Source organism: Paraburkholderia sp. HP33-1 (assembly GCF_021390595.1).
GTDB lineage: Bacteria > Pseudomonadota > Gammaproteobacteria > Burkholderiales > Burkholderiaceae > Paraburkholderia.
Genome location: NZ_JAJEJR010000001.1, coordinates 3247681 through 3304495, shown reverse-complemented (window position 1 = coordinate 3304495; position 56815 = coordinate 3247681). Strand labels below are relative to the sequence as shown.

54 protein-coding genes and 1 riboswitch (1 of these 55 cut by a window edge) are annotated in these 56815 nt (G+C 65.3%); of the genes, 32 read left to right on the top strand and 22 right to left on the bottom strand.

What is annotated here, in order from left to right; genetic code table 11:
- Positions 1–54: 54 nt before the first annotated feature.
- The 11 genes from flgC (at position 55) to flgL (ending at position 11830) form a co-directional block, all read left to right on the top strand.
- Positions 55–480: a flagellar basal body rod protein FlgC gene (gene flgC / locus L0U81_RS15260; protein ID WP_008923533.1), complete on the top strand. Its 426-nt coding sequence runs from the start codon at positions 55–57 to the stop codon at positions 478–480.
- 10 nt (positions 481–490) lie between these two features.
- Positions 491–1213 (top strand): flagellar hook assembly protein FlgD, encoded by a 723-nt coding sequence (locus tag L0U81_RS15255; protein WP_233803924.1) that lies wholly within the window; start codon positions 491–493, stop codon positions 1211–1213.
- Between the two features lie 43 nt (positions 1214–1256).
- The gene (locus L0U81_RS15250) at positions 1257–2768 is read left to right on the top strand and encodes a flagellar hook protein FlgE (protein ID WP_233803922.1); all 1512 of its coding nucleotides are present in this window, start codon (positions 1257–1259) and stop codon (positions 2766–2768) included.
- Positions 2769–2785: 17 nt separating this feature from the next.
- Positions 2786–3544: a flagellar basal-body rod protein FlgF gene (flgF, locus tag L0U81_RS15245; RefSeq protein ID WP_233803921.1), complete on the top strand. Its 759-nt coding sequence runs from the start codon at positions 2786–2788 to the stop codon at positions 3542–3544.
- Between the two features lie 60 nt (positions 3545–3604).
- The gene (gene flgG, locus L0U81_RS15240; RefSeq protein ID WP_233803919.1) at positions 3605–4393 is read left to right on the top strand and encodes a flagellar basal-body rod protein FlgG; all 789 of its coding nucleotides are present in this window, start codon (positions 3605–3607) and stop codon (positions 4391–4393) included.
- 29 nt (positions 4394–4422) lie between these two features.
- Positions 4423–5121 carry a flagellar basal body L-ring protein FlgH gene (gene flgH, locus L0U81_RS15235; protein ID WP_233804360.1) on the top strand — a complete coding sequence of 233 codons (699 nt, stop codon included), beginning with the start codon at positions 4423–4425 and terminating at the stop codon, positions 5119–5121.
- A gap of 2 nt (positions 5122–5123) precedes the next feature.
- Positions 5124–6293, top strand: coding sequence for a flagellar basal body P-ring protein FlgI (locus L0U81_RS15230; RefSeq protein ID WP_326489824.1), 1170 nt, complete (start codon positions 5124–5126; stop codon positions 6291–6293).
- Positions 6294–6305: 12 nt separating this feature from the next.
- Positions 6306–7304, top strand: coding sequence for a flagellar assembly peptidoglycan hydrolase FlgJ (gene flgJ / locus L0U81_RS15225; RefSeq protein ID WP_233803917.1), 999 nt, complete (start codon positions 6306–6308; stop codon positions 7302–7304).
- Positions 7305–7598: 294 nt separating this feature from the next.
- Positions 7599–8372, top strand: a complete 774-nt coding sequence (locus L0U81_RS15220) for a flagellar brake protein (protein WP_233803915.1) — start codon at positions 7599–7601, stop codon at positions 8370–8372.
- 225 nt (positions 8373–8597) lie between these two features.
- Entirely contained in the window at positions 8598–10592 is a 1995-nt protein-coding gene (gene flgK, locus L0U81_RS15215; RefSeq protein ID WP_233803912.1) for a flagellar hook-associated protein FlgK, read from the top strand.
- Between the two features lie 11 nt (positions 10593–10603).
- Positions 10604–11830, top strand: a complete 1227-nt coding sequence (gene flgL, locus L0U81_RS15210; RefSeq protein ID WP_233803910.1) for a flagellar hook-associated protein FlgL — start codon at positions 10604–10606, stop codon at positions 11828–11830.
- 78 nt (positions 11831–11908) lie between these two features.
- On the opposite strand, the gene fliR is transcribed toward flgL, so the two are convergent.
- The 13 genes from fliR to fliF all read right to left on the bottom strand — a co-directional run bounded on the left by fliR (position 11909) and on the right by fliF (position 24233).
- Positions 11909–12691 (bottom strand): flagellar biosynthetic protein FliR, encoded by a 783-nt coding sequence (fliR, locus tag L0U81_RS15205; RefSeq protein WP_233803908.1) that lies wholly within the window; start codon positions 12689–12691, stop codon positions 11909–11911.
- A gap of 45 nt (positions 12692–12736) precedes the next feature.
- Positions 12737–13006, bottom strand: a complete 270-nt coding sequence (gene fliQ / locus L0U81_RS15200; RefSeq protein ID WP_233803906.1) for a flagellar biosynthesis protein FliQ — start codon at positions 13004–13006, stop codon at positions 12737–12739.
- A gap of 37 nt (positions 13007–13043) precedes the next feature.
- On the bottom strand, positions 13044–13832 hold the full coding sequence (gene fliP, locus L0U81_RS15195; protein WP_233803904.1) for a flagellar type III secretion system pore protein FliP: 789 nt from the start codon (positions 13830–13832) through the stop codon (positions 13044–13046).
- Positions 13832–14356: a flagellar biosynthetic protein FliO gene (gene fliO, locus L0U81_RS15190; RefSeq protein ID WP_233803902.1), complete on the bottom strand. Its 525-nt coding sequence runs from the start codon at positions 14354–14356 to the stop codon at positions 13832–13834. The genes fliP and fliO overlap by 1 nt, the downstream gene beginning before the upstream one ends.
- Entirely contained in the window at positions 14353–14817 is a 465-nt protein-coding gene (gene fliN, locus L0U81_RS15185; protein ID WP_233803900.1) for a flagellar motor switch protein FliN, read from the bottom strand. Before fliN ends, fliO begins: the two co-directional genes overlap by 4 nt.
- The gene (gene fliM, locus L0U81_RS15180; protein ID WP_233803898.1) at positions 14810–15808 is read right to left on the bottom strand and encodes a flagellar motor switch protein FliM; all 999 of its coding nucleotides are present in this window, start codon (positions 15806–15808) and stop codon (positions 14810–14812) included. The genes fliN and fliM overlap by 8 nt, the downstream gene beginning before the upstream one ends.
- Positions 15809–15866: 58 nt before the next feature.
- Positions 15867–16367: a flagellar basal body-associated protein FliL gene (fliL, locus tag L0U81_RS15175; protein ID WP_233803896.1), complete on the bottom strand. Its 501-nt coding sequence runs from the start codon at positions 16365–16367 to the stop codon at positions 15867–15869.
- A gap of 708 nt (positions 16368–17075) precedes the next feature.
- Positions 17076–18620 carry a flagellar hook-length control protein FliK gene (locus L0U81_RS15170; protein WP_233803894.1) on the bottom strand — a complete coding sequence of 515 codons (1545 nt, stop codon included), beginning with the start codon at positions 18618–18620 and terminating at the stop codon, positions 17076–17078.
- Between the two features lie 54 nt (positions 18621–18674).
- Positions 18675–19124, bottom strand: a complete 450-nt coding sequence (gene fliJ / locus L0U81_RS15165) for a flagellar export protein FliJ (protein WP_233803892.1) — start codon at positions 19122–19124, stop codon at positions 18675–18677.
- A 17-nt stretch (positions 19125–19141) separates the two neighbouring features.
- Positions 19142–20785: a flagellar protein export ATPase FliI gene (gene fliI / locus L0U81_RS15160; protein ID WP_233803890.1), complete on the bottom strand. Its 1644-nt coding sequence runs from the start codon at positions 20783–20785 to the stop codon at positions 19142–19144.
- Complete coding sequence (gene fliH / locus L0U81_RS15155; protein WP_233803888.1) at positions 20779–21462, bottom strand: flagellar assembly protein FliH; 684 nt, start codon at positions 21460–21462, stop codon at positions 20779–20781. Before fliH ends, fliI begins: the two co-directional genes overlap by 7 nt.
- The gene (gene fliG / locus L0U81_RS15150) at positions 21455–22450 is read right to left on the bottom strand and encodes a flagellar motor switch protein FliG (RefSeq protein WP_233803886.1); all 996 of its coding nucleotides are present in this window, start codon (positions 22448–22450) and stop codon (positions 21455–21457) included. Before fliG ends, fliH begins: the two co-directional genes overlap by 8 nt.
- Positions 22440–24233: a flagellar basal-body MS-ring/collar protein FliF gene (fliF, locus tag L0U81_RS15145; RefSeq protein WP_233803884.1), complete on the bottom strand. Its 1794-nt coding sequence runs from the start codon at positions 24231–24233 to the stop codon at positions 22440–22442. The genes fliG and fliF overlap by 11 nt, the downstream gene beginning before the upstream one ends.
- Positions 24234–24468: 235 nt before the next feature.
- Between fliF and fliE the strand changes: the two genes are divergently transcribed.
- The 5 genes from fliE (at position 24469) to L0U81_RS15120 (ending at position 27609) form a co-directional block, all read left to right on the top strand.
- The gene (gene fliE, locus L0U81_RS15140) at positions 24469–24804 is read left to right on the top strand and encodes a flagellar hook-basal body complex protein FliE (protein WP_233803882.1); all 336 of its coding nucleotides are present in this window, start codon (positions 24469–24471) and stop codon (positions 24802–24804) included.
- Between the two features lie 203 nt (positions 24805–25007).
- Positions 25008–25442, top strand: a complete 435-nt coding sequence (gene fliS / locus L0U81_RS15135) for a flagellar export chaperone FliS (RefSeq protein WP_233803880.1) — start codon at positions 25008–25010, stop codon at positions 25440–25442.
- Positions 25439–25765, top strand: coding sequence for a flagellar protein FliT (locus L0U81_RS15130; protein WP_233803878.1), 327 nt, complete (start codon positions 25439–25441; stop codon positions 25763–25765). Before fliS ends, L0U81_RS15130 begins: the two co-directional genes overlap by 4 nt.
- Before the next feature lie 102 nt (positions 25766–25867).
- Positions 25868–27262, top strand: a complete 1395-nt coding sequence (gene fliK, locus L0U81_RS15125; protein WP_233803876.1) for a flagellar hook-length control protein FliK — start codon at positions 25868–25870, stop codon at positions 27260–27262.
- On the top strand, positions 27262–27609 hold the full coding sequence (locus L0U81_RS15120; protein ID WP_233803874.1) for an EscU/YscU/HrcU family type III secretion system export apparatus switch protein: 348 nt from the start codon (positions 27262–27264) through the stop codon (positions 27607–27609). The genes fliK and L0U81_RS15120 overlap by 1 nt, the downstream gene beginning before the upstream one ends.
- A gap of 607 nt (positions 27610–28216) precedes the next feature.
- Here the strand turns inward: L0U81_RS15120 and L0U81_RS15115 are convergent.
- Positions 28217–29635, bottom strand: a complete 1419-nt coding sequence (locus tag L0U81_RS15115) for a coniferyl aldehyde dehydrogenase (RefSeq protein ID WP_233803873.1) — start codon at positions 29633–29635, stop codon at positions 28217–28219.
- Between the two features lie 109 nt (positions 29636–29744).
- Complete coding sequence (locus L0U81_RS15110) at positions 29745–31433, bottom strand: isovaleryl-CoA dehydrogenase (protein WP_233803871.1); 1689 nt, start codon at positions 31431–31433, stop codon at positions 29745–29747.
- A 330-nt stretch (positions 31434–31763) separates the two neighbouring features.
- Here L0U81_RS15110 and L0U81_RS15105 point away from each other — a divergent pair, with 330 nt between their 5' ends.
- The gene (locus tag L0U81_RS15105) at positions 31764–33374 is read left to right on the top strand and encodes a GMC family oxidoreductase (protein WP_233804356.1); all 1611 of its coding nucleotides are present in this window, start codon (positions 31764–31766) and stop codon (positions 33372–33374) included.
- A gap of 98 nt (positions 33375–33472) precedes the next feature.
- Here L0U81_RS15105 and L0U81_RS15100 read toward each other — a convergent pair whose 3' ends face one another.
- Positions 33473–34441: a LysR family transcriptional regulator gene (locus L0U81_RS15100; RefSeq protein WP_233803869.1), complete on the bottom strand. Its 969-nt coding sequence runs from the start codon at positions 34439–34441 to the stop codon at positions 33473–33475.
- A gap of 143 nt (positions 34442–34584) precedes the next feature.
- Positions 34585–34719: riboswitch (S-adenosyl-L-homocysteine riboswitch) on the top strand.
- A 33-nt stretch (positions 34720–34752) separates the two neighbouring features.
- On the opposite strand from L0U81_RS15100, the gene ahcY reads away from it, so the two are divergent.
- The 10 genes from ahcY to L0U81_RS15050 all read left to right on the top strand — a co-directional run bounded on the left by ahcY (position 34753) and on the right by L0U81_RS15050 (position 46504).
- Positions 34753–36171, top strand: a complete 1419-nt coding sequence (gene ahcY / locus L0U81_RS15095) for an adenosylhomocysteinase (RefSeq protein ID WP_233803867.1) — start codon at positions 34753–34755, stop codon at positions 36169–36171.
- Positions 36172–36327: 156 nt separating this feature from the next.
- Positions 36328–36681 (top strand): phage holin family protein, encoded by a 354-nt coding sequence (locus L0U81_RS15090; protein WP_233803865.1) that lies wholly within the window; start codon positions 36328–36330, stop codon positions 36679–36681.
- An 11-nt stretch (positions 36682–36692) separates the two neighbouring features.
- A complete protein-coding gene (gene metF / locus L0U81_RS15085; RefSeq protein WP_233803863.1) occupies positions 36693–37523 on the top strand; it encodes a methylenetetrahydrofolate reductase [NAD(P)H] in 831 nt (276 codons plus the stop codon).
- Positions 37524–37689: 166 nt separating this feature from the next.
- Positions 37690–39348, top strand: a complete 1659-nt coding sequence (locus L0U81_RS15080) for an ABC transporter substrate-binding protein (protein WP_233803861.1) — start codon at positions 37690–37692, stop codon at positions 39346–39348.
- A 205-nt stretch (positions 39349–39553) separates the two neighbouring features.
- A complete protein-coding gene (locus L0U81_RS15075) occupies positions 39554–41185 on the top strand; it encodes an ABC transporter substrate-binding protein (RefSeq protein ID WP_233803859.1) in 1632 nt (543 codons plus the stop codon).
- A gap of 141 nt (positions 41186–41326) precedes the next feature.
- Positions 41327–42337 (top strand): ABC transporter permease subunit, encoded by a 1011-nt coding sequence (locus L0U81_RS15070; RefSeq protein WP_233803857.1) that lies wholly within the window; start codon positions 41327–41329, stop codon positions 42335–42337.
- Positions 42338–42344: 7 nt separating this feature from the next.
- Positions 42345–43262, top strand: a complete 918-nt coding sequence (locus L0U81_RS15065; protein ID WP_233803855.1) for an ABC transporter permease subunit — start codon at positions 42345–42347, stop codon at positions 43260–43262.
- Between the two features lie 2 nt (positions 43263–43264).
- Positions 43265–44269, top strand: a complete 1005-nt coding sequence (locus L0U81_RS15060) for an ABC transporter ATP-binding protein (protein ID WP_233803853.1) — start codon at positions 43265–43267, stop codon at positions 44267–44269.
- Positions 44266–45285: a peptide ABC transporter ATP-binding protein gene (locus L0U81_RS15055; protein ID WP_233803851.1), complete on the top strand. Its 1020-nt coding sequence runs from the start codon at positions 44266–44268 to the stop codon at positions 45283–45285. Before L0U81_RS15060 ends, L0U81_RS15055 begins: the two co-directional genes overlap by 4 nt.
- Positions 45278–46504, top strand: coding sequence for a TraB/GumN family protein (locus tag L0U81_RS15050; RefSeq protein ID WP_233803849.1), 1227 nt, complete (start codon positions 45278–45280; stop codon positions 46502–46504). Before L0U81_RS15055 ends, L0U81_RS15050 begins: the two co-directional genes overlap by 8 nt.
- A 24-nt stretch (positions 46505–46528) precedes the next feature.
- On the opposite strand, the gene L0U81_RS15045 is transcribed toward L0U81_RS15050, so the two are convergent.
- From L0U81_RS15045 to pxpB, 5 genes are all read right to left on the bottom strand, one after another.
- The gene (locus L0U81_RS15045) at positions 46529–47485 is read right to left on the bottom strand and encodes a DUF979 domain-containing protein (RefSeq protein ID WP_233803847.1); all 957 of its coding nucleotides are present in this window, start codon (positions 47483–47485) and stop codon (positions 46529–46531) included.
- Complete coding sequence (locus L0U81_RS15040; RefSeq protein ID WP_233803845.1) at positions 47482–48246, bottom strand: DUF969 domain-containing protein; 765 nt, start codon at positions 48244–48246, stop codon at positions 47482–47484. The genes L0U81_RS15045 and L0U81_RS15040 overlap by 4 nt, the downstream gene beginning before the upstream one ends.
- 279 nt (positions 48247–48525) lie before the next feature.
- The gene (pxpA, locus tag L0U81_RS15035) at positions 48526–49278 is read right to left on the bottom strand and encodes a 5-oxoprolinase subunit PxpA (protein ID WP_233803843.1); all 753 of its coding nucleotides are present in this window, start codon (positions 49276–49278) and stop codon (positions 48526–48528) included.
- 20 nt (positions 49279–49298) lie between these two features.
- Positions 49299–50351, bottom strand: coding sequence for a biotin-dependent carboxyltransferase family protein (locus L0U81_RS15030; protein ID WP_233803841.1), 1053 nt, complete (start codon positions 50349–50351; stop codon positions 49299–49301).
- Positions 50348–51001 carry a 5-oxoprolinase subunit PxpB gene (gene pxpB, locus L0U81_RS15025; protein ID WP_233803839.1) on the bottom strand — a complete coding sequence of 218 codons (654 nt, stop codon included), beginning with the start codon at positions 50999–51001 and terminating at the stop codon, positions 50348–50350. Before pxpB ends, L0U81_RS15030 begins: the two co-directional genes overlap by 4 nt.
- A 175-nt stretch (positions 51002–51176) precedes the next feature.
- Between pxpB and L0U81_RS15020 the strand changes: the two genes are divergently transcribed.
- Positions 51177–51689 (top strand): winged helix DNA-binding protein, encoded by a 513-nt coding sequence (locus tag L0U81_RS15020; protein ID WP_233803837.1) that lies wholly within the window; start codon positions 51177–51179, stop codon positions 51687–51689.
- Positions 51690–51739: 50 nt separating this feature from the next.
- On the opposite strand, the gene L0U81_RS15015 is transcribed toward L0U81_RS15020, so the two are convergent.
- A complete protein-coding gene (locus tag L0U81_RS15015; RefSeq protein WP_233804354.1) occupies positions 51740–52282 on the bottom strand; it encodes a 5-formyltetrahydrofolate cyclo-ligase in 543 nt (180 codons plus the stop codon).
- A 77-nt stretch (positions 52283–52359) separates the two neighbouring features.
- Here L0U81_RS15015 and L0U81_RS15010 point away from each other — a divergent pair, with 77 nt between their 5' ends.
- The 4 genes from L0U81_RS15010 to L0U81_RS14995 form a co-directional block, all read left to right on the top strand.
- On the top strand, positions 52360–54327 hold the full coding sequence (locus tag L0U81_RS15010) for a lytic transglycosylase domain-containing protein (protein WP_233803835.1): 1968 nt from the start codon (positions 52360–52362) through the stop codon (positions 54325–54327).
- A gap of 81 nt (positions 54328–54408) precedes the next feature.
- The gene (locus L0U81_RS15005) at positions 54409–55362 is read left to right on the top strand and encodes a complex I NDUFA9 subunit family protein (RefSeq protein ID WP_233803833.1); all 954 of its coding nucleotides are present in this window, start codon (positions 54409–54411) and stop codon (positions 55360–55362) included.
- Between the two features lie 29 nt (positions 55363–55391).
- Entirely contained in the window at positions 55392–56045 is a 654-nt protein-coding gene (locus L0U81_RS15000; protein WP_233803831.1) for a glutathione S-transferase family protein, read from the top strand.
- Positions 56042–56815, top strand: partial view of a multifunctional CCA addition/repair protein gene (locus tag L0U81_RS14995; RefSeq protein WP_233803829.1) — the 5' portion only. 459 nt of this gene lie beyond the right edge of the window; 774 of the gene's 1233 nt are visible here — the first part of the coding sequence; it begins with the start codon at positions 56042–56044; its stop codon lies off the right edge, out of view. The genes L0U81_RS15000 and L0U81_RS14995 overlap by 4 nt, the downstream gene beginning before the upstream one ends.

Below are 56815 nucleotides of genomic sequence, written 5' to 3'. Positions count from 1 at the left end.
CGCTACGGGAATTAACGTGAAGCCGGTGCGAATCGGCAGGAGAGGTCAGGAAACATGCCATCCCTGATGAATATTTTCGGTGTCGCGGGCTCCGCGATGTCGGCGCAGTCGGAGCGGCTCAACGTGACGGCGTCGAACCTCGCCAACGCGGACAGCACGACGGGCCCCGACGGCCAGCCGTATAAGGCCAAGCAGGTCGTGTTCGCGGTGAACCCGCTCGGCGGCGCCCGCTCGGGATCCGGCCAGCAGGTCGGCGGCGTGCAGGTGACCGGCGTGGTCGACGATCCGTCGCCGATGAAAACCGCGTACGAACCCGGCAATCCGGCCGCCAACGCGGACGGCTACGTGACGCTGCCCAACGTCGACCCGGTGCAGGAGATGGTCAACATGATCTCGGCGTCGCGTTCGTACCAGGCCAACGTCGAAACGCTGAACACCGCCAAAACCCTGATGCTGAAAACGCTCACGATCGGAACCTGAGGAGAGAGCCTTGACCACCAACACCACCATCGGCAGCAGCGGCACGACCGTTTCGCAAACGTTGCTCGACACGATGAACGGCACGAGCAGCAGCTCGAGCTCGACCAGCTCGACGAGCAGCACGTCGGGCACGTCGGCCTCGGACCTGCAGAACACCTTCCTGCAACTTCTCGTCGCGCAGTTGAAGAACCAGGACCCGACCAGCCCGATGGACAGCTCGCAGATGACCTCGCAGCTTGCCCAGATCAGCACGGTGCAGGGCATCAGCACTCTCAATACGTCCTTGAGCTCACTGTCTACTCAGCTGTCGGCCAGCGAGCAGTCGCAGGCCGCGCTGCTGATCGGCTCGAGCGTGCTCGCGTCGGGCAACTCGGTCACGGTATCGAGCGGCAAGGCGAGCGAGTTCGGCGTCACGCTCGCGAACTCCGTCAGCGACCTGCAGGTCGTCGTGAAGAACTCGGCTGGCACGATCGTCAACACGATCGATCTCGGCAAGCAGTCGGCCGGCACGATTCCGATCAGCTGGACGCCGACCGACTCGTCGGGCGCCACGCTCGCGGACGGCACCTACACGATCACCGCGACCGGCACGATCAACGGCCAGCAGGCGACGGCCACCACGCTCACCAGCGGGACAGTCGAAAGCGTCGTCCAGCAGAGCAGCGGCACGCCGGGCCTCGTGCTGTCGAACGGTTCGACGGTCGGCCTGACCAGCGTCGCCGCGATCCTGTAAGCCGGATCCATCCAGTTACGACTTTCCAGATACGGAGTACGTCATGAGTTACCAAACAGGTTTGAGCGGTCTGTCGGCGTCGTCGAGCGATCTCGACGTGATCGGCAACAACATCGCCAACTCCAATACGGTCGGCTTCAAGAGCGGCACCGCCGAATTCGCCGACATGTACGCCAATTCCGTCGCGACCGCGGTGAACCAGCAGATCGGTATCGGCACGAAACTCTCGGAAGTGCAGCAGCAGTTCTCGCAAGGCACGATCACGACGACGAACCAGGCGCTGAACGTCGCGATCAACGGCAACGGCTTCTTCCAGATGTCGAACAACGGCACGCTGACCTATTCGCGTAACGGCGTGTTCCAGCTCGACAAGAACGGCTACATCACGAACGCGCAGGGCCTCCAGCTGATGGGCTACGCCGCGAACAGTTCGGGCATCATCAACTCCGCGCAGACCGTGCCGCTGACGGTGCCGACCGCGAATATCGCGCCGCAGGCGACCAGCAAGATCACTGCGGGCCTGAACCTGAACGCGCAGGACAGCATCATGCTCGGCTCGCCGACCGCGACGCCCGCCGGCACCAACACCGGTACGCTGAGCACGACCGGCGCGACGATCACCAACGCGGCCGCGGGCACCAACACCGACAACTACACGATCAACTTCCCGACCACTACCACCTACACGGTCACAGACACGACGACCGGCGTCACGGGTGCGTCCCAGACCTTCACGGCGGGCACCGCGATCACGCTCGGCAACGGCGAGAGCATCACCTTCAGCGGCGCGCCGGCGGCCGGCGACAGCTACACGATCACGCAGAACCCGACCACGTTCGACCAGACCAGCTCGTCGACCTACAACTACTCGACGAGCACGACGGCCTACGATTCGCTCGGCGGCTCGCAGACGGTCAACATGTACTTCGCGAAGACGGGCTCGGGTACGTGGGACGTGTACGCTGGCCCCTCGACCGGCACCGCGACGCTGGTCGGCACGGCGAACTTCAATTCGTCGGGCACGCTGGTCAGCACGACCGACGCGAGCGGCGTCGCGACCTCGACGCTCGGCGCGTTCACCCTGTCGGTCCCGACTACCGACGGTTCGGGCACGCCGCAGAACATCACGCTGAACATGGGCAGCACCACGCAATACGGCGGCAAGGACGGCGTGAACAGCCTGTCGACCGACGGCTATGCGGCAGGCACGCTGACGAGCTTCACGGTCGGCTCCGACGGCACGCTGACGGGCAACTACTCGAACGGCCAGACCGAGGCGCTCGGCCAGATCGTGCTGGCGAACTTCTCGAACCAGAACGGCCTCGTCGACCTCGGCAACAACGAGTACGAACAGACGGCGGCCTCGGGCGTCGCGCAGATCTCGACACCGGGCTCGACCAATCACGGCGTGCTGCAAGGCGGCGCGGTCGAGGACTCGAACGTCGATCTGACGAGCGAGCTGGTCAACCTGATCACCGCGCAGCGCAACTATCAGGCAAACGCGCAGACGATCAAGACCCAGCAGAGCGTCGACCAGACCCTGATCAACCTGTAAGCGAACGGGACCTCTTCATGGATCGGCTGATCTACACCGCGATGTCTGGCAGCGCGCAGGCGCTCGAACAGCAGGCGATCGTCGCGAACAACCTCGCGAACGCGTCGACCACGGGCTTTCGCGCGCAGCTCGAAACCTACCGCGCCGTACCGATGTCGTTCGGCGACGGCAGCACGATCAACGACGACACGACCCGCACGTTCGTGCTGTCGTCAACGCCGGGCGCCGACTACACGCCGGGGCCGATCCAGCAGACGGGCAATCCGCTCGACGTCGCGATTCAGGGACCGGGCTGGCTGTCGGTGCAGACCGCCGACGGCACCGAGGCCTACACGCGCGCGGGCAATCTGCACATCGACGAAAACGGCCAGCTCGTGAACGCGACCAATCAGGTCGTGCTCGGCAACGGTGGGCCGGTGTCGGTGCCGGCGGGCGCGCAGATCACGATCGGCAAGGACGGCACGGTGTCGGCGCTGACCCCGGGCGATCCGCCCAAGGCTGTCGTCACCGTCGATCAGCTGAAGCTCGTGAATCCCGATCCGCAGACGCTCACGCGCGGCGATGACGGCCTGTTTCGCACCGCCGACGGCAACCCCGCCGACGCCGATCCGACCGTGACGGTCGCGCCGGCGTCGCTCGAGGGCAGCAACGTGAATCCGGTCAGCGCGATGGTCTCGATGATCACCAACGCGCGTCAGTTCCAGATGCAAACGCAGTTGCTGGAAAACGCCGACAAGAATGACCAGTCCGCCAACCAGCTGCTCAGCTTCAGCTAACGGATTGCCACGGGGTGCGCTACGAGGCGCGCTCCGAATGCTTTGCATGGGAGAACAATAGTGAACCGCTCGCTCTACATCGCCGCCACCGGCATGAATGCGCAACAGGCGCAGATGGACGTGATCTCGAACAACCTCGCGAACGTCAGCACCAACGGCTTCAAGGGCTCGCGCGCGGTGTTCGAGGATCTGCTGTACCAGACCATCCGCCAGCCGGGCGCGAACTCGACGCAGCAGACCGAGCTGCCGTCCGGTATCCAGCTCGGCACCGGCGTGCAGCAGGTCGCGACCGAGCGCCTGTACACGCAGGGCAACCTGCAGCAGACCGGCAACTCGAAGGACGTCGCGATCAACGGCGCGGGCTTTTTTCAGGTGCAGATGCCCGACGGCACGACCGCCTACACGCGCGACGGCTCGTTCCAGACCAATGCGCAGGGTCAGCTCGTCACATCGAGCGGCTACCAGGTGATTCCGGCGATCACGATCCCGACCAATGCGACGTCGCTGACGATCGGCAGTGACGGTGCGGTGTCGATCACCGTGGCCGGCTCGAGCAACACGCAGCAGCTCGGCACGATGCAGCTCGCGACCTTCATCAACCCGGCCGGCCTCGACTCGAAGGGTGAGAACCTGTTCGCGGAGACTGCATCGTCGGGCGCGCCGAACGTGTCGCAACCGGGTCTGAACGGCGCGGGCACGCTCAATCAGGGTTACGTGGAAGCGTCGAACGTGAACGTCGTGCAGGAACTGGTGAACATGATCCAGACGCAGCGTGCGTACGAAATCAACAGCAAGGCCGTGAACACCTCCGACCAGATGCTGCAGACCTTGAGCCAGATGCAGGTTTGAGGACTGGACATTTAAGGCGGTAAAGGATGATGTCGCATTCCACTCGTACTCCGGTTCATTCGCGCACGGCTGAGGCTCTCGTGCAGCTCGCGCTGCTCGCGGCGCTCGGCGGCTGTGGCCTCGTGCCGAAGGAACCGATCACGCAGCAGCCGATGACCGCGCTGCCGCCGCTTCCACCGCAGTCGCAGGCACCGGGCTCGATTTACAACCCGGGCTACGCGGGTCGGCCGCTCTTCGAAGACCAGCGGCCGCGCAATGTGGGCGACATCATCACGATCGTGATCGCCGAGAACATCAACGCGACGAAGACCTCGGGCGCGAATGCGAACCGCAACGGCAACACGAACTTCAGCGTACCGACCGCGGGCTTTCTCGGTGGGCTGTTCGGCAAGACCAACCTGAACGCGACCGGCGCCAACGGCTTTGCCGGCACCGGCGGCGCGAATGCGTCCAATACGTTCAACGGCACGATCACGGTGACGGTGACCGGCGTGCAGGCGAACGGCAACCTCATCGTGAGCGGTGAGAAGCAGATGCTGATCAATCAGGGCAATGAATTTGTGCGCTTTTCCGGTGTGGTGAATCCGAACACGATTTCGAGTCTCAACGCCGTGTACTCAACCCAGGTCGCCGACGCAAAAATCGAGTACTCCGCGAAGGGCTACATAAACGAAGCGGAGAACATGGGCTGGCTGCAGCGGTTCTTCCTCAACGTGGCGCCGTGGTGATCATGAGTAACGTCTTCAACACGCTGTCGCGCGCGGGCCGCGCACTCATGTTCGTCGCACTCGCCTGTGCGGCGCTGCCAGCCGCGACGCCCGCGCACGCCGAGCGCCTGAAGGACCTCGTGCAGATTCAGGGTGTGCGCGACAACCCGCTGATCGGCTACGGCCTCGTGGTCGGCCTCGACGGCACCGGCGACCAGACCACGCAGACGCCGTTTACGACGCAGACGCTCGCGAACATGCTCGCGAACCTCGGCATCTCGATCAACAACCAGGCGGCGGGCTCGAGCAACTCGCAGTCGACGCTGTCGAACATCCAGCTGAAGAACGTCGCCGCGGTGATGGTGACCGCGGTGCTGCCGCCGTTCGCGCGGCCCGGCGAAGCGATCGACATCACCGTGTCGTCGCTCGGTAATGCGAAGAGCCTGCGCGGCGGCACGCTGCTGCTCACGCCACTGAAGGGCGCCGACGGCCAGGTGTATGCGCTCGGCCAGGGCAACGTCGCGGTGGGCGGCGCGGGCGCGAGCGCGAACGGCAGCAAGGTGCAGGTCAACCAGCTGGCGGCCGGCCGCATCACCAGCGGCGCGATCGTCGAGCGCTCGGTGCCGACCGCGGTGTCGCAGGCGGGCACGATGCAGCTCGACCTGAACGACATGGACTACGACACCACGCAGCGGGTCGTCGCCGCGATCGACAACGCGTTCGGCAGCGGCACCGCGACCGCGCTCGACGGCCGCACGATCCAGTTGCGCGCGCCGGCCGATCCGCAGCAGCAGGTCGCGTTCATGGCGCAGCTGCAGAATCTCGACGTGCGGCCCGCGCAGGCGCCCGCGAAGGTGATCCTGAACGCGCGCACCGGCTCGATCGTCATGAACCAGATGGTCACACTGCAGAACTGCGCAGTTGCGCACGGCAATCTGTCGGTCGTGATCAATACGCAGCCGGTGGTGAGCCAGCCGGGCGCGTTCTCGAACGGCCGCACCGTGGCCACGCAGCAGTCGCAGATCCAGATGAAACAGGACAACGGCGCGCTGAAAATGGTGAGCGCCGGTGCAAACCTCGCCGACGTAGTGAAGGGGCTCAACGCGCTCGGCGCGACGCCCGCGGATCTGATGTCGATCTTGCAGGCCATGAAGGCAGCCGGTGCGTTGCGCGCCGAACTGGAAATCATCTAAGGAGCACGCCAGATGAATTCGGATACGACCAATAACGTCAATTCCGCCAACGATCTGACCAGCCGGTTCGCGCTCGACGTGCAGGGTTTCGGCGCACTGAGCGCGCAGGCCAAGGCGTCGCCGCAAGCGGGCATGAAGATGGCCGCGCAGCAGTTCGACGCCGTGTTCACGCAGATGATGCTCAAGAGCATGCGCGATGCGACGCCGCAGGACAGTCCGTTCGATTCGCACGACACGGCGACCTTCACGTCGATGATGGATCAGCAGCTGGCGCAGCAGCTATCGAAGAAGGGCATCGGCGTCGCCGACGCGATGCTCAAGCAGCTGATGCGCAACCAGGGCATGCAGGTGGGCGGCGCGAACGGCGCGGCGGGTGGTCTCACCGGCATGGCCAACGCGCTCGGCGGCGGCAGCGGCGGCGACGAAGGCCAGACAGCGGCGCTCAACGCGCTTGCCCATGCCTTCGGCAACGCCCAGGCGAACGGCCAGCTTGCGCTCGGCCGGGCCTACTCGGCCAATAGCGCGCTCACGCCGCCATTGCGCGGGGACGGCAGCTCGCCGAAGGTCGACGCGTTCGTCGACAAGCTCGCCGCGCCGGCGCAGGCCGCCAGCGCGGCGACCGGCATTCCGGCGCGCTTCATCATCGGCCAGGCCGCGCTCGAATCGGGCTGGGGCAAAAGCGAGATCAGGAAGGCCGACGGCTCGACGAGCCACAACGTGTTCGGCATCAAGGCGGGCAACGACTGGACCGGCAAAACCGTGTCGACGGTCACGACCGAATACGTGAACGGCAAGCCGCATCGCACGGTCGAGAAATTCCGCGCGTACGACTCGTACGAGGAAGCGATGACCGACTACGCGAGCTTGTTGAAGGGCAATCCGCGTTATGCGCAGGTGATCAATTCGTCGCGAGACGTGAACGGCTTCGCGAACGGCATGCAGCGCGCTGGTTATGCGACCGACCCGCATTACGCGAAAAAGCTGTTGTCGATCATGCAGAAAATGGGCTGATTAAAAATCATGCACGCGATGGGACGGCGTGAATAGCGGCGTCAAATGCCGGGCCAGCGACATCACCGACCATGGGGCAGATACGGGTTTAACGTTTGCGGGAAATTTTCGGCGAAGATTTATTGAAAGCCCCTAAATTTTGGCTGGATATTGCCGCTAATCAGCTAGACCCGATACCGGAATAGCGCTGTTACGTCCGGTTGAACGCGCGTGTCGCGGCTTCTCAATGAGACCGTCAATGTCAACGGCCAAGCCGCGGCATGCGCCCGCAAGAACATGCTTACCGGCAAGCCCATGGATATGAATCAGTCGAACGGCCACACCGACGCGAACGGTCAGCCGCACGTCCCGCAAGACGATGGCGTGCCCGATTTTGGCCGCCGCAATCCGCTGGAAATTGGCGTCCAGCTGCGCAATCTCGTCAACCGTGGCGACTTTCTCACCGTCGAATATGCGGGCGGGCAGCTCGTCACGCGCCTGCTCGACGTCGACGTGCGCGAGCGCACCTTCACCTTCGATTGGGGCGCGCTCTCCGATCAGAACAAGGAGCTGCTCAGCGCGCCGCGCTGCCAATTCCACGCATCGCCCGACGGCGTGCGTGTCGAGTTCTCGACCCCGACGCCGCGAGAGACGCGCTTCGAGGGACTGCCGGCATTCGAGGCGAACTTTCCCGAGGTGCTGTTCTACGTGCAGCGCCGCGAGTACTTCCGCGTCGCCGCGCCGATTCTCGAACCCTATATGTGTACCGGCCGCCTGCCGGAAGGCGACACGTTCCGCTTCGAGGTGCACGACCTGTCGCTCGGCGGCGTCGGCATGCGCACGAGCGACCCGCGCGTCGCCGAGCTGCCGATGGGCGCGCGTCTGTTGGACTGCGAGCTTTCGCTCGGCGCGCTCGGCCGTTTGTCGCTCGATCTGCAGCTCGTGTCGCATCGAGCGCTCGCGCTGCCGAACGGCACGCAGCGCTATCAGCTCGGCTTCCGCTTCCTGTCACTGCCGGGCAGCACCGAAAACACGCTGCAGCGGCTGATCACGCAGCTCGAAATGAAGCGCCGCTCGCTGGCGCGCTGAACGGCGAGACGACGCGCGGCGGCCGTGCGCATGACGCCCGGTTGCACGCGAACGCTTCGCGCTGCGAAGCAAACGTTGCACTGGCGTACGAGGCTGCTTCGCGGCAACACGGCGGGGAGCCCAAACGAAGCGGAATGGCCCTCAATTTTTTGCGCGGCGGGCCGTTAAAGAGGATGTTCCAGCAACGCGGCGGCACGTCTGCGATGTCGCCCTTCAGGATGACGCATGTCCAGCACTCTCTTTGATATCGGCCTTAGCGGACTGAACGCCGCACAATGGGGTTTGACGGTAACTGGTAACAACATCAGCAACGTGTCGACGGCCGGTTATACGCTCGAAACTCCGGTGTATTCGGAGTCGAGCGGCACCTATACCGGCTCCGGCTACATGCCGATGGGCGTGTCGACCGACACCGTGAAGCGCCAGTACAGCCAGTACCTGACGACCGAACTGAACAACGCGCAGTCGTCGAGCAGCTCGCTCAGCACGTACAACACGATGATCACGCAGTTGAACAACCTCGTCGGCAGTCCGACATCGGGGATTTCGACCGCGATCAGCAGTTTCTTTACTGGCCTGCAGAACGTCGCCAACAGTGCGTCGAGCGTATCGACGCGGCAGACCGCGATCAGCGATGCGCAGACGCTCGCGAACGAGATCAACCAGGCAGGCCAGCAGTACGACCAGCTGCGCTCGAGCGTCAATACGCAGCTGAGCTCGACGGTCACGCAGATCAACACCTACACCGCGCAGATTGCGTCGCTGAATACGCAGATCACGCAGGCAAGCAGCCAGGGCCAGCCGCCGAACCAGCTGCTCGACGAACGCGACCAGGCGGTATCGAACCTGTCGCAACTGGTCGGCGTGTCGGTCGTGCAGGACAACGGCAGCTATAGCCTGTTCATGTCGAACGGACAACCGCTCGTGCTGGCCGGCAACAGCTTCAACCTCGGCACGGCGACTTCGACGAGCGATCCGAGCGAGTTGTCGGTCCAGTATCTCGGCCAGGCCGGCTCGACGGCGACGCAGACTCCGCAGACCCTGTCCGACACGAGCGTGTCCGGCGGCACGCTGGGCGGCCTGCTGCAATTCCGCTCGCAAACGCTCGATCCTGCCGAGGCGCAACTCGGCGCGATCGCCACGAGCTTCGCCGCGCAGGTCAACAACCAGAACGAACTTGGCCTCACCTTGAACGGCACCGCGGGCGGCGCGCTGTTTACGGTCGGCTCGCCGACCGTGTATGCGAGCCCGAAGAACACCGGCAACGCGACGCTCTCCGCATCGTTCGCCGATGCGACGCAGCCGACCACGGGCAACTACACGCTGTCGTACAACGGCACCGCCTACACGCTGACCGACAACCAGACCGGCAACATCGTCGGTTCGGCGACGAACCTGACCAACCCGATCGACGGCCTGCAGTTCTCGGTCGCGAGCGGCACGATGAAGGCCGGCGATTCGTTCTCGGTCCAGCCGACCAGCGGCGCGCTCGACAACTTCGCGCTGACCACCACGTCGCCCTCGGCGATCGCGGCGGCGGCGCCGGTGCTCGCGTCGGCGTCGACGTCGAACACGGGCAGCATGACGGTCACGCAAGGCACGGTATCGGCCGGCTACAGCGCCCCGACCAGCACGTCGACGATTACGTACACGTCGGGCACCGGCCTCACCGGCTTCCCGGTCGGCTCGGTGGTGACGGTCGCAGGCTCCCCGTCCACCTCGTACACGATCAGCACGGCGACGACCGCGGTGCCGTACTCGGCTAGCTCGGGCGCGACGCTGACGATCACCAACCCGAGCAACTCGGCGAGCGCGGGCGTGATGAACAACGTCTCGATTACGCTCAGCGGCACGCCCGCCAACGGCGACTCGTTCACGATCGGACCGAATACCGGCGCGACCAACGACGGCCGCAACGCCCAACTGCTGTCGAACCTGACCTCGGCGACGGTGCTCTCGGGCGGCACCGCGACGCTGACGGGCGCGTACGCGAACTACGTCAACAGCATCGGCAACCAGACCTCGCAGATCCAGGCGTCGGCGACCGCGCAAAGCACGCTCGTCACGCAGATCACGTCGGCGCAGCAGTCGGTGTCGGGCGTCAATACCAATGAGGAAGCGGCCAACCTGCTTCAATACCAGCAGCTCTATCAGGCCAACAGCAAGGTCATCCAGACCGCAGAGACACTGTTCCAGACTCTGCTTGGCATCTTCCAGTAAGGCGTTGAACCATGCGAATTTCCACCTCGCAGTACTTCAGCATGAACGTCGCGACAATGGACAACCAGCAGTCCCAGTTGTCGCAGATCTATCAGGAACTCTCGAGCGGCGAGAGTCTGACCACGCCCGCCGACAATCCGCTCGGCGCCGCACAGGCCGTGCAGCTCAGCTCGACGGCGGCCGCGCTGTCGCAGTACACGACGAACCAGACCTCGGCGCTCTCGTCGCTGCAGACCGAGGACTCGACGCTCACCAGCGTGATCTCGACGCTGCAAAGCGCGAACACGTTGGGCCTGAGCGTCGGCAGCGGCACGCTGAACGACACCAACCGCTCGGCGATCGCCGCGCAGCTGACGACCCTGCGCGACCAGCTGCTGACCTACTCGAACGCGACCGACGGTTCCGGCAACGCGCTGTTCGCCGGCTTTCAGAATTCGACCCACGCGTTCACGACCGATGCGGCCGGCAACGTCGTTTATTCGGGCGACACCGGCACGCGCACCGTGCAGCTCACTGACAGCAACTCGGTCGCAACCGGCGACAACGGACTGTCGGTGTTCATGAGTGTCGGCGCGACCAATGCGCAGCCGATCGCCTCGGGCAGTTCGAGCAACACCGGCACCGGCGTGATCGGCGCGGTGACGGTCACCGATCCGACCAACACGGCGAATGCGGATTCGTACCAGATCCAGTTCAGCGGCACCGGCTCGTCGCTGACCTACACGGTCACCGACACGACGACCGGCGTCGCGGGTGCTGCGCAGACCTACACGTCGGGCTCGAACATCACGATGGGCGGCCAGACCGTCGAAATCACCGGCACGCCGGCCGCCAACGACACGTTCACCGTGCAGCCGGCCAACAAGGCGGGCACCAACGTGTTCGCCAACCTGAACGCGATGATCACCGCGCTCCAGCAGCCGGTGAGCGGCAACGATACGGCCCTGGCGACGCTGCAGAACGTGATGAACACGGGCCTGTCGCAGCTTTCGAACACGCTGAACAACGTCACCGCGGTGCAGGCGTCGGTGGGCGGCCGCGAGCAGGAAGTCCAGGCGCTGCAAACGGTCACGCAGACCAACTCGACGCAAACGGCAAGCAATCTCGCAGACCTGACCTCGACCGACATGGTCAAGACGATCAGCAAGTACACGCAGCAGCAGGCGGCCTTGCAGGCGTCGCAGCAAGCGTTCGTGAAGATCCAGAGCCTGTCGCTGTTCGACTACATCAGCAACTGATGCCGCTTCGGTGCGGTCATGAAAAAAACCGGCGCGAGCCGGTTTTTTTTGCGTCTGCGATCCAGGTTTTTCGCGGCGTTACCTCAGCGCCGCCGCGACCCGCCCCATTTGATCGATGCCGCCGTCGAACAGCCGCACGAAGAACGGGATCATGTTCGGCAGCATCAGCTGCACGAGCAGCAGGCCGACCAGCATCGTCAGCGGAAAGCCGATCTGGAACACGCCGATCTGCGGCGCCGCGCGATTGAGAATGCCGAGCGCAAGGTTGGCGATCAGCAGCGCGACGATGACCGGCAGCGAGAGCAGCAGCCCCGCCGAAAAGATCGAGCCGCCCCAGTTCGCGAGCGTCTGCCAGCCGTGCGGCGCAAGCAGGTTCGCCGACACCGGCACTGACTGGAACGTCGTCACGAGCGCGGCGACCATCTGCAGATGACCGTCGACGGCGAGAAACACCAGCGTCGCGATCGTCGTCATATAGCGCGAGATCACGACGCCCGAGCCGGTCGCCTGCTGGTCGAAGAAGGTCGCGAAGCCGAGGCCCATGCCGAGGCCGATGAAATAGCCGGTCGCGTCGATCGCCTGGAACACGATCTGCATCGTCACGCCGAGGGCGATGCCGATCAGGAACTGGTTGACGAGAATCCACACGCCGGCCGCGGAAAATACGGTGACCTGCGGCAGCGCGCCGATCGTCGGCGCGACGATGATCGTCGTGAACGCGGCAAGGCCGATCTTCACGCGCGAGGGCAGCGAGGTGTTGCCGAACACCGGCGCGGTCGCGACCAGCGCGGCGATGCGCGCGAACGGCCACAAAAACGCGGTCAGCCAGACGTTCAGTTGCTCGTAGGTGACCGTGAACATGGGGTGAGAGGGGAGAGCGCTAGCGCGTCGACGGGCCCGCGGCGCTCAGTTGACGAGCGTCGGAATGCTGGTGAGCGTGTGGCGCAGATAGTCGAGCAACGTGGTCAGCATCCACGGCCCGGCGATCACCAGCGTGACCGCGATCGCGAGCAGCTTCGGGATGAACGACAGCGTGGTCTCGTTGATCTGCGTGGCGGCCTGGAACAGGCTCACGAGCAGACCGACGACGAGCGCGACGAGCAGCAGCGGAGCGGCCAGCACGAGGCCAACGTACATGGCCTGGTGGGCCAGCGTCATGACTGCTTCGGGTGTCATCGTGAGTGCCTGAAAATTGGAACCAGATAAACGCGGCTCAGACGAAGCTCTGCGCCAGCGAGCCAAGCAGCAACTGCCAGCCGTCGACGAGCACGAACAGCATCAGCTTGAACGGCAGTGAGATCGTCGCCGGCGAGACCATCATCATCCCCATCGACATCAGCACGCTCGCGACCACCATATCGATGATCAGGAACGGAATGAAGATCGTGAAGCCGATCGTAAAGCCGGTTTTCAGCTCGCTCGTCACGAACGACGGCACCAGCAGCGACAGCGGTACGTCTTCGGGGCCCTGCATCGGCGTCGCGTGCGAGATGCGCGCGAACAGGGCAAGGTCGCTTTCGCGCGTCTGACGCAGCATGAAGGTCTTGAACGGCGCGACGCCGCGCGACACCGCCTGGTCCATCGGGAGCGTGCCTTCGGAGAAGGGCTTATAGCCTTCGTTATAGGCCTTGTCGAGCACCGGCGACATCACGAACAGCGTGAGAAACAGCGCGAGGCCGACGAGCACCTGGTTCGGCGGCGTCGTGGTCGTGCCGAGCGCCTGACGCAGCAGCGACAACACGATCACGATGCGCGTGAAGCTCGTCATCATCAGCACCATCGCGGGCAGGAACGACAGCATCGTGAGCAGCAGCATCGTCTGCACGCTCAGCGAGTAGGTCGTGCCGCCGTTCGGGCCGGGGCTCGTGGTGAAGGCCGGCAAGCCGGCGGCCTGCGCGAACGATAGGGTCGGCAGCGCGAATGGGAGCACGGCGACAAGCACGCGCGCCACACGGCGCAGCAGCGTGAAGAACGACCCTGACTGCCTGAAACTGACCTGCATTACCGATCCCCGCCGCCGTGCGCGCTGAAACGTTTGCCCACTTCGCCCTTCAAAGCGTCGCGAAAGCGTTGACCAAAGGTGCCGGAAAGCGGTGCGGCCGAAAGAGCCGCCGTATCGGCTGCGGCGGAACCCGCCGGCATCGTATGCAGCAGCCGTACGTTGCCGGGCGCAGCGCCAAGCACGAGCCACGTATCGCCGATCTCGACGACCGCGACGCGCTCCTTGCCGCCGAGCGAAGCGCCGCCGATCGTCTTTACGAGCCCACCGCGCTGGCCCGGTTGCAGGCCGAAGCGGCGCGCGAGCCACGCGCAGCCGAACACGAGCGCGATCACGACCGCGAGCCCGACGAAGGTTTGCAGCACCGCGCCGACACCGAGCGCCGGCACCGCGCTACCCGCGGCGGCACCCGATGCGATCTTCGCGGCGTTGTTGACCGCGTTGATGTCGGCGGCGTGCGCGAGCGCGGATGCGAACGCCGTCGCGCTCACCGCGAGCAACGCGCCGCGACCAGCCGGGCGTTTCATCGATTGAGTTTCCGGATGCGTTCGGACGGCGTGATGATGTCGGTCAGCCGGATACCGAACTTGTCGTTGACGACGACCACTTCGCCCTGCGCGATCAGACAGCCGTTGACCAGCACGTCCATCGGCTCGCCGGCCATGCCGTCCAGTTCCACCACCGAACCCTGCGCGAGCTGCAGCAGGTTGCGGATCGCGATCTTGGTGCGGCCGAGTTCGACCGTCATCTGGACGGGAATGTCCAGGATCATGTCGATGTCGTTGTGCGTCGAGGTCGGCTCGACCTTTGACAGCGGCTGGAACACGGCGCCCGCGGCAGGGTTGATTTCGTCGTTGCCGTTCTGCTCGGCGAGCGCGCTTGCCCAGTCGTCCATCGCTGCCTCGTCTTCCGCGGCGGACGGTGCGCCGGCGGCGAGTTGCTCGGCTGCCGCGAGATCGGTCTCGGGCTTTGCGTTCAGGTCACTCATATCCACCTTCCTTCATCGTGTCGGCTGCGCTGATCATCTTCTGGACCCGCAACGCGTACTGACCATTGAAAATTCCGTAGCCGCATTCCATCACCGGTACGCCGTCGACTTTCGCGGTGATGTGCTCGGGGATGTTGATCGGCAGAACATCGCCTTTGCGCATGTTCAGGATCTGTTCGAACGTGATAGGCACCTGCGCGAGGTCGGCGGTGAGCTGCACTTCGGCAGCCTGCACCTGCTGCGATAGCACGCGTACCCAGCGGCGGTCGACGTCCACCGCCTCGCCCTGAATCGGCGACGAGAGGATGTCGCGGATCGGTTCGATCATCGAGTAGGGCATGCAGATGTGCAGAGTGCCGCCCGTCGAGCCGAACTCGATCGAGAACTGCGTGACGATGACGATTTCGTTCGGCGTCGCGACGTTGGCGAACTGCGTGTGCATTTCCGAGCGCACGTATTCGAACTGCAGCGGGCGCACGCTTTTCCACGACGCGGTGTAATGCTCGAACGTCAGATTGAGCAGCTTCGTGATGATGCGCTGCTCGGTCTGGGTGAAATCGCGACCTTCGACGCGCGTATGGAAACGGCCATCGCCGCCGAACAGGTTATCGACCACGAAGAACACGAGGTTCGGGTCGAACACGAACAGCGACGTGCCGCGCAGCGGCTTCACGTGAACCAGGTTCAGATTGGTCGGGATCGGCAGATTGCGCGTGAATTCGCTGTACTTTTGCACCTTCACGGGGCCGACGGAGATTTCCGCCGAGCGCCGCATGAAGTTGAAAATACCGACGCGCAACAGGCGCGCGAAGCGGTCGTTGATGATTTCGAGGCCCGGCATCCGGCCACGGACGATGCGTTCCTGCGTCGCGATGTTGTACGGGCGCACGCCCGTGCGGTCGCCCTGATCGGATTCCGTGTCGGATTCGCCGGTGACGCCCTTCAGAAGGGCATCGACCTCCTCCTGGGACATGAACTCTTCATGGCTCATTGCTTATTCCTCGTGCGTCCCGTGGCGATTGATGATGGCAGCGCTAGACAAGGTCACGTCACTGCACGACGAACTCGGTGAACAGCACGTCCTGCACGCGGATCGGCGCAGCACCCCTGTCGGTCGGTTCGCTGATCAGCGTCTTCAGCTCTTCGGCGAGCGCGCGCTTGCCTTCGAGCGGCGCGAGCTCGTCCGGATGCTTGTTCGACAGCGCGAGCAGGATGCGGCTGCGCACTTCCGGCATGTGATCGGTGAGCACCTGCTGGGTAGCGGCGTCGCCGAGTTTCAGCGTGAGGCCGATGCGCAGGAAGTGTTGTTGGCCGTCGTCCGATTGCAGGTTGACGGTCATCGATTCGAGCGGGAAAAAGAGCGGCGCGGCGGGCGGCGCCGGCGCGGCTTCGGCGGATGCGGCGACGGGCGCGCGCTTGGACATGAAGAACCACACGCCTGCTCCGGCAGCGCCCGCGGCGATCAGCGCAATGAGGACGATCAGGATGATGCGCTTCATGGGGCCCGGCGAGGCGGGCGCGGCTTGTTGCGGGGCGGTCGTGGTTGCCATGGGGTGTGGTGTTGTTAGCCTTGCGGCTAGCCTAGTAAGGGTTAGGGTGATTGTTGTTGATTTGCCTGCGGCGCTATGGGTCGAAAAGAAGGGCTATTTCTGGCTATCTCAGGTTTTTGCGTGTTTTTTGTAATTTTTTTTCTGGTCGGGGTTCTTTGCGGTGTTGGCCTTTCCTTGCTTTGTTATCGGTCTATTAGCGTAGCCCCTGTGCGGGGCGGCACCTACTTTCTTTGCTGCTGCAAAGAAAGTAGGCAAAGAAGACAGCTCAAACCGCTAATTCTTAAGTGGGTCCCCTGGCTTGGAGGGGGCAGTGGTGCATCTGGAATCTGTGCCCCCGCACATTCCACGCTGGTGACAAAGCCGTCATCCGCTCCCACTCCGCACTGCGTGCGTCGCGGACGGGTCTGCCAGGAGAACCAACGGCGATGGTTTTGGAACGGGGCTTCGGCGCGCGTAGCGCCGCCGGAAGAATGACTGCCTTGTCACTAGCGCTGAATGTGCGGGAGCACGGATGTCAGATGCACCACTACCTCATGCAGACCGAGGTGCCCGCTTATGAGCTTGCGGTTTGAGCTGTCTTCTTTGCCTACTTTCTTTGCAGCAGCAAAGAAAGTAGGTGCCGCCCCGCACAGGGGCTACGCCAATAGACCGATAACAAAACAAGGAAAGGCCAACACCGCAAAGAACCCAGACAAAAAGGCCCGGCCTTTAGGCAAACGTATCGACCAATCCCACCTGCTGCGTCACGGCAACACTAGCCACGGTATCGCCGGAGTCCGAGGAGCTATCACCGGCAAGGCTGCCGCCACCACCACCCTTACCCCCAGACCCACCCGCGCCAGCGCTCTGCTGCTGTTGCCCACTCTGCCGGGCAAACCCATCACTCACACTCGCACTCCCCAGCCCAATCCCATTGGACTCCATCGCCTCACGAAGCTTCGGCAACGCCGCCTCAACCGCCTCCCGCACCGACTGGTGCTGCGAAACAAACAGCGCATGCGCGTGGTTATCAGCAACCTGCAACACGACCTGCAACGGCCCCAGATCCTTGGGATTGAGCGTCAGCTCGGCGCTCTGCGAATGCGCATTCGACAGGAACACGACCTTCTGGCCCAGCGCGTCTTCCCAGTCGCTCGTGCCGACCTGCGGCGTCAGCGCATTCGCAGCAGCGGCCGCGCTCGCGTTACCGGTGCTCTGCGCCGCCGTCGTCGTGCTCGCGGCGTTCGCTGCCGCCTGCGTCGCGGCCAGCGCGGCGTTCGCCGCATCGGCCGCGCTGCGCACCGACGCGAGGTTATCCGCCTGCCCGCTCGTCGCGGCCGCGGCGCTCAGTACATCGGCGGCCGACTTCGCTGCCGTCGGATCGGCAAGCGTGGTCGCGGCGGCCGTCGCCGTCGTCGACGTGGAGTGCGTGGTCGAGGCGCCCTTGCTGTCGCCAAACAGGCCGCTTGCGGCCGTCTTGTTGTCCGAGGTGGCGCTCAGGCCGGTTTTCGTGCTGCCCAGACCGCCCGCCGCGCTCGACACGCTCGCGGCTTTCGCAGCCGCGCCGGTTGCGAGCGCCTGCGCGGGTACCGCGCCCTGGCCGCTCGACAGCGCGGCCAGCGCACTGTGCAACGCATCCTGCAGCGACTTCGGATCGGCCGCACCTTGCCCGCTTGCCACGGTGCCGGCGACTGCGGTCGCGGTCGTGCCGGCCAGCGCGCTCACCGCATCGGCGGCGGAGCTTGCGGTATCGGCCGTGCTGGTCGCGTTCGCGTTGGTGTTGTTGGCGGTGGCCTGAGCCTGCACTTGCGCCTGAGCCTGGGCGGCGGCCGCCGCGGCAGCCGCTGCGGCGGCGAGCGCGCCCGCGTCCGTCTGCGCCTTCGTGTCGTGCTGCTTCGCCTGCGTGCTGGTCGACTGGCTGTTCGATGTCTGCTGCGTTTGCGCTGACGACGTCGTGGACGATGCGCTCGACGTGGACGACGCGCTGCTGTCCGTCGTGCCACTGCCGTTCTGGCTGCTGCTCGCGCTCTGCTGCGAGGGAGCGGGCGTGGACGCCTGCGGCGCCTTGGGCACGCTCGGCGCCGAGGGTTGCGACGCCGTCGACGAACTCGCCTGCTGTTGATTCGCGCTGTTCTGCTGGTCGATGCTCTGCTGCAAGGTCTGCGCGAACGGGCTCGAGTTGAGTGCGGCGCTCGCGGCCGCGCTGCTCGACGCATTGCCGCTCGTGCCGAGCAGCGAGTTCAGTTGTGAGCCAATCTGTGAAAGGAGCGACATAAAGAATCCTGTCAATCTGTCAGACGGGTGCGCCGTCAGGTTTCAGGTGACGCCTCACGCGCCGTCGGTGCGTAAGCGCCGCGCCCGCGCCGCGAATTCATCGGCGTCGCGTTGCTCGCGCCGCGCGGCGGTCTTTGCCTCGGCTGCCTCGCCGCGAGCCTGCAGCACTTCGTACGAGCCGAGCTTCTGCTTTTCGCGCTGCCAGTCGGGCTTCGCGGCCTCGACGCGCGCGCTCGCCGCCGCGAGCAGATTGCGCTGCTGCTCGATCGCGGCGTCGAGCGTGTCGATAAATGCCTGGAAATTGCGCATGTTTCCGGCCGGCATGCCCGACTGCGCGCTCTCGGTGAAGCGCACGTAGTACTCGTCGCGGTACTGCACGAGCGCATCGAGTTGCGCCTGTACGTCGTTGCGCTCGCGCTGCGCGCGCCCGAGCCGCTGCGCGGCGGCGTCCACGTCGTCCTGTGCGAGACCGATCAGTGTCTTGATCGGAAAGTGTTTCGACATCGTCAGCCCCTTCGGTCCTAAGCAAACAGCGCGTTCAGCATGTCGACGCTCGGCTGGAAGTTCGCGCACTCGCGAAAGCCTTGCTGCAGGAACGCTTCCATCCGCGGATACAGCGCGATCGCGCGGTCGAGCACCGCATCGCGCCCGCTCGAATACGCGCCGACGTTGATCAGATCGCGGTTGCGCTGATAGCGCGACAGCATCTGCTTGAACATACGCGTTTTATTCAGATGGTTATCGTCGATCAACGCGGTCATTGCCCGGCTAATCGACGCTTCGATATCGATCGCCGGGTAGTGGCCGGCTTCGGCGAGCGAGCGCGACAGCACGATATGGCCGTCGAGAATCGCGCGCGCCGAGTCGGCGATCGGGTCCTGCTGGTCGTCGCCTTCGGTGAGCACCGTGTAGAACGCGGTGATCGAGCCGCCGCCCGCCGGCCCGTTGCCGGTGCGCTCGACGAGCGCCGGCAGCTTCGCGAACACCGACGGCGGATAGCCCTTGGTCGCGGGCGGCTCGCCGATCGCCAGCGCGATCTCGCGCTGCGCCATCGCATAGCGGGTCAGCGAGTCCATCAGCAGCAGCACGTGCTTGCCCTGGTCGCGGAAGAATTCGGCGAGCGACGTCGAGTACGCGGCGGCCTGCATCCGCAGGAGCGGCGACACGTCGGCCGGCGCGGCGATCACGACCGAGCGCGCCAAGCCTTCCTCGCCGAGAATCTGTTCGATGAATTCCTTCACTTCGCGGCCGCGTTCGCCGATCAGACCGATCACGATCACCTCGGCGCTGGTGTAGCGCGCCATCGTGCCGAGCAGCACCGATTTACCGACGCCGGAGCCCGCGAACAGCCCCATGCGCTGACCACGGCCGACGGTCAGGAGCGAGTTGATCGCGCGCACGCCGACGTCGAGCACCTTGTGAATCGGTTCGCGATTGAGCGGATTGATGACGGGCGCGGATAGCGGCGCATCGGTTTGCGTGCCGAGCGGGCCGAGTCCGTCGAGCGGGCGGCCCGATGCATCGAGCACGCGGCCGAGCAATTCCCAGCCGACCGGCAGACGCTTCGCGCCCGCGAGCGGATCGGCGATCGGCGCGCTTTCGAGCGGATAGACGCGCGCGCCGGGCAACAGGCCGATCACTTCGGTGGTCGGCATCAGGAACAGCTTGTCGCCGGAGAAACCGACCACTTCGGCTTCGGCCATCGGCAGCGAACTGCCGGGCGGCAGCTCGATCATCACTTCGGCGCCGACCGACAGACGCAGGCCGACCGCTTCGAGCACGAGACCGGCCGCGCGGGTCAGACGTCCGCACGCGCGCAGCGGCTTCGCGATCGCGTTGCGCGCGCGCACCGCGTCGAGCTGGGCGCGCCATGCCTGCATGTGGGGGTTGATGTCGAGCGCGGGATCGTAGGACGGCGCGTGCGGCGGGTGAGCGGCGGAAGTCGCGCGCGCAGCCTCGTCCGTCGCGGCGGACTCGCGGCTCGCTGCCGCGCCGGTCGCTGGATCCGCCCCGGCCGAAGCGGGCGGTGCCGCATCCGCGGACCCGGCGGTACTGACCGATTCGACATCCGCCAGCGCCTCGGCGCCGAACGATGCCAACGCGAGCTCGCGTTCGAGCGGCGTCAGATCGCTTGCGCGGATTTCTTCGAGCGTCGGCTTCACCACGTGCTCACCTTGCCGAGCGCGGCTGCGACGCGCTGCCAGCGCGTGTCGATGCCCGCGTCGACCTCGCCGGTGCCGGCCTGCGCGCGGCAACCGCCGCGCTCGACCGCCGCATCGGTGCGCACAGTCCAGCCGCGCGTTTGCAATTCTTCGAGCAGATACGCCTCGACGACCGGCAGATCGGCGGGACTCACGACCAGCGCCGGCGCGCCGGCGAGCGCGGGCTCGGCCGCGAGCACTTCGCGCGCGGCCGCGATCAGCGCGGTCGGGTCGTGCTGCACGTGCTGGCGCACGACCTGCTGCGCGATGTCGAGCGCGAGTGCGATCAGCGTTTCGGAGATCGCGTGCTGCGCGCCATCGAGCGCGGTCTTGAACGTTTCGGCGAGCGCGGCGAGCCGCGCCGCTTCTTCGCGCGCCTCGGCCTGGCCCTGCGCAAACCCCTGCGCGTGCCCCTGGTCGTAGCCCGCCTGATAGCCGAGCGCCTGGCCGGCCACATGACCGGACGCGACACCCTGCGCATGCGCGGCATCGCGGCGGCGCTCGAGTTCGGCCTCGAACGCGCGTTCATCGAATTCGGGTTCGGCTGGCGGGGGCGGCGGCGGGGCCGGGTCGAACGACGCCATCTCCCAGCGCTGGTAGGCCGAGAGGCTCTCCTTTGCCGGGGCGTTCGGATCAGACATATGCGTCTTCCGCCTTGCCGCCTAGAACGATCTGCCCGCTCTCGGCCAGGTTGCGCACGATCTGCAGGATGCGGCGCTGCTGCGTCTCGACTTCGGACACGCGCACCGGGCCGCGCGCGTCGAGGTCTTCGGCGAGCAGCTCGGCCGCGCGCTGCGACATGTTCGACAGGAACTTCTGACGCAGCGCGGGCGGCGCGCCCTTCAGCGAGATGATCAGCGCCTCGGATTCGACTTCCTTCAGCAGCAGCTGGATCGCACGGTCTTCGAGGTCGAGCAGGTTCTCGAACACGAACATCTGGTCGACGATCTTCTGCGCGAGCTCGGCGTCGTACATGCGCACGTTTTCGAGCACGCCTTCCTCGTGATTGCTCGACATGAAGTTGAGAATCTCGGCCGCCGTGCGGATGCCGCCCATCGGGCTGCGCTTCAGGTTGTCGCTGCCGGAGAGCAGGCCGGTCAGCACGTCGTCGAGTTCGCGCAGCGCGGCCGGCTGGATGCCATCGAGCGTCGCGATCCGCAGCAGTACGTCGTTGCGCAGGCGGTCCGTGAAACAGGCGACGATTTCCGAGGCCTGGTCGCGGTCCAGATGCACGAGGATCGTCGCGATGATCTGGGGATGCTCGTTCTTGATCAGCTCGGCGACCGCCGCCGAGTCCATCCACTTCAGGCCTTCGATGCCGCTCGTGTCGCTGCCCTGCAGGATCCGGTCGATGATCGCGCCGGCCTTGTCGTCGCCGAGCGCCTTGGTCAGCACCGAGCGGATGTACTCGTTCGAATCGAGCGACATGCCGGTGTGCAGCTCGGCCTCGCGCACGAACTCCTGCAGCACATCGTCGACCTGCTCGCGGGTGACGTTCTTCAGCGCGGCCATCGCGACGCCGATCTTCTGAACCTCACGGGGGCCCAGGAACTTGAACACCTGCGCCGCCTCTTCCTCGCCGATCGACATCAGCAGCAGCGCGCTCTTCACTACGCCTTCAGCGCTCATCGGACACCCAGTTCTTGACGACGGTTGCTACGATCTTCGGATCCTGTCGCGCGATGCTGCGCGCGAATTCGAGGTTCCGCTCATATTTGTGCTTCGCGTTTTCGAGCGCGAGCGTCTCGCTGTCCGTTTCGATCTCGACGATCGCGCCATCGCGTTCCTCGGCCGGGATGCCGTCGAGCAAGACCGGTTCGTCGGGCGACATGAGCGCGGGAACCGGCTCGGCCGGCGGCGGGAACGCGCGGCGCAGCGCCGGCTTCACCATCACGAAATAGAGGAACAGGGCGACCGCGCCGATGCCGAGGTAGGTCGCGATCTGCTTGTAGAGCGCGAGCATGTCCGGCGTGCGCCACCACGGAATGTCGGCGTTCGGGTCGAGATCGGTGGTGAACGCGCTGTTGACGACGTTGACCGAGTCACCGCGCGACGCGTCGAAGCCCATCGCGTCCTTCACGAGCTGCGTGATCTGCGTGAGCTTGTCGGCGCTGACCGGCTGCATCGTGACGTGACCCTTCGCATCGACGACCCGCAGATAGTTGACGACCACCGCGACTGACAGCCGGCGGATGCCGCCCATCGGCTGGTCGACGTGGCGCACGGTCTTGTCGAGCTCGTAGTTGGTGGTCGAATCCTTGTGATCGCTGATCGGCGTCGTGGTGACCGAGCTCGCGCCGTTGCCGGCCACGATCGGCGCGGACGCCGGTTGCGGCGGCTGGTTCGACAGCGCGCCCGGCACGCCCGAGGCGCCGCCCTGCGACATCTCGGTGGCGCTGCTTTGCTGCTGGCTGCGGATCGCGGCCTGTTGCGGATTGCCGTTCGGACCGTAGTTCTCGGAGGTCTGCTCGCTGTGCGAGAAGTCGATGTCCGCGCTGACCTGCGAGCGCGCGTTGCCGGCACCGAAGAGGGGAGCGAGGATCGTGTCGATGCGCTGCTGCGTGTTGCGCTCGATCTGCTGGCGGAACTTCAGTTGGGTGGCATCGAGCCCGCTGCCGTTGCTCGGCTGCGTGAGCAGGTTGCCGTCCTGGTCGAGGATCGTTACGCCGCGCACCGGCATTTCCGGCACCGCCGACGCCACCATGTGCGTGATCGCGACGACCTGGCCTTCGTCGAGCACGCGGCCCGGGTACAGGTTGACGAGCACCGCCGCCGACGGCGGTTCCTTGTCGCGCACGAACACGCTCGGCTTCGGAATCGCAAGGTGCACGCGCGCGGATTTGACGCTCGAGATCGATTCGATCGTGCGTTCGAGTTCACCTTCGAGCGCGCGCTGATAGTTGATCTGCTCGTCGAACTGGCTGATGCCGAATTTCTGGTTGTCCATCAGCTCGAAGCCGACCGAGCCGCTCTTGGGAAGACCCTGCGACGCGAGGCGCAGGCGCATCTCATGAACCTGCTCGGCCGGCACGAGGATGGCGCCGCCGCTGTCCGACAGCTTGTACGGAATATTGGCCTGCTGCAGCGCGGCGATGATCGAGCCGCCGTCGCGGTCGGACAGATTGCTGTAGAGCACCTTGTAGTCGGGCGCGCGCGACCACAGGAACAGGCCCGCGATGACCGCCACCAGCAGCGCGATCGCGAACACGAGCGGCGCGCGCGGGTTGCCGCGCATCTGCGCGAGTCCGGACAGACGCTGGCCGAAATTGCCGCCAATACCTCCCAGGCCGCCGAGGCCGCCGAGGTCGGCCGCGCCGGCCTGGCCGCTTCCGGCCTGACCGGCCGCGGGCTGCGCGCCGGCGAGGCCCATGCGGGCGTCGGGGTTGATCAAAGAATTGGCTGACGAATCCATGCGTCGGGTTTCTCCGGGGATGCCTTGGCGTTCTGCCGTGCTGCCGCGCCGGGGCTCGGCGGACGGACAGAGACTTTCACCCTTGTAATTATGCGCAGCGGCGCTCAACCCGATTGCTTGAATAGAGCCGGGTTTCCCCCCTAGTTTCGGGACTTTCCGCGAGAACCCGCTGCTATGCTTTCATCCAGATCGGTGCGCCTTCCGGCGGCCCGATCGAACATCCAATGGAGAAAACATGACCATGCCCGTGAACGCGCTATCGTCGGCGCTGCAACAGATGCAGACGATGGCGGCGCAGGCGGCCGGCGACGCGAACCCGGTGGCGGAGCAGTCCGGCGCGGCGACGCCGACCAACTTCGCGGCGGCGCTGAAGGCCTCGCTCGACAAGATCAGCAGCGACCAGCAAACGGCGGTCAGCGAGTCGAAGGCATTCGAGCTCGGTGCGTCGAACGTGTCGCTGAACGACGTGATGGTCGACATGCAGAAGGCCAATATCGGCTTCCAGTTCGGTCTTCAGGTGCGCAACAAGCTGGTCACCGCGTACAACGAAATCGCGCAGATGTCGATCTGAGCGGGATTGCACGGGTTTGCGCCGGCGGCTTCGTGCCGCGTCCCCTGTGCACACCCAGCAGCGCTTTCGATCCTCCTTACCCCGGGCTAAAGCTTTGTCGTCGGGCATCCGATAACCAAATTACATGTCAGCGACCGGCGCGGCGACGCGCCGCGCGGCCACGCCACGACTTAACCGAAGTCAGTCTCAGAGGAGGAGCGCCGATGTTTTCCCCGGGTCACGCTGGAGCCAACGCGTACGCGCGTGTCGGCATCGAGACATCCGTGATGGGCGCGAGTCCGCATCGTCTCACCGTGTTGCTGTACCAGGGCGCACGGCAGGCTATCGCACAGAGCCGCATGCATTTGCAGCAGGGCAACGTGGCCGAACGCGGCATGGCGATCAGCAAGGCCATGCGGATCATCGAAAGCGGGCTGCAGCAGTCGCTCAACCTTGAGGTGGGCGGCGAAGTCGCCAGCCGGCTGAATGCGTTGTACAGCTATATGACGCGTCGGCTGCTTGAAGCCAATATCAATCAGAGCGAGGCGATGCTCGTGGAAGTGGACGGTCTGCTCGCGACGCTCGAAGAGGCATGGATCGGGATAGCCCCGGAGATCGCGCGGATGGCAGCCCAGCCAGCCGCGGAAAGCCTGAGATGACATCGAACGCAGAATATTTTGACCGCTATGAAGCGGTTGCCGCGCTGTCCTGCCGCATGCTGATGGCGGCCCGCCGTGCGCTATGGGATGACCTCGTCGACTTGCAGGAAGAGTATCGGCATCTGGTCGAAGCGCTGCGCGAAGCCGACGTGGGCGTCAAGCTCGACGAAGCCGAGCGCCTGCGCAAGTACGCGCTGATCCGCCAGATCCTCGCCGACGACGCCGCGATCCGCGACCTCGCGAATCCGCGCATGGCGCATCTGTCGGCGCTGTTCGCCGGCCGGATGACGCACGTGCTGAAGGAGCTGTACGGGGCACGCTGAGTAGGGGCGCACGGGTGAGCTTGCGCCGCGCCGCGCGCGTCTGAAGGATCCGAGCAATCAGAGCATCGCGCGCGTTGCCGCCGATGCGACCAAGGAACCGGTATGAACGGAATCGATTCGGCCCTCGCCTCGGTGCTGTCGAGCCGGATCGACAGCCTGCTCAGCATCGCGCCGGGAACCGCGACCACGGCGCAGACCGGCGCGGCCGGCGTCGCTACCGCACCGGCGGCGGCGCCCGCGAACGCGGCGCCCGCACCGCAGCCGTCCGCGCAAACCGCGCTGTCGGCGGTCGCGTTGACGCTGAATGCGATCGCGCACTCAGGCGGTGAGGCGACACCCGCCGTGTTCGGCCGTGCGCCGATCTGGGCAGCCGCCCCGGCGCTCGACGTTGCCGTCGAGGGCTTGCCGCTGGCCGATGCGGCGGGCGCCGCAGTCGCCAATTCCGCTGCCACCCAATCCGCCGCTGCTTCCAATACCAATCCCAACGCTGCAGCCAGCGCAACCGCAACCGCGACCGTGGCGGCGACCGAAGCGCCGGTCGCGGCGCTCGCGACCGCGCTGGAACATACGGTCGCCGACAGCGGCCTGTTCTACGAAGCGCATCTCGCGGCGTGGCTGGTCGGCCAGCGTTCGCCGGCCGAGCTGGCGAACGAGGCGCAGAACCAGCTCGTCGCTCAGTCTCAATTGCCTCCCGACTGGAGCGCCGACGATGGCGACGCGAACCCGTGGTCCGCTTCGGCGCACGCCGCACCGAACGGCCAGGCTGCCGGCACACCGAACGCTGCCGGGAACAACCCCGCCCCGCACGCGATGCCGTCGATCCTGACCGCGCAGGCCGCGCGCCTCGTCGCGGGTGAGCTGCTGGCCAGCTCGGTGTCCGACCTGAACGGCCAGTCCACGCACGCGACGCCGCACAGCGCGGCGCCGCAAGCGGCCGAGGCCGGTTCGTCGCAGAGCGCGCAGGCGATGGCGGCCGCGGTGCATCCGGCGACCGTGCCGCTCGTGCGCCAGCAACTCGATCTGCTGGCGACCGGGCAGTTTCGCTGGACCGGGGAGGCGTGGCCGGGGGCGCGTCTGGACTGGACGATCGAGCAAGACGGCGACGAATGGGACCGCAGCGGCGGCGGCCTCGCGAGCGAGGACGACCAGCCGTGGCGCACGCGCCTGACGCTGTCGCTGCCGACGCTCGGCACCGTCGACGCCGAACTGACGCTGACCGGCATGCGGCTGAGCGTGCGCGTGCAGGCGAGCCCGCGGGGCGCCACCCGGCTCGCGATGCAGGGCGACGATTTCCGTCAGCGGCTCGCGGCGGCGGGGATCGATCTACAGGGATTGACGATTCGCGAGATCGGCGGCGGCGCGCCGGGTACGTCGGCGGGTGCCTCGGCGGCGGGCGCGCAGGCGGCTTCGGCGTATGCGCGTTCCGCGGCTGCGGCTGGGACCGCGTCGGCGGGGGCGAAGGTTGCGTCGCGCGACGATTTCGATTGGGATATCTGATGAGCCGTACTCATCGCCGCGGCGCGGCTGCTCTTATGTACGACGCTCATGGTGGCGAGCCCGCGCCGCGGGTGGTCGCGAAGGGGTACGGGCTGATCGCCGAGATGATCGTGCAGCGCGCGAAGGAGGCCGGGCTGTATGTGCACGAGGCACCCGAGATGGTGTCGCTGCTGATGCAGGTCGATCTGGATGCGCGGATTCCACCGCAGCTTTATCAGGCTGTCGCTGAGTTGCTGGCGTGGTTGCATCGGCTGGAGAGTGGGGTTGAAGCCCAACCGGGCGGTGGCGGTGGCGCTGACGCGCAGGATGTGGTTGATGTTGTTGCTACTGATGTGCGGGAGACGTGAGGCCCTTGGGCAGGGCACGGCCTTTTTTGTCGGTGTTCTGGGTTTGTTGGCCTTTCCTTGATTTCTTGTCGGTCTATTGGCGTAGCCCCTGTGCGGGGCGGCACCTACTTTCTTTGCTGCTGCAAAGAAAGTAGGCAAAGAAGACAGCTCAAACCGCAAGCTCATAAGCGGGCTCCTCGGTCTGCACGAGGTAGTGGTGCATCTGACATCCGTGCTCCCGCACATTCAGCGTTAGTGACAAGGCAGTCATTCTTCCGGCGGCGCTACGCGCGCCGAAGCCCCGTTCCAAAACCATCGCCGTCGGTTCTCCTGGCAGACCCGTCCGCGACGCACGTAGTGCGGAGTGGGAGCGGATGACGGCTTTGTCACCAGCGCGGAATGTGCGAAGACACAGATTCCAGATGCACCACTGCCCCCTCCAAGCCAGGGGACCCACTTAAGAATTAGCGGTTTGAGCTGTCTTCTTTGCCTACTTTCTTTGCAGCAGCAAAGAAAGTAGGTGCCGCCCCGCACAGGGGCTACGCTAATAGACCGACAAGAAAGCAAGGAAAGGCCAACACCCTACGAGCAACGACAAAAAAGGCCCACCCCCGCCCAAGGGGGCAAATCAAAACCTCATCATCAACTTCAACAACGCATTCACACGTCTCCCATAAGGCGGCGAAATCAACCCCCGCGCATTGAAGCGCGCCTGTGTGAGCACAGGCTTCATCTTGGAAAAAGTAACAAACCCCTCGTACCCGTGGTACGCCCCCATCCCACTCGCCCCAACCCCGCCGAACGGCAAACTCTCACACGCCAGATGCATCAGCGTCTCGTTGACGGCCATCCCACCCGCGATCGTTTCAAGCGTGACACGCTCAACCGTCCTAGCATCGTCTGCATAAAGATAGAGCGCCAACGGCCGCGGCCGCGCATTGATCCACGCGATCGCATCGTCAAGCGTGTCATACGGCACGAGCGGCAAGAGCGGCCCAAAAATCTCCTCCTGCATCAGCGCGCATTCGTCCGGCGCGCCAGTCACGGCGACGAGCGGAAAGCGCCGGCTCGCGGCATCAGGCAGCGCGTCGGTCAGCGGATGCACCTGCGCGCCAGCGGCCTGCGCTTCGTCGGCGAGACGTTCGAGCCGCTCGAAGTGCCGCGCCGAAATGATCGACGTGTAGTCCGGGTTCCGCGCGAAGTCCGGATACATCTTCGCCATCCGCACGCGCGCCCGTTCGATGAACGCCTGCTCCTTGCCGCGCGGCACCAGCACGTAGTCGGGCGCGATGCAGGTCTGCCCCGCGTTCAGCGTCTTGCCTGCGACCAGGTTGTCGACCGCGTTATCGAAACGCGCATGCGCGCCGATCAGCGCCGGCGACTTGCCGCCGAGTTCGAGCGTGACGGGTGTCAGGTGCCCGGCCGCCGCGCGCATCACTTCATGACCGACCTTCGTCGAGCCGGTAAACAACAGATGGTCGAACGGCTGCGCGCTGAACGCGGCGGCGAGCGTCGCATCGCCGTTGACGACCGCGACGTGATTGCGCGCGAAGGTCTGGCCGATCAGCTGCTCGAATAGCGCCGACGTGCGCGGCGTCAGCTCGGACATCTTGATGATCGCGCGATTGCCGGCCGTCAGCGCGCTGATCAACGGCCCAACCGCGAGCAGCACCGGATAATTCCACGGCACGATGATGCCGACCACGCCGAGCGGCTGCGGTACCACCTTCGCGCGCGCCGGCAGCAGCCACTTGTTGGTGCGGCGGCGCTGCGCTTTCATCCAGCGCTTGCCGTGACGCAACGCGGCATCGATCTCTTCCTTCACGAGCAGGAATTCGGCGAGCAGCACTTCTTCCTTCGCGCGGTTGCCGAAGTCCGCGTGCATTGCTTCGGCGAGCGCGTCGCGATTGTCGAGCATCAGCTTGCGCAGCGCGCGCAGATGCGTCGCGCGCGTGTCCCATGACGGATACGGCGCGCGCAGATATGCGTGACGTTGATCGCGCAGCAGCGCTTCGAGCGCAGCGACCTCCGACAAATCGTTCTTCATATGAGTCCACTCCCAGATGGATGACCGTGCGCGTCGAGCGCGTTTATTGGTTTGAGGTTGAGCCGGGGTTGCGAGCGGTGTGCTCGGGCTTATTGCGTGTCAGCCGCGCTTACGCGGGAAACGCACGTTCGACGAGCGCCGCGTGATCGAACGTGGCCGGCAGCGTGCCATACACGCGACCGCTTTCGCCGCAGCCATCGGCGAGACGCGTCGAGATGAACGCGTCGGCGACCGTGGCGGGCGCATGTTGCGCGAGCAACGTCGCCTGCGCGATCAGCACGATCTGCTGCGCGATGCGACGCGCCGACGCTTCGCGCTGTTCGGCCGGTCCGTTCAGCGCAGCGGTGAGCCGCGCGAGTGCCGCGCCCAGGGCCGGATGCGTGCGCGCGACTTCCTGCCATGCAGCGAACAAAGCCTGCGCGGCTTGCGGCTCGCGCTCCATCGCGCGCAGCACGTCGAGGCACATCACGTTGCCCGAGCCTTCCCAGATCGAGTTGACCGGCGCCTCGCGATAGAAGCGCGCCATCGGTCCGGTTTCGACGTAGCCGTTGCCGCCCCAGACCTCCATCGCCTCGCCGGTGAATTCGAGCGCGCGCTTGCAGACCCAGTACTTCGCAGCCGGCGTAACGATGCGACGCCATGCACGTTCGGCGGATGTTGCCGAGGACGCATCGGCGGATTCCTCGAAGGCGCGCGCAAGACGCATGAACAGCAGCGTCGCCGCTTCGGACTCGAGCGCGAGATCGGCCAGCACGTTGCGCATCAGCGGCTGCTCGGCCAGGTGCCGGCCGAACGCGCTGCGATGCCGCGCATGATGGATCGCCTGCACGAGCGCGGCGCGCATCAGTGCGGCGCTGCCGATCACGCAATCGAGACGCGTGTAGCTCGCCATCTCGATGATGGTCGGCACGCCGCGTCCTTCATCGCCGATCATCACGCCGTACGCATCGAGAAATTCGACTTCGCTGCTGGCGTTCGAGCGATTGCCGAGCTTGTCCTTCAGACGCTGGATCTGCACCGCGTTTTTGCTGCCGTCGGGCGCGAAGCGCGGCACGAAAAAGCACGACAGCCCCTCGTGCGTGTCGGTGCGCGCGAGCACCAGATGCGCGTCGCACTGCGGCGCCGAGAAGAACCACTTATGACCGACGAGCCGGTAGGCGCCGCCGCGTCCGCCGGCGCCGTCGAGCGCGTGCGCGCGCGTCTGGTTGCTACGTACGTCCGAGCCGCCCTGTTTCTCGGTCATGCCCATGCCGATCATCGCCGAGCGCTTCTGCATGAGCGGCACGTCGCGCGGATCATGCTCGCGCGTGTACAGCGCGTCGCGCAGCGTGTCGAACAGCGCGGGTTCGCGCTGCAACACCGGGATGCTTGCGAACGTCATCGTCAGCGGACACAGCGAGCCCGATTCGATCTGCGCATGCATGAAGTACCCGGCGCAGCGTGCGGCCATCGCGCCGTTTTGCGGGTCGGAAAACGGCAGCGCGTGCAGCCCTTCGCGGCGCAGCAGTGTGAGCAGTTCATGCCACGCGGGATGAAACTCGAGCGCGTCGATGCGCTCGCCGCGCGGGCTATGCGTGATCAGCTCCGGCGTGTGGCGATTGGCGAGTTCGGCGAGCGCGAGCGTGTCGGGCGTGGTCAGCGCCGCGCCGTGCCGCAGCAGCGCCTCACGATGCCAGTGCGCGCCGTCGCGTTCGACGGCCGCGCTCAAAGCGGCGTCGCTCGCGAACAGGTTGTAGTCCGCAAGCGGCGGTGCCTGATTCGTCACCTCGTGAGTCTGGCCGAAGCCGTGCCGTTCCATCTGCTGTCTCCGTGCTTTGTCTATTGTGCGCCGCTTTGCAGACGGCGATTCCATGCGCATCGAGGGGCGCCGCGCGTGATGCCGCATGCGGGAAGGAGAGCGCGCGTCGCGCCAGGTTTGAATGCCGCGCACGGCCGGTTGACGGCTGCGCGCGCGGGGTCGTGCGCGCCTTTCATCATAGGGGCGCGATGCCGCCGGTGTTTAGAGGAATCGTTCTGTCGCGAAGCCGCCGCAGCCCCAGAACGCTCCATAAAATGCGCAGAAAACACACGCAGACAAGTGTGCATGAGACATGGGTCCGCCAGCAACGCGGCCCACCTGGAGGAGTACATGCAGTACGACTACATCATCGTTGGTGCGGGGTCGGGCGGCTGCTCGCTCGCGAGCCGTCTCGCGGATCGCTGTCCCGACGCGACCATCGCGCTGATTGAAGCCGGTCCGCACACCGAGCGCAATCTGTTCGTGAACATGCCGGTCGGCGTCGCGGCGGTGGTGCCGAACAAGCTGAAGACCAACTACGGCTACCTGACCACGCCGCAGCCGGGGCTCGCCGGTCGCCAGGGTTATCAGCCGCGCGGACGCGGCTTCGGCGGATCGAGTGCGATCAACGCGATGATCTACACGCGCGGCCATCCGCTCGACTACGACGAGTGGGCGCGACTCGGCTGCGACGGCTGGTCGTGGGCCGACGTGCTGCCGTATTTCCGCCGTGCCGAAGACAATGAGCGCGGCGCCGACGCGTGGCATGGCGAGGCTGGTCCGCTGACGGTGTCCGATCTGCGCTTCAGGAATCCGTTTTCGAAGCGCTTCGTGCAGGCGGCGCTCGAAGCGGGCTACAAGGCGAACGACGATTTCAACGGCGCGGACCAGGAAGGCATCGGCTTCTATCAGGTCACGCAGCGCGACGGGCGGCGTTGCAGCGTCGCGCGCGCTTATATCTACGACCGGCCGCGCGCGAATCTGCACACCATTGCCGACGCCACCGTGCTGCGCGTCGTGTTCGACGGCAAGCGCGCGAGCGGCGTCGAGATCGTGCGCGCAGGCCGCACCGAAACGCTCGCTGCGCGCGCCGAGGTCGTGCTCGCCGCGGGCGCGTTCAACTCCCCGCAACTGTTGATGTGCTCAGGAATCGGTCCGGCCGGGCATTTGCGCTCACTCGGCATCGACGTGCTGCACGATGCGCCCGAAGTCGGCCAGAACCTGATCGATCACATCGATTTCACGATCAACAAGCGCGTGAGGTCGATCGAGCCGACCGGTTTCTCGGTGCGCGGCATCGCGCGGATGCTGCCGCAGTTCATCACGTTCATGCGACACGGGCGCGGCATGCTGTCGAGCAATGTCGCCGAGGCGGGCGGTTTTCTGAAGAGCCGGCCAACGCTCGAGCGGCCCGATCTGCAACTGCATTTCTGTGCGGCGCTCGTCGACGATCACAACCGCCACATGCATTGGGGCCACGGCTATTCGCTGCACGTGTGCGTACTGCGTCCGCACAGCCGGGGCACCGTGAAGCTCGCGAGCGCCGATGCGCGCGTCGCGCCGCTGATCGATCCGCGCTTTCTGAGCGACGCGCGTGATCTCGACCTGCTCGTCGACGGCGTGAAGATGGCGCGGCGCATTCTCGACGCACCGTCACTTGCATTGCATGGGGGCCAGGAGCTGTACACACGGCCGGGGCAGTCGGATACGGAGCTGCGCCAGACGATCGCCGAGCACGCGGACACGATCTATCACCCGGTCGCGACCTGCCGCATGGGCGGCGACGCGCGCTCGGTCGTCGATCCGCAATTGCGCGTGCGCGGTGTGACGGGGTTGAGGATCGTCGATGCGTCGGTGATGCCGACCTTGATCGGCGGCAATACCAATTCACCGACGGTGATGATTGGTGAACGGGCAGCGGAGTTGATCGCGGCGAGCCGGCGGGAAGGGGGCGGGAAGTAACGACGGCGGCGACGCCGACCGCGGGCGACATGCCGGCGCGGGCGGCGTGAGCGAGGTCGGAGAAACGCAGGCTGCGCAACGCAGCAATGCGCCGCGCGTCACTCGCTCGCGGCTGTCTGCGCGCCATCGGGCAGCGCGATCCCGCTGAACCCAATTCCCGGTCCGAGCATGAAATCGTCGCTGACGTGCGTCGGCAGAGTTTCGCGCGCAACATCGAGCCATGCGCGCGCCGCGTGTGACAGATAGCCGTTGCGGCGCCAGCCGATCGCCATTTCCCAGGGAATCTCCGGTTCGACGACCGGCCGGCACGTGAACTGCGCGGGATCGAGCCGCCGGCAATACGGCGCCGGCAGCAGCGCGATGCCGACGCCGGCCAGCACCAGCGCCGCCATGAAGTCCCAATGCCCACTGCGCCCGACGATCGCCGGCGCGAAACCCGCCGCGCGACAGGCGTTCAGCACGACGTCGTTCAGCGCGAGGCTCTCGCCGTAAAACACGAACGGCTCGTTCGCGAGCTGCGCGAGCGGCACCTCGTTCAACGCGTCCCAGCGCGAGCCGGCGCGCGCGACGAGCCACAGCAGCTGGCGCGACACCGGCAGCACGTCGATGTTGTCGGGGTCGACCGATTGCAGCACTCCGCCGAGTTCCAGCTCGCCGTTGATCAACGCGGCTTCGATCGCGCGCGAGCCCTGCTCGAACAGCTTCAGCTCGATCTTCGGATAGCGTTGGCGGAACGCGGCGATAGCAGGCGTGAAGAGGGCTCCGCCCATCGGCGGGATGCCGATGGTCAGCTCGCCGCGCCCGAGCGTGTCGAGATCGTTCAGCTCGGCCTGCAACTGCGCGTGCGCGGCGAGCACGTCCTGGCCGCGCTGATACACGATCCGGCCGGCGTCGGTGAGCACCATCTGGCGGCCGTCGCGCAGCAGCAGCGGCGAGCCGATCTCATCCTCGAGCGACTTGACCATCTTGCTGATGGTCGGCTGCGTGACGAACATCTGCTCGGCGGCGACCGTAAAACTCTGTTGACGGACCACTTCGACGAAATAGCGCAGCGCACGAAGCTCCATGATTGCGGTCTCCAGAATTCCAGATTGGAATGGTTTGGGTGATTGTAAGTCATTTTGTTTATGGCGCAGCGCGGCCTGCAACGACGTGCGCCGCGCCACCCCGCGCGCGCCGAAGTCATCTCGATTTGCTACAATCGCCGTTCGTCTTCGAGGAGCGTTGCGACGGGTACCGCGAATCCGCATTCGCCGGCCGCCCGCCAGGCTCGAAGGCTTCAATTGGCAGCATGGAACGCACATCGCGCGATTCCGAACGCTGCCTCAAACCGCGCTCACGTCACATTTCTAGTCAATTTCTTAGAAAGGAGGGCGTGATGAACGCCGCAGTCATCGATTCCCAGAAGCAGGATTACATCGTTGCCGATATGTCGCTCGCCGGCTGGGGCCGCAAGGAACTCACGATCGCCGAGACCGAAATGCCCGGCCTCATGCAAACGCGTGACGAATACAAGGCGCAGCAGCCGCTGAAGGGCGCGCGCATCGCAGGTTCGCTGCACATGACGATCCAGACCGGCGTGCTGATCGAGACGCTGACCGCGCTCGGAGCCGACGTGCGCTGGGCCTCGTGCAACATCTTCTCGACCCAGGACCACGCCGCTGCCGCGATCGCGCAGGCCGGCACGCCGGTGTTCGCGTTCAAGGGCGAATCGCTCGACGAATACTGGGAGTTCTCGCACCGCATCTTCGAATGGCCGAACGGCGAGTTCGCCAACATGATCCTCGACGACGGCGGCGACGCGACGCTGCTGCTGATCCTCGGCTCGAAGGCCGAAAAAGACCGCTCGGTGATCGCCAAGCCGACCAACGACGAAGAAACCGCACTGTACAAGTCGATCGCCGCACACCTCGAGATCGACCCGACGTGGTACTCGAAGCGCCTCGCGCACATCAAGGGCGTCACCGAAGAAACCACGACCGGCGTGCACCGTCTGTACCAGATGGAAAAGGAAGGCCGCCTGCCGTTCCCGGCGATCAACGTCAACGACTCGGTCACGAAGTCGAAGTTCGACAACCTGTACGGCTGCCGCGAGTCGCTCGTCGACGGCATCAAGCGCGCGACCGACGTGATGATCGCGGGCAAGATCGCGGTCGTGGCCGGTTACGGCGACGTGGGCAAGGGCTGCGCGCAATCGCTGCGCGGTCTGGGCGCGACCGTGTGGGTCACCGAAATCGATCCGATCTGCGCGCTGCAAGCCGCGATGGAAGGCTACCGTGTCGTGACGATGGAATACGCGGCCGACAAGGCCGACATCTTCGTGACCGCGACCGGCAACTACCATGTGCTCAACCACGACCACCTGAAGGCGATGCGTCATAACGCGATCGTCTGCAACATCGGCCACTTCGACTCGGAAATCGACGTTGCGTCGACCCGTCAGTACCAGTGGGAAAACATCAAGCCGCAAGTCGACCACATCATTTTCCCGGACGGCAAGCGCGTGATCCTGCTGGCCGAAGGCCGCCTCGTGAACCTCGGCTGCGCGACGGGCCACCCGTCGTTCGTGATGTCGAACTCGTTCACGAACCAGACGCTCGCGCAGATCGAACTGTTCACGCAGGGCGCGAAGTACGAGAACAAGGTGTACGTGCTGCCGAAGCATCTCGACGAGAAGGTCGCGCGCCTGCATCTGGCGCGCATCGGCGCGAACCTGACCGTGCTGTCGGACGAGCAGGCCGGCTACATCGGCGTCGACAAGAACGGTCCGTTCAAGCCGAACCACTACCGCTACTAAGCACGCGGCCGCCCGCGGGTTCGATACTCACGCGGGCGGAAGCAAAAGCTCGACGGTCTGATCACCGGGCGGCGCGTCATGCGCCGCTTTGTTCGCCAGCGCCGCTTTTCGTTTGCTGGACACTTTCTCCGCACAGATGCTTACAAGGAGTTCCACATGACCGTGCTGCTGACCTGGCTCATCAACGCGCTCGCGCTGCTGATCATCACCTACATCGTTCCGTCGATCCATATCCGAAGCTTCGGCACCGCGCTGATCGTCGCGATCGTGCTCGGCCTCATCAATGCGGTGCTGCGGCCGGTGCTGATCCTGCTGACGCTGCCCGTCACGATCGTCACGCTCGGACTCTTCATTCTGGTCGTCAATGCGCTGTGCTTCTGGCTGTGCGCGTCGCTGCTGAAGGGCTTCGAGGTGTCGGGCTTCTGGTCGGCGTTTTTCGGCTCGATCCTGTACAGCATCGTGTCGTGGCTGTTGTCCGCGCTCATTTTCGGCAACCGCAGTCTAGGTTGACCTTTTTGACTATGAATCCGATCGAACTTTCATTCGAATTCTTCCCGCCGAAAACGCAGGAAGGCATCGACAAACTGCGCGCGACGCGCGCGGAACTCGTTCCGCTCAAACCCAAGTTCGTGTCCGTCACGTTCGGCGCCGGCGGCTCGACGCAACAAGGCACGCTCGATACCGTCCTCGACATGGCGAAAGAAGGGCTCGAGGCCGCGCCGCACCTGTCGTGCATCGGTTCGTCGAAGGAAAGCCTGCGGGCGATCCTGGGCGAGTACCGCGCGAACGGCATCCGCCACATCGTCGCGCTGCGCGGCGATCTGCCTTCGGGCATGGGCGCAGTCGGCGAGCTGCGCTATGCGTCGGAGCTCGTCAGCTTCATCCGCGCCGAGTTCGGCGACTGGTTCTGGATCGAGGTGGCCGGCTATCCGGAATACCATCCACAGGCGCGCTCGCCGCGTCATGATCTGGACAATTTCGCACGCAAGGTGAAGGCTGGCGCGAATTCGGCCATCACGCAGTATTTCTTCAACGCGGACGCGTATTTCCGTTTCGTCGACGATGCGCGCAAGCTCGGCGTCGATGTGCCGATCGTGCCCGGCATCATGCCGATCACGAACTTCTCGCAGCTGATGCGCTTCTCCGAAATGTGCGGCGCCGAAGTGCCGCGCTGGATCGCGCGCCGGCTCGAGAGTTTCGGCGACGACCGCGAGTCGATCCGCGCGTTCGGGCTCGACGTCGTGACGGGTCTGTGTCAACGGCTGGTCGACGCGAAAGTGCCGGGTCTGCACTTCTATACGCTGAACGCCGCCGCGGCGACGAAGGCGATCTGCGAACGGCTCGGCGTGTGACCGGCATGCCCGCCAGGCCGCGCGGCCGCGACGGTCGCGCGGCTTCTTCCAGTCTGGAATGAGTCCCAAATCTGTCCCCAGGAGCGTGGTAAGTCCCTGTTGAAGCTCAATTTTGTGCTGTCTATCATCGAAATGCAGCTAACCCGGCTGCTGTGCGGAGGACGATATGACAGTGACAAGAAAGACTGCGGCACGCCGACTGTTCGCGCTTCACCAGTTCTGCCTGCCGGCTCTCGCCGCGCTCGCGGTCGCCACGAGCGGCCTCGCACCGGCCGCGTCGCAGGCGGCCACGCTGCCCGACAAGACACTGGTCTTCTGCTCCGAAGGCAGCCCGGCCGGCTTCGATACCGCGCAATACACGACCAGCGTCGAGTTCAGCGCCGGCTCGTACACGGTCTATAACCGGCTCGTCGAATTTAAGCATGGCAGCACGGACATCGAGCCGGGTCTCGCCGAAAAGTGGGACGTATCGCCCGACGGCCTGACCTACACATTCCATCTGCGCCCCGGCGTCAAATTCCAGACCACCTCATACTTCAAGCCGACCCGCGAATTCAACGCGGACGACGTCGTGTTCACCTTCGAGCGCATGCTCGATCCCGAGAACCCGTTCCGCAAGGCCTATCCGGTCAATTTCCCGTACTTCAACGACCTCGGTCTCGCGAAGAACATCGCGAAGATCGAGAAGCTCGATCCGTACACGGTGCGCATCACGCTGAAAGAAGTCGACGCGCCGTTCCTGCAGCAGATCGCGATGCCGTTCGCATCGATCCTGTCGGCTGAATACACGGATCAGCTGTTGAAAGCGGGCAAGGCGTCAGACATCAACCAGTACCCGGTCGGCACCGGTCCGTTCATCTTCCGCAGCTATACGAAGGACGACACGATCCGCTTCGACGGCAATCCCGACTACTGGAAGCCGGGCGTCGCCAGGGTCGGCAAGCTGATCTTCGCGATCACGGTCGATCCGGCCGTGCGCCTGCAAAAGTTGAAGCGCGGCGAATGTCAGGTGATGGCGTATCCGCGCCCGGCCGACATCCCCGCCGTGAAGGCGGATGCGTCGCTCGCGATGCCGAGCGAAGTGGGCTTCAACCTCGGCTATATCGCGTACAACACGACCAAAAAGCCGCTCGACAACGTGCTCGTGCGCCGCGCGCTCGACATGTCGGTCAACAAGAAGGCGATCATCGAGGCGGTCTACCAGGGCGCGGGCCAGGCCGCGACCAATCCGATGCCGCCGACACAATGGGGCTACGACAAGAACCTGAAGGACGCGCCCTACGACGTCGACAAAGCGAAAGCGCTGCTGAAGCAGGCGGGGTACCCCGACGGCTTCGAGCTGACGCTGTGGGCGATGCCGGTACAGCGGCCGTACAACCCGAACGCGCGCCTGATGGCCGAAATGCTGCAGGCCGACTGGGCGAAGGTCGGCGTCAAGGTGAATATCGCCACCTACGAGTGGGGCGAGTACATCCGCCGCGGGCACGCCGGCGAGCATGAGGCGATGCTGATCGGCTGGACCGGCGACTACGGCGATCCCGACAACTGGCTCGGCGTGTTGCTCGGCTGCGACGCGGTCAACGGCAGCAACTTCGCGAAGTGGTGCTACAAGCCCTACGACGATCTGATCAAGCAGGGCCGCAGCACCACCAACATGGCCGATCGCACCAAGGCCTATACGCAGGCTCAGGAGATCTTCAAGGACCAGGTGCCGTTCACGCCGATCGCCCATTCGACCGTCTATCAGCCGATCAGCAAGAACGTGACGGGCTTCAAGATCGATCCGTTCGGCCCGACGCAATTCCTCGAGGTCGGACTGAAATAAGCGCAAGCGGCGCGCTTTTTTGCGCCGCTTGCGCCGCCGGGCGGCTCGAACGGGCTTTCCCGGCTCGTGGCGAAACCGATGTAAAACGTTTGCGCGAAGTGTTTCCTATAGTCAACAGAGGGATTTTCCTCCGCTTGGTGGCCGGCCCAAGCTCAAGTAATATCCCGCTACGCTGGCGCAAGCCGGCCCCGAACTTGGAGGAAACATGAAGCAAAACAATCTGTTGCGCGTTGCGCGTGTGTCTACGCTCGTCGCTGCCGCAGCGGCATCCCTGCTTGGCGCCACGAGCGCGCAGGCGGCCGGGATTCCGAACAAAACCCTCGTTTACTGCTCGGAAGGCAGTCCCGCGGGTTTCGATCCGGCCCAATACACGACGGGCGTCGACTTCACGGCCAACACGTTCACCGTCTATAACCGCCTCGTCGAATTCGAGCGCGGCGGCACCAAGGTCGAGCCGGGTCTCGCGGAAAAGTGGGACGTTTCGCCGGATGGCAAGACCTACACGTTCCATCTGCGTCATGGCGTGAAATTCCAGACCACCGCGTTCTTCAAGCCGACGCGTGAATTCAACGCGGACGACGTGGTCTTCTCGTTCCAGCGCATGCTCGACCCGAACCAGCCGTTCCGCAAGGCGTATCCGGTGCAGTTTCCGTACTTCACCGACATGGGCCTCGACAAGCTGATCACGAGCGTCGAGAAGGTCGACCCATATACGGTCAAGTTCACGCTGAAGGAAGTCAACGCGCCGTTCATCCAGAATCTGGCGATGGAATACGCGTCGATCCTGTCGGCTGAATATGCGGATCAGTTGCTGAAGGCGGGCAAGGCCGCCGACATCAACCAGTTCCCGGTCGGCACGGGGCCGTTCATCTTCCGCAGCTACACGAAGGATGCAACGATCCGCTTCGACGGCAATCCGGAGTATTGGAAGCCGGACGCGGTGAAGATCTCGAAGCTGATCTTCTCGATCACGCCGGACGCCGGCGTGCGCGTGCAGAAGATCAAGCGCGACGAATGCCAGGTGATGAGCTATCCGCGCCCGGCCGACATCGCGCCGCTGAAGGCCCAGCCGAACATCGACATGCCGTCGCAGCCGGGCTTCAACCTCGGCTACCTCGCGTACAACGTGACGCACAAGCCGGTCGACAAGCTCGAAGTGCGTCAGGCGCTCGACATGGCGATCAACAAGAAGGCGATCATCGACTCGGTCTACCAGGGCGCGGGCCAGCTGGCCACGAACCCGATGCCGCCGACGCAATGGTCGTTCGTCAAGGGCCTGCCGGCCGCCTCGTACGATCCGGCCAAGGCGAAGGACCTGCTCGCGAAGGCCGGCTTCCCGAACGGCTTCGACATCACGCTGTGGGCGATGCCGGTGCAGCGCGCGTACAACCCGAACGCGCGTCTGATGGCGGAAATGATCCAGGCGGACTGGGCGAAGATCGGCGTGAAGGCGAAGATCGTCACGTACGAGTGGGGTGAGTACATCAAGCGCGCGCACGCGGGCGAACACGACTCGATGCTGATCGGCTGGACCGGCGACAACGGCGATCCGGACAACTGGCTCGGCACGCTGCTCGGCTGCGAGGCGATCAACGGCAACAACTTCTCGAAGTGGTGCTACAAGCCGTTCGACGATCTGATCCAGAAGGGCCGCACGACTTCGGACGTGGCAGCGCGCACGAAGATCTACGGCGACGCGCAGCATATTTTCGCGCAGCAATTGCCGTTCTCGCCGATCGCCCACTCGACCGTCTATCAGCCGGTCAGCAAGAAGGTGGTCGACATGCGCATCGAACCGCTCGGCTACGCGCGCTTCGACGGCGTCAGCGTCAAGTAATTCATAAAGTTCGCGCAGTACGCCGCAATACAGTACGCTTTTCGCACGGTTAGAAAGCTGGTCGAAATGGTCCGGCGACCGGGGTCACGAGCCCTCGTCGCCGGTTGCGTTTTTTCATCACCAGTACCATAGGAGCGAACCATGTTCCGCTTCGTTTTGCGCCGCATCGGCATGGTGATACCGACGTTCATCGGCATCACCATCCTCGCGTTCGCGCTGATTCACCTGATCCCCGGCGACCCCATCGAAGTGATGATGGGCGAGCGCGGCGTCGATCCGGCCATGCATGCGGCCGCGATGCACCGCCTCGGGCTCGACGAGCCCCTGCCAATCCAGTACTTCCACTACATCGTCCGCGCACTGCACGGCAATCTCGGCACTTCGATCATCACCAACACGAGCGTGATGGGCGAATTCCTCGCACGCTTTCCCGCCACGGTCGAACTGTCGATGTGCGCGATGCTGTTCGCGCTGATCGTCGGCCTGCCGGCGGGCGTGTTCGCGGCTTTGAGGCGCGGCACGGTGATCGATCACGGCGTGATGGGCACCGCGCTGACCGGCTACTCGATGCCGATCTTCTGGTGGGGCTTGATCCTCATCATGGTGTTCTCGGTCAAGCTCGGCTTGACGCCGGTGTCGGGCCGCATCGCGGTCGAATACGACATTCCGCACGTGACCGGCTTCATGCTGATCGACTCGCTGATGTCCACCGACGAAGGCGCGTTCAAGTCGGCGCTCAGTCATCTGATCCTGCCCGCGATCGTGCTCGGCACGATTCCGCTCGCGGTCGTCGCGCGCATGACGCGCTCGTCGATGCTCGAAGTTCTGCGCGAGGACTACATCCGCACCGCGCGCGCGAAGGGCCTGTCGCCGGCACGCGTGATCGTCGTGCATGCGCTGCGCAATGCGCTGATTCCGGTCGTCACGGTGATCGGCCTGCAGGTCGGCACGCTGCTTGCGGGCGCGGTGCTGACCGAAACGCTGTTTTCGTGGCCCGGCATCGGCAAGTGGCTGATCGACGCGATCGGCCGGCGCGACTATCCGGTCGTGCAGGGCGGTATCCTGCTGATCGCAACGCTGGTGATCGTCGTGAACCTCATCGTTGATCTTTTGTACGGCGTGCTCAACCCGCGCATTCGCCATACGAGGTAAACACGCTATGGCTGACATTCAAAACACCGTCCCCCAGGCGGTCACCCCACCGAGCGGCCGCGCCATCGCGGCGCGCGAATTCTGGGCGAACTTCTCGCGCAACCGCGGCGCAGTCGGCGCGGGCGTCATCGTGCTGGTGCTGGTCTTCATCGCGATCTTCGCGCCGCTGATCGCGCCGCACAGCCCGATCGAGCAGTACCGCGATTCGGTCAAGATCCCGCCCGCGTGGCTCGACGGCGGCAACTGGAAGTTCATTCTCGGCACCGACGAAGCGGGCCGTGACATCCTCTCGCGTCTCATGTACGGCGCGCGGCTGTCGTTCTGGATCGGCTTCGTGTCGGTGGTGCTCGCGCTGATTCCGGGCATCGTGCTCGGCCTAGTCGCCGCGTTCTTCGAGAAATGGGCCGACACGCCGATCATGCGCATCATGGACGTGCTGCTCGCGCTGCCGTCGCTGCTGCTCGCGGTCGCGGTCGTCGCGATCATCGGTCCGGGTCTCATCAATACGATGCTCGCGATCGCGATCGTCGCGCTGCCGGGCTATGTGCGTCTGACGCGCGCGTCCGCGCAGGGCGAGTTGCAAAAGGAGTATGTGACCGCTTCACGCGTCGCGGGTGCGGGCACGTTGCGGCTGATGTTCTCGCAGGTACTGCCGAACTGCACCGCGCCGCTGATCGTGCAGGCAACGCTTGGCTTTTCGTCGGCGATTCTCGATGCCGCCGCGCTCGGCTTCCTCGGCCTCGGCGTGCAACCGCCGTCGGCGGAGTGGGGCGCGATGCTCGCGTCGGCGCGCGATTACATCGACAGCGCATGGTGGATCGTCACGATGCCGGGCCTGTCCATCCTGATCTCGGTGCTTGCGATCAACCTGCTCGGCGACGGGCTGCGCGACGCGCTCGACCCCAAACTGAAACGGCTGGCCTGAACATGAGCAATCTACTGACCATCCGCAATCTCGCGGTCAGCTTCGGCGGCCTGCCCGCGGTCGACCGCATCAATCTCGACGTCGCGCCCGGCGAAGTGGTCGGCGTGGTCGGCGAATCGGGCTCGGGCAAGAGCGTAACGATGATGGCGCTGATGGGCCTGATCGACGCGCCCGGCAAGGTCTCCGCCGACGAAATCACGTTCGACGGCAAGAACCTGCTGAATGCCTCCGCGAAAGAACGCCGCCAGATCATCGGCAAGGACATCGCGATGGTGTTCCAGGACGCGCTGACGAGCCTGAATCCGAGCTACACGGTCGGCTATCAGATCAAGGAAGTGCTGAAGCTGCACGAAGGCCTGCGCGGCGCGGCGCTGGAAAAACGCGCGCTTGAACTGCTCGATCAGGTCGGCATCCCGGATGCGAAAAACCGCATTGGCTCGTTTCCGCACCAGATGTCGGGCGGCATGAACCAGCGCGTGATGATCGCGATGGCAATTGCCTGCAACCCGAAGCTGCTCATCGCCGACGAGCCGACCACCGCGCTCGACGTGACGATCCAGGCGCAGATCATGGAACTGCTGATGCGCCTGCAAAAGGAACGCGGCATGGCGCTCGTGCTGATTTCGCACGATCTGGCCGTGGTCTCCGAAGTCGCGCAGCGTGTCGCCGTGATGTACGCGGGCGAGGTGATCGAAACGAACAAGGTGCCGGACATCTTCGCCGCGCCGCATCATCCGTACACGGAAGCGCTGCTGGCCGCGATTCCCGAGCACAACGTGGGCGCAGTGCGGCTCGCGGCGCTGCCGGGCATGGTGCCGGGTCGCGACGACCGGCCCAAGGGGTGTCTGTTCGCGCCGCGCTGCAAGTACGTGGTCGACGACTGCGTGAAGGGCCGCCCCGCGCTCGCGCCGCTGCCCGCTCACGCCGAATTCACGCGCGTGCGCTGCATCAGGCCGCTGAACCTCGAGAAGGACGCCAACGTTCGCACGCAAGGAGGCGACCGATGAGCGCAGTACCCGAAACTCGTCGCCAGTCGGATCGTACTGGCGATCACGTGCTCGTCGCCGATCAGCTCGCACGCTACTACACGGTCAAGCGCGGCATGTTCGCGCACGGCACGGTGAAGGCGCTGAACGGCGTGTCGTTCGCGCTCGAACGCGGCAAGACGCTGGCGGTAGTCGGCGAGTCCGGCTGCGGCAAGTCGACGCTCGCGCGTCAGCTGACGATGATCGAAACGCCGAGCGCGGGCCGTCTGCTGATCGACGGCGAGGACGTGGCCGGTGCGAGTCACGAGAAGATCGCGGCGCTCAGGCGGCGCGTGCAGATGGTGTTCCAGAACCCGTTTGCGTCGCTCAATCCGCGCAAGACCGTCGAGCAGACGCTCGGCGAGCCGCTCGCGATCAACACGCAGATGAGCGCGACCGAGCGCGCCGAACGCATCGCGCAGATGATGCGCACGGTCGGCCTGCGGCCCGAGCACGCGAAGCGCTATCCGCACATGTTCTCCGGCGGCCAGCGTCAGCGCGTCGCGATTGCGCGCGCGATGATTCTCGATCCGCAGATCGTCGTCGCCGACGAACCGGTGTCCGCGCTCGACGTGTCGATCCAGGCGCAGATCCTGAACCTGTTCATGGACCTGCAGGATCAGTTCAAGACGAGCTACGTGTTCATCTCGCACAATCTGGCGGTGGTCGAGCATATCGCCGACGACGTGATGGTCATGTACTTTGGCGGCGTCGCGGAGTTGGGCGACAAGCAGCGCATCTTCTCGAAGCCGCGCCATCCGTACACGCGTGCGCTGATGTCGGCGACCCCGTCGATCTTCGAGGCAGACCGCACCATCAAGATCAAGCTGCAAGGTGAAATGCCGTCGCCGCTGAATCCGCCGTCGGGCTGCACGTTCCATCAGCGCTGCCCGTACGCGATCGACCGCTGCCGCAGCGAGGAGCCGAAGCTGCGTGAAGTGGACGGCCGCCTCGTCTCGTGTCACCGCGCCGAAGAGGTGGGGGACGTGGATGCCTGATGCGGTGGCGGCGCGTCGTCTTGCGCGCCGTTTGTGTGAAGGCGGCGGCAGCGCCACCTTCACGCGGCGCTGCTGGGCGCGTGCGCTGGAAGGCGCCGCGCTCTGCGGCGCGTTTTCTGGAAGCTTCGCCCGCGTGTTGATCCATGCGCTCGCGCGCGCCGTTTTCCCCGTCTTTCTTGCCGCGTCTTTTTCCGCTTTTTTTCGCCTGGCCTGCGCGCTGTCGGTTGGCGTGGCCGTAACCGGCATCGCGCACGCGGCCGGCGCGGCGGCCAACGCGCCAGGCCAGCAGGTCCGCCCGGTGGTCACGGTGCCCGGCACGCCACCGCGGTCCGTTACGCCGCCTCCGGTGCCCGGCACCACCGCGAGCGGTCCGGTGCGCCAGCAACCGGCGCGTATGCCTTTCTATGTCGCGACGCGCGGCAATATCACCATCTACGTGCTCGGCACGCTGCATGTCGGCGACCCCGCCGACTATCCGGCGGCACAGCCGTTCCGCGCGCCGATCCTCGCGGCGCTCGCCGCGTCGCCGACGCTCGCGCTCGAACTGTCGCCCGATGAACTGCTGGTGTCGCAGGACGACGTGTCGAAGTACGGCGTGTGCAAGCACGACTGCCTGCCGGGTCTGCTGCCCGAGCCGCTTTGGCACAAGCTCGCGTTGCGGCTGCGCGGCAATCCGGCCGCGCTCGATGCGATCAAGAAGATGCGGCCGTGGCTCGCGTCGCTGGTGGTCGAGACCTACGACTCGCTGTCGGCGGGTCTGCAAACCGAGTACGGCACCGAAGCGCAATTGCAGAACGTGTATCTGAAGACGCGCGGCAAGATCGTCGGACTCGAAACGCTCGCGCAGCAGATGCGCGCGTTCACCGGACTGTCGGTCGCGCAGCAGCGCGAGATGCTCGCGCAAGATCTGGTGCAGACGCCCGCGCAGAATGTCGAGGACGTGCGCGCGCTGCATCGGCTGTGGCAGGTTGGCGATGCCGATGCGATCGCCGCGTGGCAGGCCGCGAAATCGGAGAAGCTCGCGCGCGATCAGCGTGTCTCCAATTCGATCGATAACCGGATCGTCTACGAGCGTAATCGCCGATTCGTCTCACGGATCTTGCAACTGGCCGCGCCGAACAAGCCGCTGTTCGTCGCGATCGGCGCATTGCACCTCGGTGGACCGAAGGGCGTGCTGCAGCTGTTGCGGCAGCACGGCTTCGTGGTTGAGGCGGGGTGAGGGTTAAGCGCTAAAACCCCAACGCTACAAAAACATCAGAAAATTCAACAGAAAGATATTGATCACAAGCAGCGGCAGCGCAGTCGGAATCTGCGCCTTGATCACCGCATTCTTGTCCGGTAATTCGAGCAGCGCGGCCGGCACCATGTTGAAATTCGCGGCCATCGGCGTCATCAGCGTGCCGCAGTAGCCCGAGAACATGCCGATCGCCGCCATCACGGCCGGGTTGCCGTGGAACACGCCGACGAGGATCGGCACGCCGACGCCGCCCGTCATCACCGGAAACGCGGCGAAGCCGTTGCCCATCACCATCGTGAACAGCGCCATGCCGATGCAGTAGACGGCCACCGCGACGAAGCGGTAATCGAGACTGATATACGACGTGGTCACGTGCGCGACCGCCTTGCCGACGCCCGCGTCCGAGAACACGAGGCCGAGCATGCCGAGCATCTGCGGCAGCACCGCGGCCCACGACAACGCATCGACGAGGCGGCGCGCCTCCTTCATCGATTGGCCGACCGTGTCGCGCGTGATCACGCAGGTGATCGCGAGCGCGATCACGCAGCCAAGACCGAAGCCGTTCAGCGTGACGTTGGCCTTCTCGATCAGCGGCACGCCGCCGAACACGAGATGGCTCGCTGCGAGCGTGATGACCACGGTGACGACCGGAATCGTCAGCGCGGGTATGAAGAGCTTGTTGCGCAGACGCGCGGCGCTCGCCTGACGCGCTTCGAGTGACAGCGTCTTCGGTTTGCCCGCGGTGACGCCGCCAAAGCCCGCGATCAGCGCCATCGCGATCACCGCGACGCCGACCACGGCCGGCGGCAGACGGTCGCCGATCAGGAAAACCAGCGCGTACAGAATCCAGAAGCCGCCCGCGGTGAAGCGGCGCGGGTGCCCGCGATCCGTGATGATCATGCCGCCGACAACCAGCAGCACGACGCCGACCAGCCAGAACAGGTAAGTGATCGAGAAGGTCATGCTTCGTCTCCGGTAGCGCGCGTGGCCGAAGAGGGCGTCGATGCGGCCGCGCTCGAACTGCCGCCCGGCGCGGTGCCGCGCAGTTCGCGTTCGAGCCGGCGGTCGAGCAGCCAGAGCCGGAAGCCGTGCACGATGAACGCGCTGATCGCGGTCGGAATGCCCCACACCGCCACGTGAATCGGCTCGACGACGATGCCCGCTTCCTTCAGGAAAGTCGTCATCAGCACGATCGCGCCGAACGCGACGAAGATGTCCTCGCCGAAAAAGAGGCCGACGTTGTCGGTCGCGGCGGAGAACGCGCGCAGCCGGAAGCGCACCGCGTCGCTGATCTTGCCGAAGCGGTTCTCGGTCGCGCCCTCGGCCATCGGCGCGATCAGCGGACGCACCATCTGCGGATGGCCGCCGAGCCCGGTCAGGCCGACCGCGGCGGTCAACTCGCGCACGGCCAGATAGACGATCAACAGTCGCCCGGCGGTGGCCGCCTTGATGCCGCTGATCCACGCCTGCGCGCGCTCGCGCAGGCCGTGTCGTTCGAGCAGGCCGATCACGGCGAGCGGCAGCAGGATGATCAGCGGGATGTTGCGCGTCTTGATGAAGCCGGTGCCGATCAGCGCGAGGATTTTTTCCGGCGGGAACTGTGCGGTGAAACCGGTGACGATCGCGGCGACGGCCACGATCAGCATCGGATTGAAGCGCAACAGAAAGCCGACGATGATGACGGCCACACCGATGAGCGGCCATAGACTGACAGTTGTCTGCATCAGGATCTCCAAGAGGTTATTCAACTTCACCGCGGGTAGCGGCTGATCTGAACTGGCGCAAGCGGCTTCATGCGCCGGCGTGCTGCCGCGGCTTCTGCGGCCGCGTCGAACTCTCTTTACCTGCCCCTCGGATGCGCGGGTGTCGGCACCGTGGGTTTGCAGCGGGCATGGCGATCAATGCCCCGGCTGGCACGCCCCGCGTGGGAGCGGGGCGCTGGATCGGTCACGCGCGCTGGATTGGCTAGACGCGCGCGATGTGGACTGCGGTGATGCGAATGCTCAAACGCGTGCGGAGCCTGCGGCGTGCACTCCGATGCCGGCGTCGTTGAGCGCGCCGCGGATGCGTCGCGCGAACGCGAGCGCATGCGGGCCGTCGCCGTGCAGGCAGATGGTCTGCGCGTTCAGCGCCACCCATTGACCGTCGACGGCCTGCACGCGTTGCTCGCGGATCATCGTGAGCGTGCGCGCGAGCACTTCGTCCTCGTCGTCGAGCAGCGCGCCCGGTTCCTTGCGCGGCACGAGCGAGCCGTCCGCGCGATAGCCGCGATCGGCGAACACTTCCTCGATCGCGGTCAGACCCGCGTTGCGCGCGGCGCTCACGAGCCCGCTGCCGGCGAGCGCGAACACCGCCACCGACGGATCGAAGTCGTGCACCGCCGAGACGATCGCGTCGGCGATTGTCGCGTCGCGCGCGGCCTGGTTGTAGAGCGCGCCGTGCGGCTTCACGTGCGCGATGCGCCCGCCCTCGGCCTGCGCGATCGCCGACAGCGCACCGATTTGATAGAGCACGCCCGCGTAAATCTCGCCCGCCGGCAGATCCATTTCCTTGCGGCCGAAGTTCTCGGGATCGTTGAAGCTAGGATGCGCGCCGATCGACACGCCTTTCTGCACGGCCCAGCGCACGCAGTCACGCATCGCGGTGGGGCCGCCCGCATGCCAGCCGCACGCGATGTTGGCCGAGCTCACGAGATCGAGCAACGCCTCGTCGGAGCCGCAACCTTCGCCGAGATCGGCGTTCAGATCGATTTCCATGGGGATTCCTTGACTTGGTTTTACAGGGTCGCGAGCGCCGCCTTGCGCGCGCAACGCTCTTCATGCATCGCGATCGCGGCATCGATCTGCCGCAGATACGTGCGTTCTTCCAGCAAAGCCTGGCGCGCTTCGTAGGGCGTCGTCGGGATGAAACGGACAGCCGCGTTCAGGCGCACCTGTGCGAGCTTCCACAGATCGGCCTGAATCACTGCGCCGATCTTCGGATAGCCGCCGGTGGTCTGCGCGTCGCTCATCAGCACGATCGGCTGGCCGTTCGGCGGCACCTGGATCGTGCCCGGCAGCACCGCGTGCGACAGCAGATCGGTCTTGTGCGTGCGTTGCAGCTCGGTGCCGGCAAGGCGATAGCCCATGCGGTTGCTGTTCGGCGTCACGAGCCACTCGTCGGACCAGAACGACTGCTGCGCGTCCGCGGTGAAGCTGTCGTATTCGGGACCGCGCAGCACGCGGATCGGTATGGCCCACGCCACGCCCGACGGATGCCGACCGCGTCTCAGCGGCTCGTGGACCAGCACGAACTTGCACCAGGCGGGCGCCTTCACGCCGAACCCGGGCGCCTCGGGCGTGAAGCCGAGGTGGCCGCGCTGCGGCGGCGCGCCGACCGGCAGACGGTCGCCGTCATTCAGCGCGCGGCCGCCGAGTCCGCCGAAATGACCGGCGAGGTCGGTACTGCGCGAGCCGAGCATCGGCAGCACGTCGATGCCTCCTGCGACGCACACATAGCCGCGCATGCCGCGCTTCGCCGCGTGGAGCACGAGTTCCTGGCCGGCCTGCACGGGCAGGCTCCACCATGAATAGACGGGCTTGCCGTCGAGCGTCGCGCCGAACTCGGTGCCGGTGATCGCGACGCGCGTCGCGCGCAGAAAGCGCAGCACGGTCGGGCCGAAAGTGATTTCCAGGCCGGCCGCGTCGGGGCGGTTGCCGACCAGCCGGTTGCCGACTTCGAGCGACAGCCGGTCGAGCGCGCCACCCATCGCGACGCCGAGATGCCGGTAGCCGTGGCGGCCGAGGTCCTGGATCGTGGTCAGGAGACCCGCGCGGATCACGTCGATCATGCGTGCATCCCCGCGATCGTGAAGCGCACCCGGTCACCGGGCTGCAGCAGCGTGGGTGGGCGGCGCGCCGGATCGAACAGCGGCACCTCGGTGCGGCCGATCAGCTGCCAGCCGCCCGGCGACACCGCCGGATAGATGCCGGTCTGCTCGCCGCCGATGCCGACCGAGCCCGCCGGCACATCGAGCCGCGGCGACGCGCGGCGCGGCGTGTGCAGCGCGGCGTCCAGCCCGCCCATATAGGCGAAGCCCGGCTGGAAGCCGAGAAAGAACACCACGTAGGCGCCGCCCGCATGACGCTCGACGACCTCGCGCGCGCTCAAGCCCGCATGTTCGGCGACCGCTTGCAGATCGGGGCCGAATTCGCCGCCGTACTGCACTGGAATCTTGATGTCGCGCCCCGGCGCGGCGACTTTGGCCGCCACGTTCCAGGCCGTGAGTAACTGCTCGCCGAGCGCGTCGACGTCGGTCCCGAGCGGATCGAACACGAGTGTCAGATTGTTCATGCCCGGCACGACTTCAAGCACATGCGGCCAGTCGCGCGCAGCTTCGGCCGCGGCCCACACGCGCTGCTGGCACTCCAGCGTGGCGGGTGGCGGCGCTTCGCAGACGAGCGCGGCATCGCCGAGCGGAAAGATTCGTGGTTGGCTCATGACTGGGCGGCCGGATCGAGTCGGAGGATGAGGGGGCTGGCGACGATTGGAGCCTACATTATCAATAAAATATCGACAATTTCCCAATAAGCGTTTTTGCCAGGCTCGTCGGCAACAGGGCGTCGTCGTACACTTGCGACACTTTTCCAGCCCATTTTCGTCCCCGGAACCTCGTATGACGCGTCATCCCACCAAGATCGTTTCGTCGGAACATCTCGTCTCCGAGACCAGCGCGGAACTGTCCGAGCTCGAATACGCGCTGATCATGGCGGGCAACGCATTCAACCGCTGGATGGTGCGCTGCATGTCTGCGGCCGGCGACAAGGACATGACGGCGATCGAGGTGTCGCTGCTGCACCACGTGAGCCATCGCGAACGTCGCAAGAAACTCGCGGACATCTGCTTCGTGCTGAACATCGAGGACACGCACGTCGCGACTTACGCATTGAAAAAGCTCGTAGCTAGAGGGTACGTAAAAAGCGAAAAAACCGGCAAGGAAGTGTTCTTTTCCGCAACCGACGCAGGCCGCGAGCTATGCCTGAAGTATCGCGAGGTGCGCGAAAACTGCCTGATCTCGACGCTCAAGGAAAGCGGCCTGACCAACCAGCAGATCGGCGAGGCCGCGCAGTTGCTGCGCAATGCGTCGGGGTTGTACGACACGGCGGCGCGCGCGGCGGCTTCGCTCTAACCACGCAATACCGCGCAAGCGCCGCGCGTGACACGCCGCGCATCGCACGTTCAAGCCGGCAGCGCCGGATGAAACCCCGCCTCGGTGACGATCAGGTCGAGCGCAATGTCATGCGCCTCGCGTTCCAGCGTGTCGGTGCGGCACGCTTCGTAGGCGATGCCGACCGTGATCGGCTTGTGCGCGGCCGGCCAGCCGGCCAGCGTGCGATCGTAATAGCCGCCGCCATAGCCGAGGCGATAGCCGTCGGCATCGAAACCCACGCAGGGCACGAACAGCAGCTCGGGCAGCACCACTCGCCCCGAGGTGGGCTCCGCAATCTTGTGATGGCCGATTTTCATCGGAGTCACGGGCGTCCACGCATGGAACTCGAGCGCCATGCCACGTTCTTTGATGATTGGCAGACTGGCTTCGTGATGAGGGTTCGCAGCGAGCCAGATCGCGATCGCGCCGCGCGCGTCGAACTCGCCTGCGAGGGGCCAGTAGAACCCCACGCTTTGTACTGCGTAGTGCTTTAGCGCATCGAGCATCCGACGCCCGAGCGCGGCATTCTTCGCCGGCTCGCAAGCCGCTTGCAGACGGGTTTCCAGCAAGATCCGGCGCAGCGCCTTTTTCGCTGGCGGGACAGGGTTGCGTGCTATGCTTGGGTCCAATTCGCGCTCCAGAAACAACGATGTCAAAACGCCTTTTTCGAGTATATCGCGCGGCTGGTATCGCGCTGGCCGCTGCGGCGCTCGTCGCGTGCACCACCGCCTCGGCCGTCAAGCCTCTCCCGCTCTCGCAACTCACGAACGACGATCAGATTTTCGTCCAGCTTCGCGAAGCCGCGCGCACTAACGACGCGCCGCGCGCAGCTCAGCTCGCGAGCATGATCCCGAATTATCCGGCGCCGTCGTATCTTGAGTATTTTCAGATCAAGCCGCAGCTGTTCGATTCGAGTGGCCATGCGCTCGTCGACGCGCCTGATGCACCCGTGCTCGCGTTCCTGCAGAAGTACGACGGCCAGGCGATCGCCGATCGCATGCGCAACGACTACCTGACCGTGCTCGGCACGCGCCACGACTGGCGCAACTTCGACCAGCAATACGCGAAGTTCGTGCTCGACGACGACACCCAGGTGAAGTGCTACGCGCTCGAATCGCGCGCGTCGCGCGGCGAGAATGTCGCGGACGCGGCGCGGGCGCTGCTCGTCGATCCGAAATGGTACGGCGACGGTTGCGTCGATCTGATTACGGTGCTCGGCTTGAACCACCAGTTCAGCGCCGACGACATCTGGCAGCAGATCCGCCTTTCATACGAGCAGAACTACACGAGCACCGGCAGCAAGCTCGTTGACGCGTTCGGCGACCAGCCACCCGACCCGGTGCAGTTCGGCCAGGCGGTCAATACGCCGCCGCTGCTGCTTGCGCGCGGCGTCGGGCCTGACGCGCAATCGCATCAGCTGGCGCTGCTCGCAATCACGCGCATGGCGCGCAACGATCCGGCCATGGCCGCGGCCACGTTCGCGTCGGTCGCGCCGTCGCTGAATTCGCCGGAGCGTGCGATCGGCTGGGGCACCATCGGCTACCAGGGCGCGCTCAAGCAGGTGCCCGGCGCGGTTGACTGGTTCCGGCTGTCGGCGAACGCGCCGCTGTCGAATCCCGCCTATGAATGGCGCACCCGCAGCGCGTTGCTCGCCGGCGACTGGAACATGGTGCGCTGGTCGATCGAGCAGATGCCTGAATCGCTTCGCAAGCAGCCATCGTGGGTGTACTGGCACGCGCGCGCGCTGAAGCAGGCCGGCGACACGGCTACGGCCAACCAGGAATTCGAATCGATCGCGTCGAACTTCAACTTCTACGGTCAGCTCGCGCTCGAAGAGCTCGGCCAGAAGATCACCGTGCCGCCGAAAACCACCGTGACCGACGCGGAAGTGCAGCAGGCCGGCACCACGCCGGGCTTCGATCTCGCGCAGCGTTTCTATATGCTGAACCTGCGGCTCGAAGGCAATCGCGAGTGGAACTGGCCGTTGCGCAACATGACCGACCGGCAACTGCTCGCCGTCTCAGAGTACGCGCGCCGCATCCAGCTGTACGACCGCACCGTCAACACCGCGGACCGCACGAAGAGCGAGCACGACTTTTCGCTGCGTTACCTTTCGCCGTTCCGCGATATCGTCGAGCAGGACGCGCAGTCGAGCGGGCTCGATGTCGAGTGGGCGTACGGGCTGATCCGCCAGGAGTCGCGCTTCATCATCAACGCGCGCTCGGACGTCGGCGCGGGCGGCCTGATGCAGCTGATGCCGGCCACCGCGCAACTGGTCGCGAAGAAGATCGGTCTGGGCCCGGTGTCGCGCGAGCAGATGAACGACATCAACACCAACATCCTGCTCGGCACGAACTACCTGGCGATGATCTACAATCAGTTCGACGGGTCCGCCGTGCTGGCCACCGCTGGCTACAACGCAGGTCCGGGCCGTCCGCGCAACTGGCGGCAGTCGCTGCAGCGCCCGGTCGAAGGCGCGATCTTCGCCGAGGCGATTCCGTTCCAGGAGACTCGCGACTACGTGAAGAATGTGCTGTCCAACACGGTCTACTACGCGGCATTGTTCGAAGGCCGTCCGCAATCGCTGAAGGCGCGCCTGGGTTACATCGCACCGTAAGCGCCTTGCCGCCGCAACCTCGTTCCGAGGTTGCGGCGCGCTTCGCCAGCCGTTGCCGCGGCTTCCATCAGGGAGTCGAAAATGCGACATCAAGCCATCGCAGTCATCGGCGGCTCCGGGTTCATCGGCAGCTACCTCATCAATGCGCTCGTCGAGATGGGCAAAGACGTGCGCCTCGCCACACGGCGCCGCTACAACGCGCGCCATCTGACCATGCTGCCGATCGACGTGTTCGAAACCGACGTGTCCGATCCGGTACAGCTCGCGCGCTTCGTCGAAGGCGCCGATTGCGTGATCAACCTCGTCGGCATCCTCAATGGTAGACGCGGCAAGCCCTATGGGCAGGAGTTCGCGCATGCGCACGTCGAGCTGCCGACGCGCATCGTCGCCGCCTGCGAAGGCAAGGGCGTGCATCGCCTGATTCATCTGAGTGCGCTTGGCGCCGATCCGAACGGCCCGAGCATGTACTCGCGCTCGAAGGGCGACGGCGAAAAAGCCGTGCATGCGGCGAGCGTCGCGTGGACGATCTTCCGGCCGTCCGTCGTGTTCGGCCCCGAGGACGCGTTTCTGAACAAGTTCGCGTTCCTGCAGCGCGTGTTTCCGGCCATCCCGCTCGCGATGCCGGACGCGCAATTCCAGCCGGTCTATGTCGGCGACGTCGCGAAGGCGATTGTCAACGTGCTCGATCTCGATGGCGCGAGCGGCCGCACCTACGAGCTCGGCGGCCCGACCGTCTATACGCTCGAAGACCTGGTCTCGTATTGCGGCGACGTGATCGGCAAGCATGCGCGCATCATCCGTCTGCCCGAACCGCTCGCGCGCCTGCAGGCGCTGAGCTTCGAAATGGCGCCGGGCGAACCGGTGATTTCGCGCGACAATCTCGACTCGATGAAGGTCGCCAATATTCTGAGCGCACCGCTCGCGCCCGAGCTCGGACTCGAGCCGGTCAGCATCGAAGCGATCGTGCCGGCGTATCTGACCGGCGCGGCCAAGGGTTCACGACTCGACACGTTCCGCGCCAGCGCCGGGCGCTGAAACTCATTCCTCTCTCTTTAAAAAGAAGCATGAAACTGCTGATTGGTGACAAGAACTATTCGTCGTGGTCGATGCGCCCGTGGCTGCTGCTCACGCACTTCGGCATTCCGTTCGACGAGGAACTGATCTTCCTGAATGAGCCGGACACGAACGCGAAGGTCTGCGCTCAGGCGCCGCGCGCACCGGGCAAGGTACCGTGCCTGATCGATGACGCGGGACAAGCCGTATGGGATTCGCTTGCGATCGCCGAAACACTCGCCGAGCGCTATCCGCAGCACGCGCTGTGGCCGCGCGACGCAGCGGCGCGCGCGCACGCACGCAGCGTTAGCGCAGAGATGCATTCGGGCTTCGGCGAATTGCGCTCGAACAATTGGATGAATATCCGCGCGTCGTTCCCGGGCAAGAACGCGACGGCGGGCGCACTCGCCGATATTGCGCGGATCGGGACGATCTGGCGCGACTGCCTCGAAACCTACGGCGGCCCGTTCCTGTTCGGCGAATTCGGCATTGCCGACGCGATGTACGCGCCGGTCGCGATGCGCTTCAACACGTGGAAGCCGGCGCTGTCGGCGAGCGCGGCTGGCTATGTCGAGCGGCTTACCGCGCTGCCCGCGGTCAATGCATGGATCGACGCCGCGCGGCGCGAAACGCACGCCATTCCCTATCAAGACGAATGCCCATGAATATCTACGCAGTAGGCGGCGCGGTCCGAGACGAATTGCTCGGCGTACCGGTGAAGGACCGCGACTACGTGGTGGTTGGAGCGACGCCCGAGCAGATGGTCGCGCAGGGCTACCGCCCGGTGGGCAAGGACTTTCCGGTGTTCCTGCATCCGCAGACGCACGAGGAGTACGCGCTCGCGCGCACCGAGCGCAAGACGGCCGCCGGATACCACGGCTTCCAGTTCTTCTACGCACCCGACGTGACGCTCGAGGAGGACCTCGCGCGCCGCGATCTGACGATCAACGCGATGGCGCGCGAGGTGCGCCCGGACGGCGAGCCGACCGGCCCGGTCATCGATCCGTTCGACGGTCAGGCCGATCTGCAGGCGCGGCTCTTTCGCCATGTCAGCGCTGCGTTCCTCGAAGATCCGGTGCGGATTCTGCGCATCGCGCGTTTCGCGGCGCGTTTCGTCGATTTCACGGTCGCGCCGGAGACGATGGCGCTGATGCGCGAGATGGTCGCCGACGGCGAAGCCGATGCGCTGGTGGCCGAGCGCGTGTGGCAGGAGGTCTCGCGCGGACTGATGGAGAAGAAGCCGTCGCGGATGTTCGACGTGCTGCGCGAATGCGGCGCGCTCGCGCGGGTCCTGCCGGAGATCGACGCGCTGTTCGGCGTGCCGCAGCGCGCCGACTATCACCCCGAGGTCGATACCGGCATCCACGTGATGATGGTGCTCGACCATGCCGCGCAGCAGGGCTACACGCTGCCGGTGCGGTTCGCGGCGCTGACG

Bases quoted from the DNA above. Each gene is read 5' to 3' on its own strand.
- flgC (WP_008923533.1), top strand. From the start codon at position 55: ATGCCATCCCTGATGAATATTTTCGGTGTCGCGGGCTCCGCGATGTCG.
- L0U81_RS15250 (WP_233803922.1), top strand. From the start codon at position 1,257: ATGAGTTACCAAACAGGTTTGAGCGGTCTGTCGGCGTCGTCGAGCGAT.
- flgF (WP_233803921.1), top strand. From the start codon at position 2,786: ATGGATCGGCTGATCTACACCGCGATGTCTGGCAGCGCGCAGGCGCTC.
- flgH (WP_233804360.1), top strand. From the start codon at position 4,423: ATGTCGCATTCCACTCGTACTCCGGTTCATTCGCGCACGGCTGAGGCT.
- L0U81_RS15230 (WP_326489824.1), top strand. From the start codon at position 5,124: ATGAGTAACGTCTTCAACACGCTGTCGCGCGCGGGCCGCGCACTCATG.
- flgJ (WP_233803917.1), top strand. From the start codon at position 6,306: ATGAATTCGGATACGACCAATAACGTCAATTCCGCCAACGATCTGACC.
- L0U81_RS15220 (WP_233803915.1), top strand. From the start codon at position 7,599: ATGGATATGAATCAGTCGAACGGCCACACCGACGCGAACGGTCAGCCG.
- flgK (WP_233803912.1), top strand. From the start codon at position 8,598: ATGTCCAGCACTCTCTTTGATATCGGCCTTAGCGGACTGAACGCCGCA.
- flgL (WP_233803910.1), top strand. From the start codon at position 10,604: ATGCGAATTTCCACCTCGCAGTACTTCAGCATGAACGTCGCGACAATG.
- fliR (WP_233803908.1), bottom strand. From the start codon at position 12,691: ATGTTCACGGTCACCTACGAGCAACTGAACGTCTGGCTGACCGCGTTT.
- fliQ (WP_233803906.1), bottom strand. From the start codon at position 13,006: ATGACACCCGAAGCAGTCATGACGCTGGCCCACCAGGCCATGTACGTT.
- fliP (WP_233803904.1), bottom strand. From the start codon at position 13,832: ATGCAGGTCAGTTTCAGGCAGTCAGGGTCGTTCTTCACGCTGCTGCGC.
- fliO (WP_233803902.1), bottom strand. From the start codon at position 14,356: ATGAAACGCCCGGCTGGTCGCGGCGCGTTGCTCGCGGTGAGCGCGACG.
- fliN (WP_233803900.1), bottom strand. From the start codon at position 14,817: ATGAGTGACCTGAACGCAAAGCCCGAGACCGATCTCGCGGCAGCCGAG.
- fliM (WP_233803898.1), bottom strand. From the start codon at position 15,808: ATGAGCCATGAAGAGTTCATGTCCCAGGAGGAGGTCGATGCCCTTCTG.
- fliL (WP_233803896.1), bottom strand. From the start codon at position 16,367: ATGGCAACCACGACCGCCCCGCAACAAGCCGCGCCCGCCTCGCCGGGC.
- L0U81_RS15170 (WP_233803894.1), bottom strand. From the start codon at position 18,620: ATGTCGCTCCTTTCACAGATTGGCTCACAACTGAACTCGCTGCTCGGC.
- fliJ (WP_233803892.1), bottom strand. From the start codon at position 19,124: ATGTCGAAACACTTTCCGATCAAGACACTGATCGGTCTCGCACAGGAC.
- fliH (WP_233803888.1), bottom strand. From the start codon at position 21,462: ATGTCTGATCCGAACGCCCCGGCAAAGGAGAGCCTCTCGGCCTACCAG.
- fliG (WP_233803886.1), bottom strand. From the start codon at position 22,450: ATGAGCGCTGAAGGCGTAGTGAAGAGCGCGCTGCTGCTGATGTCGATC.
- fliF (WP_233803884.1), bottom strand. From the start codon at position 24,233: ATGGATTCGTCAGCCAATTCTTTGATCAACCCCGACGCCCGCATGGGC.
- fliE (WP_233803882.1), top strand. From the start codon at position 24,469: ATGACCATGCCCGTGAACGCGCTATCGTCGGCGCTGCAACAGATGCAG.
- fliS (WP_233803880.1), top strand. From the start codon at position 25,008: ATGTTTTCCCCGGGTCACGCTGGAGCCAACGCGTACGCGCGTGTCGGC.
- L0U81_RS15130 (WP_233803878.1), top strand. From the start codon at position 25,439: ATGACATCGAACGCAGAATATTTTGACCGCTATGAAGCGGTTGCCGCG.
- fliK (WP_233803876.1), top strand. From the start codon at position 25,868: ATGAACGGAATCGATTCGGCCCTCGCCTCGGTGCTGTCGAGCCGGATC.
- L0U81_RS15120 (WP_233803874.1), top strand. From the start codon at position 27,262: ATGAGCCGTACTCATCGCCGCGGCGCGGCTGCTCTTATGTACGACGCT.
- L0U81_RS15115 (WP_233803873.1), bottom strand. From the start codon at position 29,635: ATGAAGAACGATTTGTCGGAGGTCGCTGCGCTCGAAGCGCTGCTGCGC.
- L0U81_RS15110 (WP_233803871.1), bottom strand. From the start codon at position 31,433: ATGGAACGGCACGGCTTCGGCCAGACTCACGAGGTGACGAATCAGGCA.
- L0U81_RS15105 (WP_233804356.1), top strand. From the start codon at position 31,764: ATGCAGTACGACTACATCATCGTTGGTGCGGGGTCGGGCGGCTGCTCG.
- L0U81_RS15100 (WP_233803869.1), bottom strand. From the start codon at position 34,441: ATGGAGCTTCGTGCGCTGCGCTATTTCGTCGAAGTGGTCCGTCAACAG.
- ahcY (WP_233803867.1), top strand. From the start codon at position 34,753: ATGAACGCCGCAGTCATCGATTCCCAGAAGCAGGATTACATCGTTGCC.
- L0U81_RS15090 (WP_233803865.1), top strand. From the start codon at position 36,328: ATGACCGTGCTGCTGACCTGGCTCATCAACGCGCTCGCGCTGCTGATC.
- metF (WP_233803863.1), top strand. From the start codon at position 36,693: ATGAATCCGATCGAACTTTCATTCGAATTCTTCCCGCCGAAAACGCAG.
- L0U81_RS15080 (WP_233803861.1), top strand. From the start codon at position 37,690: ATGACAGTGACAAGAAAGACTGCGGCACGCCGACTGTTCGCGCTTCAC.
- L0U81_RS15075 (WP_233803859.1), top strand. From the start codon at position 39,554: ATGAAGCAAAACAATCTGTTGCGCGTTGCGCGTGTGTCTACGCTCGTC.
- L0U81_RS15070 (WP_233803857.1), top strand. From the start codon at position 41,327: ATGTTCCGCTTCGTTTTGCGCCGCATCGGCATGGTGATACCGACGTTC.
- L0U81_RS15065 (WP_233803855.1), top strand. From the start codon at position 42,345: ATGGCTGACATTCAAAACACCGTCCCCCAGGCGGTCACCCCACCGAGC.
- L0U81_RS15060 (WP_233803853.1), top strand. From the start codon at position 43,265: ATGAGCAATCTACTGACCATCCGCAATCTCGCGGTCAGCTTCGGCGGC.
- L0U81_RS15055 (WP_233803851.1), top strand. From the start codon at position 44,266: ATGAGCGCAGTACCCGAAACTCGTCGCCAGTCGGATCGTACTGGCGAT.
- L0U81_RS15050 (WP_233803849.1), top strand. From the start codon at position 45,278: ATGCCTGATGCGGTGGCGGCGCGTCGTCTTGCGCGCCGTTTGTGTGAA.
- L0U81_RS15045 (WP_233803847.1), bottom strand. From the start codon at position 47,485: ATGACCTTCTCGATCACTTACCTGTTCTGGCTGGTCGGCGTCGTGCTG.
- L0U81_RS15040 (WP_233803845.1), bottom strand. From the start codon at position 48,246: ATGCAGACAACTGTCAGTCTATGGCCGCTCATCGGTGTGGCCGTCATC.
- pxpA (WP_233803843.1), bottom strand. From the start codon at position 49,278: ATGGAAATCGATCTGAACGCCGATCTCGGCGAAGGTTGCGGCTCCGAC.
- L0U81_RS15030 (WP_233803841.1), bottom strand. From the start codon at position 50,351: ATGATCGACGTGATCCGCGCGGGTCTCCTGACCACGATCCAGGACCTC.
- pxpB (WP_233803839.1), bottom strand. From the start codon at position 51,001: ATGAGCCAACCACGAATCTTTCCGCTCGGCGATGCCGCGCTCGTCTGC.
- L0U81_RS15020 (WP_233803837.1), top strand. From the start codon at position 51,177: ATGACGCGTCATCCCACCAAGATCGTTTCGTCGGAACATCTCGTCTCC.
- L0U81_RS15010 (WP_233803835.1), top strand. From the start codon at position 52,360: ATGTCAAAACGCCTTTTTCGAGTATATCGCGCGGCTGGTATCGCGCTG.
- L0U81_RS15005 (WP_233803833.1), top strand. From the start codon at position 54,409: ATGCGACATCAAGCCATCGCAGTCATCGGCGGCTCCGGGTTCATCGGC.
- L0U81_RS15000 (WP_233803831.1), top strand. From the start codon at position 55,392: ATGAAACTGCTGATTGGTGACAAGAACTATTCGTCGTGGTCGATGCGC.